Here is a 57,273-nt window from a genome sequence, read left to right as displayed (position 1 = left end):
ACCCGCCAATTGCAGCGAGCGCACCGAGCGGGCTATAATCGACCGGATTCCTGCCGCCTGCGTGCGCGGGAGACCGTCCACACCGGACGTCACCGGTGAATCCACACCTGCTGCCCCCATCCGTGCCGGGGTGCTCCGCAAGGAGTTCGGCCACGGAGGCAACAGGGAAGCCCAACCCCGGAACCGATCGCGCTTCCACGCGTCCCGCATACCTATCCCGCGGGCGGAATCGCTGGTTCCATATCAGGAGTATTGCAATGCCCCAGGTCACCATGCGTCAGATGCTGGAAGCCGGCGTCCACTTCGGCCACCAGACCCGCTACTGGAACCCGAAGATGGCTCCGTACATCTTCGGCGCCCGCGGCAAGATCCACATCATCAACCTGGAAAAGACCGTCCCGCTGTTCAACGACGCGATGAACTTCATCTCGTCGGTTGCCCAGAAGCGCGGCACCGTCCTGTTCCTGGGCACCAAGCGCAGCGCCCGCGAAACCATCAAGGAAGAAGCCGAGCGTTGCGGCATGCCGTTCATGAACCAGCGTTGGCTGGGCGGCACCCTGACCAACTTCCGTACCGTCAAGCAGTCGGTTGCCCGCCTGAAGGAACTGGAAGCCGGTGAAACCGACGGCACCTTCGAGAAGCTGGTCAAGCACGAAGTGCTGGGCCTGCGTCGCGAGCGCGACAAGCTGGAAGCCTCGCTGGGCGGCATCAAGGACATGAACCGTCTGCCGGACGCCATCTTCGTGATCGACATCGGCCACGAAGACATCGCGATCAAGGAAGCCAAGAAGCTGGGCATCCCGGTCATCGCCGTGGTCGACACCAACTACAACCCGGAACTGGTGGACTACGCCATCCCGGGCAACGACGACGCCATCCGCGCTGTGCAGCTGTACGCCCGCGCCGCTGCCGACGCCGTGCTGGAAGGCAAGGCTGCTGCTCCGCACGCTGCTTCGGTGCGTGAGGAAGAGTTCGCTGAAGCCGCTGCTGAAGGCGAAGAGAAGCCGGCCCGCCGCGCTCCGGCCAAGAAGGCTGCCAAGAAGGGCGACGACGCCCAGGCCTGATCCAGGCCCCGGGGTGGACGCCCGGCGTCCACCCTCCCTGCACGCAGCCTTTGGCGCGTGACAGGACCGTGTCACACGGGCCGGCCACCATGCCGGCCCAACCCCTTTCTTTCGTGAGGTAATCCCGTGGAAATCACTGCTTCCCTGGTCAAGGAACTGCGCGAGCGCACCGGCGCCGGCATGATGGAATGCAAGAAGGCGCTCACCGAAGCCAACGGCGACATCGACGCTGCTGCTGAAGCCATGCGCAAGTCCGGCGCTGCCAAGGCCGACAAGAAGGCTGACCGCGTGGCCGCCGAAGGCCGTCTGGGCCTGGCCCAGGATGGCGGCAAGGCCGTGCTGGTCGAAGTCAACTCGGAAACCGACTTCGTCGCCAACGATGACAACTTCAAGTCCTTCGTCAATGCCGTCGCCGCTGCCGCCCTGGCATCGGGCGCCACCGACGTGGAAGCCGTGAAGGCTGCCAAGCTGGCCGATGGCCGCACCGTTGAAGAAGCCCGCGCCACCGCCGTGCAGACCCTGGGTGAGAACATCCAGATCCGTCGCATGGTGAAGGTCGATGGCAACAACACCGTCGGCGCCTACGTCCACACCAACGGCAAGGTTGGCGTGCTGGTCGACCTGGTCGGCGGCGACGTCGAACTGGCCCGTGGCCTGGCCATGCACGTGGCTGCCCTGAAGCCGCCGCACAACAAGGCTTCGGACGTTCCGGCCGACTTCGTCGAGAAGGAAAAGGAAATCGAGCTGGCCAAGATGTCCGAAAAGGACAAGGCCAAGCCGGCCGAGATCCTGGAAAAGATCATCAGCGGCAAGATCAACAAGATCGTCAGCGACGTGACCCTGTACGGCCAGACCTACGTGCTGGGCGACACCACCGTCGAGCAGGTGGTCAAGGCCGCTGGCGCCGACGTGGCTGGCTTCAAGCTGCTGATCGTCGGCGAAGGCATCGAGAAGGTGGTGGAAGACTACGCCGCTGAAGTTGCCAAGGCGATGCAGGTCTGATTCCAGCCTTCCGGCTGCGAAGCGACCAGAAGGAGCCGCGGGAAACCGCGGCTCTTTTTTTATGCCCGGGACAATGGGAGGCCCATGCTCCAACTGTAGGTGCGCACACCGACGCCGCGCACACCGGCACCTTTGCGTTGCGCGCGAATCAAGCCGATACTCGGCGCAGGGAATCCACAGTCACATAGCAGGAACGAAAATCACGGACTGTGATGCATTCCTAGGTATTCTTGTCCCAATGGAATTGAACGACCCGACATGCCTCCCGAGCTGACAGCTGCCCTGGCGCTCTGCCGCAACCTGCCTTCGCCACCCGGTATTGCCCTGCGCATCATCGAACTGGCACAGGACCCGGAAGCGGACATCGCCACCGCCGCCGACATCATCGCCATCGACATGGCGCTGAGCGCTCGCATGCTGCGCATCGCCAATTCGCCGCTGTACGCCAGTCGTCGCCGCATCGAGAACCTCGGCCAGGCACTGACCATGCTGGGCCTGAATGCCACCATCAGCCTCGCCCTTGGCTTCACCGTTACCGACGGCCTGACCGGCGGCAGCGGCGCTGGCCATGACCTGCGCCAGCGCGCGTGGAAGCGCAGCATTCTCAGCGCACTGGCCGCCAGCCAGCTGGGCCAGGCCCGCGGCCTGCGCCGCCTGGAGGAACTGATGCTGGCCGGGCTGCTGCAGGACCTGGGCGTGCTGTGCCTGGCCCAGGCCGAATCGGAGCGCTACCTGCCGCTGCTGCGCGAAGCCCGTGACAACACGGACCTGGTTGCCCGCGAGCGCGACGCGCTCGGCTGCAGCCACGCCGATGTCGGCGCCTGGGTGGCCGAGCAATGGGGCCTGCCGCGCTATCTGGTGGAGAGCATCAGCCACAGCGAGGACGACGACGCTGCCGATTCGCCGTTCCAGGCCTGCGTGCAGCTGTCCGGCGCTGTCGCCGACATCTGGCTGGACGAAGATGCCGATGCCGCCCGCGAGCGTGCCTTGCACCAGGTACATGACCGGCTGGAACTCGACAGCGCCCGTTTCGACCAGGTGCTGACCCGCATCAGCGAGGCCCTGCCGGACATCGCCAGCCTGTTCGAGGCCGGCCTGAACTCGCCGTTGCGCGTGCGCGAGCTGATCGACCACGCGCAGGAGCTGGCCACCCTGCGCAACCTGCGCGAGCTGCAGGATGCCGACCAGGCGCGCCGCCGCGCCGACGAATTCGAGGCGCGGGCCAAGCGCCTGGCCGACCAGGCCCACCGCGACGCCCTGACCGGCGTGCTCAACCGCCGCCAGCTGGAGGCGGTGCTGGAGCAGGAGTTCCTGCGCGCCGGCCGCCAGGGCTGGCCGCTGTCGGTGGCCTTCATCGACCTGGACGACTTCAAGAAGATCAACGATGCCCACGGCCACCTGACCGGCGACGAGGTGCTGCGCGCCTTTGCCGGCAAGCTGCAGGGCCAGCTGCGCAACAGCGACACCGTGGCCCGCTTCGGCGGCGAGGAATTCGTCGCCCTGCTGCCCAATACCAGCGAAAGCGTGGCCCTGGACGTGATCCGCCGGGTGCTGGCCAACATCGTCGCCACGCCGATGGCCGAGCTGGAGGGAGGGCCGTTGTTCGTCACCTTCTCCGCCGGCGTGGCCACCCAGGGCGGCTACGAGCGCTTTGCCGACGTGCAGGACCTGCTGCGTGCCGCCGACGATGTGCTGTACCGATCGAAGAACCTGGGCCGCAACCGGGTGATCGCCCGCTCTCCCGGCGCCCTCGGCCACGACGAGCTTTCGGCCACCGCCGGCGCCGAGCTGGGCTGAACGGGGCGCCCCACGTGACCGGGGCGAACGCCAGGATTTTGCGCCGCAGTGCACAAAACACTATGGCCCGACGCCGCATGCGCGTAGAATCGCCCGCGATTTCCACGCACCCGAGGTCCCCATGTCCAAGCTCGCCTATCGCCGCATCCTTCTGAAACTATCCGGGGAGGCGCTGATGGGAGATGAGGACTACGGCATCGACCCGAAGATCATCAACCGCCTGGCCCGTGAGGTCATCGAAGCCCAGCAGGCAGGCGCCGAAGTTGCGCTGGTGATCGGCGGCGGCAACATCTTCCGCGGCGCCGGCCTGGCCGCTGGCGGCATGGACCGGGTCACCGGCGACCAGATGGGCATGCTGGCCACGGTCATCAACGCCCTGGCCATGCAGGACGCCCTCGAGAAGCTGGGCGCCAAGGCCCGGGTGATGAGCGCGATCAAGATCAACGACGTGTGCGAGGACTACATCCGCCGCCGCGCCATCCGCCACCTGGAAAAGGGCCGCCTGGTGATTTTCGCCGCTGGCGTCGGCAGCCCGTTCTTCACCACCGACTCCGGCGCCGCGCTGCGTGCGATCGAGATCGGTGCCGACCTGCTGCTGAAGGCGACCAAGGTCGATGGCGTGTACGACAAGGACCCGAACAAGCACAGCGACGCGGTCCGCTTCGACAGCCTGAGCTACGACGAAGTGATCCGCCGCGGCCTGGAGGTGATGGATACGGCGGCCTTCGCACTGGCCCGCGACAGCGACCTGCCGATGCGCGTGTTCGACATGGGCCAGCCGGGCGAGCTGCTGAAGATCCTCAGCGGCGAGAACATCGGCACCCTGGTCCAGGGCCGCGATCCGGCCTGAGCCTGAGCGCCAGGCGAGCTCCGGGCCGATTCAGGCCCGGCAGCGTCCCGTATTCGCCTATAATCGCCCGATTCCAGTTACACCCAGGACCGGGCGATGCTCAACGACATCAAGAACAACGCGCAGACGCGCATGGCCAAGAGCATCGACGCTCTGAAGCACACCCTCACCTCGATCCGCACCGGCCGCGCCACCCCGGCCCTGCTGGACCGCGTCACGGTCAGCGCCTATGGCAACGCCAGCACCCCGCTGAACCAGGTCGCATCGATCTCCAACGCCGACGCCCACTCGCTGCTGGTCACGCCGTTCGACAAGAGCATGATCAAGGAGATCGAAAAGGGGCTCTACAACGCCGAGTTCACCCCGAACACCCTGGGCACCGCGATCCGCATCAACATGCCGCCGCCGACCGAAGAGCGCCGCAAGGAGCTGGCCAAGCAGGTGCAGAAGGAAGGCGAAGGCGCCAAGATCGCCATCCGCAACATCCGTCAGGACGCGAACAAGGAAATCGCCAAGCTGGTCAAGGACAAGGCGATCAGCGAAGACGAGAAGAAGCGCGGTGAAGACGACATCCAGAAGTTGACCGACACCAACATCAAGGACGTCGACAAGGTCGTTGCCGACAAGGAAAAAGAACTGCTGTCGGTCTGAAGTCGATGCCTTCAGTCCCGCCTCCATTGCCGGCCGCCCTGCCCCGCCACATTGCCATCATCATGGATGGCAATGGGCGCTGGGCACAGCAGCGCCGTCGTCCGCGCGTGATCGGCCACCGGGCCGGCGCGCGTGCGGTCAACCGCACCATCGAGCGCTGCCTTGAGCTGGGCATTCCGGCACTGACCCTGTTCGCGTTCTCCAGCGAAAACTGGGGCCGGCCGCAGGAAGAAGTCGATGCGTTGATGAAGCTGTTCCTCGGCGCGCTCGACCGCGAAGTGGACGAGTTGCATCGGCGTGGCGTGCGCGTGCGCTTCATCGGCGAGCGCGAACGCTTCGGCGCCGGGCTGGTCAGCCGCATGCAACTGGCCGAGCAGCGCACCGCGGACAACACCACCCTGACCCTGTCGATCGCCGCCAGCTACGGTGGCCGCCAGGACATCGCCCGTGCTGCGCGCGCACTGGCCGCCGAGGTCGCCGCCGGCCGCCTGCTGCCCGAACAGATCGACGAATCGCTGCTGGGCAGCCAGGTCGCCCTGGCCGACCTGCCGCCACCGGACCTGTTCATCCGCACCGGTGGCGACACCCGCATCAGCAACTTCCTGCTGTGGCAGCTGGCGTACACCGAGCTGTGGTTCACCGAGGCGCTGTGGCCGGACTTCGATCCCGCTCTGCTGCAGCAGGCGCTGGACGCCTACGGCAGCCGTGAGCGTCGTTTCGGCCTGACCAGCGCCCAGATCGCCGCACTGGCCACCGAGACTTCCAGCCCATGACCAAGACCCGAGTCCTTGCCGCGCTGATCATGGCGCCGGTCGCCATTGCCGCGATCCTGCTGCTGCCGACCCAATGGCTGGCAGCGGCGGCCGCTGCGGTGCTGCTGATCGGCCTGTGGGAGTGGCTGAAGCTGGCCGGCATCGAAGACACCCTGGCGCGCACCGTGCTGCTGGTGCTGAACCTGCTGCTGATGGTGCTGCTGGTCTGGGCCGATGGCAGCACGCTGGTGCTGTTCCAGATAACCACGCTGGCCGGTGTCGCCTGGTGGTTGGCGGCGCTGGTCTGGCTTCGCTTCTTCAATTTCGGTGCGCAACCGTCGGCACCCTCGCGCATCGTGAAGATGCTGGCGGGTACACTAGCCATCGTTCCGGCCTGGGCCGCGCTGGTGCTGATCCATGCTGGCGGCGATCCGCCGGGCAAGCAGGGCCACCTGTGGCTGCTGGCTGCCCTGGCACTGGTCTGGGCGGCCGATTCGGGCGCCTATTTCGCCGGCCGTCACTTCGGCAAGCACAAGCTGGCCCCGCGCATCAGCCCGAACAAGACCTGGGAAGGCCTGTTCGGCGGCCTGCTGGCCGGTGTCGCCGTGGCCGTCGGCCTGGGCTGGCTGGCCGGCATCGATACCGCACACCTGCCGGGCCTGCTGATCACCTCGGTCGTGGCCGTGTTCGCCTCGGTGCTGGGTGATCTGTTCGAAAGCCTGATCAAGCGCCACGCGGGCGCCAAGGACTCGGGCCACCTGATTCCGGGCCATGGGGGCGTGCTCGACCGTGTCGACGGCGTCCTGGCTGCAGTGCCGGTGTTCGCACTCGGCAAGGAAATCTTCGGGTTCTGACCATGAATGCTGTCGCAGACCTGCGCCGGGTCGCCGTGTTCGGCGCCACCGGCTCGATCGGTGCCTCCACGCTGGACGTGATCGCCCGCCACCCGCAGCGCTACCAGGCCACCGTGCTGGCCGCCGGCCGCCAGGTGCAGGCGCTGCTGGCGCTGTGCCGCCAGCACAGGCCCGCGCACGCGGTGATCGCTGACGCATCACTGTTCGCCGAGCTGCGCGACGGCCTGCGCGATGCCGGACTGGCCACCGAGGCGCATGCCGGCCATGCCGCGCTGGACCAGCTGGCCGCCAGCGATGCCTGCGACACCGTGGTTGCCGCCATCGTCGGTGCGGCCGGGCTGTCTTCCACGCTGGCCGCGGCCGCCGCGGGCAAGCGCATCCTGCTGGCCAACAAGGAATCGCTGGTGCTGGCCGGTGAGCTGCTGACCCGCACTGCCCAGCACGCTGGCGCTGAGATCATTCCGATCGACAGCGAACACAGCGCGATCTTCCAGTGCCTGCGCTCGCGCGACGCCAGCACTGACGGCGCCGGTGTGCGCCGGATCCTGCTGACCGCCTCCGGTGGCCCGTTCCGCGGCCGCAGCCGGGCCGCGCTGGCCCAGGTCACCCCGGCCCAGGCCGTGGCCCACCCGAAATGGTCGATGGGCCCAAAGATCTCGGTCGATTCGGCGACGTTGATGAACAAGGGCCTGGAAGTGATCGAGGCCCACCACCTGTTCGGCATCCCCGGTGAGCGCATCGAAGTGCTGGTGCATCCGCAGAGCCTGGTCCACTCGCTGGTCGAGTTCGTGGACGGTTCGACCCTGGCGCAGATGGGCCTGCCGGACATGCGCACCACCCTGGCCGTTGGCCTGGGCTGGCCACAACGCATCGAATCGGGCGTGGCCGGGCTGGACCTGCTGGCCCAGGGCCGGCTGGATTTCGAGGCCCCCGATACCGACGCCTTCCCCTGCCTGGCCCTTGCCTGGCAGGCGATGCAGGCCGGTGGCACCGCGCCGGCGGTGCTGAATGCTGCCAATGAAGAGGCCGTTTCAGCGTTTCTTCAGGGCCGGATCGGTTTCCTGACCATCCCGGAGCTGGTTGCTAACGCTCTTTCAACACTGCCGACCCAGCGAGCCGATACACTGGAGGTCCTGTTGTCCGCCGACCAGCGGGCACGCCAGCTGACCCTGAACGCCATCGACGCCGCCTGAACGACCGCCTCGCCCAGCATGACGCCGCCGCCCCTGCCCGCCACTGTGAGCCTGCATGACTGACTTCATCGGATCGGTCTGGTGGATGATTGTCAGCCTCGGGCTGCTGGTCACGTTCCACGAGTTCGGGCATTACTGGGTCGGGCGCCTGTGCGGGGTCAAGATCCTGCGCTTCTCGGTCGGCTTCGGCCGGCCGCTGTGGTCGCGCCGGGACAAGCACGGTACCGAGTTCGCCATCGCCGCCATCCCGCTGGGCGGTTATGTGAAATTCCTCGACGAACGCGAAGTCGAAGTCCACCCGCACGAGCGCGGCCAGGCCTTCAACCACAAGACCGTCTGGCAGCGCATCGCCATCGTCGCCGCCGGACCGATCGCCAACCTGCTGCTGTGCATCCTGCTGCTGTGGGCGATGTTCGTGATCGGCAAGCAGGATTATTCGCCGACCATCGGCCGTGTCAGCGGCATCGCCGCCAGCGCCGGCCTGACCAGCGGCGACCGCGTGCTGCGCGTGGACGAGCGCCCGGTGGTCACCCTCGGCGAGGCCAGCATGGCGCTGACAGCCGCAGCGATGGACCGCCGCGACGTGAAGCTGGAAGTGCTGGACCCGGCCGATCAGGTGCGCGTGCGCACCCTGCCGCTGTCGCAGCTGCCCTCCGGTTTCGATGAACGACGCGTGCCGATCCTGGCTGGCCTGTACTGGCAGTCGTGGCTGCAACCGGCACGGGTCGATTCGCTCACCGCGGACTCCGTGGTGGCCGGGCAGCTGCAGCCGGGCGATCTGATCGTGGCGATCGACGGCCAGCGCATCGACGGTGCCGACCAGGTCATCGGCGAGATCCAGACGCTGGGCCGCGCTGGCGGCCCGGGCATGATCGAGGTCCTGCGGGGCGGCGAACGCCTGGCGCTGGAAGTCACCCCGCGCCAGGGCAAGGATTCCAAGGGCGAGCCGATCTGGCAGATCGGCGTGCAGTTCCCGACCTCGTTCAGCCCGCCCTATGACACCCTGCTGCGCTATGGCCCGCTCGACGCGGTCACCGTGGCCGTGCGCGAAACAGGCCGCCTGGCGGCCGATTCGCTGGGCATGATGGGCCGCATCGTCACCGGCAAAGCCTCGCTGCAGAACGTTTCCGGGCCAGTGACCATCGCCCGCGTGGCCAATGTTTCAGCCAAACGCGGCCTGGACTGGTTCCTGCAGTTCCTTGCCCTGCTGTCACTCAGCCTGTGCATCATCAACCTGTTGCCGATCCCGATCTTGGACGGCGGCCACCTGCTGTATTACCTTATCGAGTTGGTCAAGGGCAGCCCGCTGAGCGAGCGTGCCATCGCCGCCGGCCAGTACATCGGCCTGGCGTTGCTGGCCGGGCTGATGGGGTTGGCGTTCTACAACGACATCCTCGGCCTGGTCCCGCGATGAACTTTTCCATGTTGTTGCCGTCTACAGCGTCGGCATCCCGCACCAACGAAATCGACCTTCCTACCGGACGTGACATGACGCGACTCCCCAATCGCCGCCTGCTGGCCCTCGCCCTCGCCGCCGTCACCGGCGCTCCCGCCCTGGCCCAGGCAGCCGAGCCCTTCACTGTCAGCGACATCCGCGTGGATGGCCTGCAGCGCATCAGCTCGGGCACGGTATTCACCTACCTGCCGGTGGAGCGTGGCGAGACGGTCACCGACAACAAGGTCGGCGAGACCATCCGCGCCCTGTACAAGACCGGCTTCTTCGAAGACGTGCAGCTGGACCGCCAGGGCAGCATCCTGGTGGTGACCGTCAAGGAACGCCCGGCGATCAACAAGCTGACCGTGACCGGCAACAAGGACATCAAGTCCGAGCAGCTGCTCAAGGGCCTGTCCGACATCGGCCTGACCGAGGGCGGCACCTTCGATCGCCTGAGCCTGGACCGCGTGACCCAGGAACTGCGCCGCCAGTACAACGACCGCGGCAAGTACAACGTCGAGATCACCCCGACGGTGAGCCCGCTGGACCGCAACCGCGTGGACATCGCGATCGCCATCAAGGAAGGCAAGGCGGCCAAGATCCGTCACGTCAACCTGGTCGGCACCGAGAAGTTCGAGAGCAAGGACATCCTGGAGACCTGGGAGTCCAAGGAGCACAACTGGGCGTCGTGGTACCGCCGTGACGACCAGTACTCCAAGGAAAAGCTGTCCGGCGACCTGGAAAAGCTCAATTCCTGGTACCTCGACCGCGGCTATGTCGATTTCAGCATTGATTCGACCCAGGTGTCGATCAGCCCCGACAAGCGCGACATGTTCCTCACCGCCGGCGTGACCGAAGGTGCGCAGTACAAGATCTCCGAGATCAAGGTCAGCGGCGACACGATCCTCCCGCAGGAGGATGTCGAGCGCATGGTGATCCAGAAGTCCGGCGACACGTTCTCGCGTGCGCTGCTGGAATTCAGCTCGGACACCATCACCAACTCGCTGTCGAACATCGGCTACGCGTTCGCCAAGGTGAACCCGATCCCGACCACCAACCGCCCCGAGCAGACCGTGGCGATCAACATGCAGGTCGTGCCCGGCCCGCGCGTGTCGGTGCGTCGCATCCTGTTCCGTGGCAACACGCGTACGTCCGACGAAGTGATGCGTCGCGAAATGCGCCAGTTCGAGAACAGCTGGTACTCGCAGGCCGCGATCGACCGCTCCAAGATCCGCCTGCAGCGCCTGGGCTACTTCGAGTCGGTGGACGTGGAAACCCCGGCCGTCAGCGGCAGCAACGACCAGGTCGACGTCGTCTACAACGTCAAGGAAACCACGTCCGGCAGCTTCGTGTTCGGCCTGGGCTACTCGCAGTCCTACGGCATGACCACCTCGGTGCAGCTGTCGCAGAACAACTTCCTCGGCGGCGGCAACCGCGTGTCGGTCGAAGCCTCGCGCAGCAGCTACCTGCAGCGCTACGGCTTCAGCTACACCAACCCGTACTTCACCGATGACGGCGTGTCGCTGGGCTACAACCTGTCCTGGCGCGAGCTGGACTACTCCGACTTCAACACCGCGCAGTACAACAGCACCAATGGTTCGGCGCAGGTGGTGTTCGGCGTGCCGATCACCGAGACCGATACCGTCTCGCTGATGTTCGGCATCGACAGCAACCAGATCACCACCTACCAGGGCTCGACCCCGCAGTCGATCATCGACTACATCAACGCCGTCGGTAAGCGCACGTTCCATGCCTGGCGCACCGAGCTGGGCTGGGCGCGTGACTCGCGCAACGACTACTTCATGCCGACCCGCGGTACCTACCAGCGCATCGGCCTGGAAACCACGCTGCCGGGTTCGACCATCGAGTACTACAAGCTGAACTACCAGATCAGCAAGTACTGGCCGATCATGCCGTCGCTGGTGATCAACACCCGTGCCGAAGTGGGCTACGGCGATGCCTATGGCAACGACTACACCCGCACGCTGACCAACCCGGACGGCACCACCCGTACGGTGACCGCCAGCGGCCTGCCGTTCTTCGAGAACTTCTACGCCGGCGGTACCAACTCGGTGCGTGGCTTCGAAGACAACACCCTCGGCCCGCGCGAAGTCACCAACGGCTATCCGGAAGGCCAGCCGCTGGGTGGTTCGCTGAAGACCGTCGGTTCGGTCGAAGCCTACTTCCCGCGCCTGTTCGACAGCCCGTCGGCACGTGTATCGGCCTTCGTCGACTTCGGCAACGTCTACAACGGCACCAAGAACTTCAAGGCCAACGAACTGCGCGTGTCCACCGGTGTGGCCCTGCTGTGGCGCGCCCCGGTCGGCCCGATCTCGATCAGCTACGCCTTCCCGCTCAAGAAGGAAGACGATGACAAGATCGAACGCCTGCAATTCACCTTCGGTGGCCAGTTCTAAGAACTGACCACCGAAGGTGCGCCGCGGCTTGCTGCGCAAGCAGCGGGTCCCGACCTACCTCCTATCCCCCGCGCCACTGGCGCGCCCCCCTTAACAGAAGGGGGGCTCTCCACCAGACGGGTCTCGAATCGCCGGGCATTGCCCGGCGTTTTCGTTTAGAAGGGCTGGCGGAAGCGAGCGCTCCGCTTTTGATCTTTCCTGTTTTTCCGTGGCTGGCACTCGCGCCACGCCGTCGGAGGGCGGATGGGTGGGGCCTGCGAGGGTGTGAGCCGCATGGATGCGGCGACCAAGGCTACATGGACGTACTTGCGCCGTCCCTCGCGGGCCCCACCCGTCCGACCCAGCCCACGGGCCTGACTCTGCCAGCCACGAGGGGCCCCGCCGTTGGCCGCAGAACCGCCCCGCATGACCGCAATGGCGTCACACGTTAAACTCCCGCCGTGAATACTCCCACCTACACCGCCCAGCAACTCGCCGAGCAGTTCGGCCTGCAGGTCCATGGCGACCCCGCCACCGCCATCCATGGCGTGGCTACCCTCGCCCATGCCGGACCTGGCCAGCTGACCTTCCTCGCCAATCCACGCTACCGCGCCCAGCTGGCCGACAGCCAGGCCTCGCTGGTGGTCCTGCGTGCCGACGACGCCGAGGCCGCCCCCGGCGCCGCGCTCGTGGCCAAGGACCCGTACACCACCTTCGCCAAGATCGCCGCGCTGTTCGACATCGCGCCGACGCGCCCGCCGGGCATCCACCCCAGCGCCGTCATCGATCCCAGCGCCCAGGTCGCCGCCAGCGCCCATATCGGCCCGTTCGTCTCCATCGGCGCGCGCAGCGTGGTTGGTGAGAACTGCATCATCGGCACTGGCAGCGTGATCGGCGAAGACTGCAGCCTGGACAACGGCTGCGAGCTGATCGCGCGGGTCACCCTGGTCACCCGGGTCAAGCTCGGCAAGCGCGTTCGCGTGCATCCCGGCGCCGTACTCGGCGCCGATGGCTTCGGCCTGGCGATGGACGCCGGCAAGTGGATCAAGGTGCCGCAGCTCGGCGGCGTGCGCATCGGCGACGATTGCGAAATCGGCGCCAACACCTGCGTCGACCGTGGCGCGCTGGAAGACACCGTGCTGGACGAAGACGTGCGCCTGGACAACCTGGTGCAGATCGCGCACAACGTGCAGATCGGCGCGCACTCGGCCATCGCCGGCTGCACCGGCATCGCCGGCAGTGCCAAGATCGGCCGCTACTGCCTGCTCGGCGGCCACGTCGGCGTGGTCGGCCACCTCGAGATCTGCGACAAGGTCGTGATCACCGGCAAGTCGGTGGTCCGCAATTCCATCCATGAGCCGGGCGAGTACTCGTCCGGCACCCCGTTGACCGACAACCGCACGTGGCGCAAGAACGCCGCGCGCTTCAAGCAGCTGGACGCATTGGCTCGCCGCGTCCTGGCTGCTGGCAAGGAGAAAGAATGAACGACACGCTGCAGCTTCCGATCGACGTCTGCCAGATCCAGGAACTGCTCCCGCACCGCTACCCGTTCCTGCTGGTGGACCGGGTGCTTGAGCTCGACATCGAGGCCAAACGCATCCTTGCGCAGAAGAACGTCAGCATCAACGAGCCGTTCTTCCAGGGTCACTTCCCGGGCCGCCCGATCATGCCCGGCGTGCTGATCATCGAAGCGCTGGCGCAGGCCGGTGGCGTGATGACCCAGCTCACGCTCGGCCGTGACTCGCAGTCCAAGCTGTTCTACATGGTCAAGGTGGAAAACGCCCGCTTCAACAAGCAGGTCGTTCCCGGCGATGTGCTGATGCTGGACGTGCAGATGAAGCGCCTGATCCGCAACATGGGCTGGTACTACGGCGAAGCCAAGGTCAACGGTGAAGTCGTTGCCTCGGCCGAAGTCATGTGTGCCGGCGCCAAGGGCTGATCCACTGGAGGCAGGAATGACTGACAACGCACCGCGGATCCACCCGACCGCCGTCATCGACCCGGCCGCGCGCCTGGCCGATGACGTCCAGGTGGGCGCGTTCACCCTGATCGGCGCCGATGTGGAAATCGGTGCCGGCACGGTGGTCGGCCCCCACTGCAGCATCCACGGCCCGACGAAGATCGGCCGCGACAACCGCTTCATCGGCCACGCAGCGGTCGGTGGCGAACCGCAGGACAAGAAGTATGCAGGGGAGCGCACCGAGCTGGTGATCGGCGACCGCAATGTGTTCCGCGAGTTCGTCACACTGAACCGTGGCACCGGCGGCGGCGGCGGCATCACCACCATCGGCAACGACAACTGGATGCTGGCCTACACGCACGTGGCGCATGACTGCCATGTCGGCAACTTCTGCGTGTTCTCCAACAACACCACCCTGGCCGGCCACGTGACCGTGGGCGACTACGTGATCATCAGCGGCTTCGCCGGTGCCCACCAGTTCTGCCGGATCGGCGCGCATGCCTTCCTCGGCATGGGGGCGCTGACCAATGGCGACGTTCCGCCGTTCACCATGGTCGGCACCGATTCGCTGGGCCGCCCGCGCGGCATCAACAGCGAAGGCCTGAAGCGCCGCGGTTTCGATGCCGAGCGCATTTCCGCCATCAAGCGTGCCTACCGCACCCTGTACGTGGCGGGCCTGCCGCTGGCCGAAGCCAAGGTGCAGCTGACCGAACAGGCGCGTGACAGCGATGACGTGAAGGCCATGCTGGACTTCATCGAGCACGCCGAGAGGCCCTTGCTGCGATGAGCAGCACGACCGGCCAGGCGCCGGCCGGCGCCGCCGTGATTCCGCTGGCCTCGATGACCGGCAGCGTCCCCGCGCAACGGGTGCTCAGCGAGCGCCCGTTGCGGATCGCCCTGGTGGCCGGTGAGGCCTCTGGCGATCTGCTCGGTGCGGGCCTGGTTCGCGAACTCAAAGCGCGCTTCCCGAATGCCGAGTTCGCCGGCATCGGAGGCGACGCCATGCGCAGCGCCGGCTGCCAGACCTGGCACGATGCCAGCGAGCTGGCGGTGATGGGCCTGACCGAAGTGCTGCGCCATCTGCCGCGCCTGCTGAAGCTGCGCTCGGCGTTCCGCCAGCGTGCGCTGGACTGGCAGCCGGACGTGTTCATCGGCATCGACGCCCCCGACTTCAACCTGGGCATCGAGCGCTGGCTGAAGCAGCGTGGCGTGCGCACCGTGCATTACGTCAGCCCCTCGGTCTGGGCCTGGCGTGAGAAGCGTGCCGAGAAGATCGGCAGCAGCGCCGACCTGGTGCTGTGCCTGTTCCCGATGGAACCGCCCATCTATGCCAAGCACGGCATCGACGCGCGCTTCGTCGGCCATCCGATGGCCGACGACATTCCGCTGCAGGGCAACCGCGAGGAAGCGCGCGCCGCGCTTGGCCTGCCGACTTCGGCCAAGGTGCTGGCGGTGCTGCCGGGCAGCCGCCTGGGCGAAATCTCGCGCCTGGGCGAGCCGTTCTTCGAAGCCGCCTGGCAGGTCTCCGAGCGCATCCCCGGCCTGCACGTGGTGGTGCCTGCCGCCAACCCCGCATGCAAGCGGCTGATCGAAGAGCAGCTGTCGCGCTCGGCGCTGCCGGTCGCGTACTCGCATGTACTCGACGGTCAGGCCCGCAACGCCATGATCGCCGCCGACGTGGTGGTGCTGGCGTCCGGTACCGCGACCCTGGAGGCGATGCTGGTGAAGCGGCCGATGGTGGTCGGCTACCGTGTCAACGAACTGACCTACCGTCTGGTCAAGGCATTCGGCCTGATCAAGGTCGACCGCTTCGCCCTGCCCAACATCCTGGCCGGGCAGGACCTGGCACCGGAACTGATGCAGCACGACTGCACGCCGGACAAGCTGGCCGCGGCCATCCAGCAGTGGTTCGACCACCCACAGCGGGTGACCGACCTGCAGGGCACCTATGCCCGCCTGCATGAGCGCCTGCGCCGCAATGCTTCGGCACGTGCCGCCGACGCCGTCGGCGAGCTGCTGATGCGCGACCAGGCCCAGGTATGAGCCGCCGCCACGCCGCAGCGGCCAGCCTGGCCCTGTTCGATGGCAGCGCGGTAATCGAGCCGGAACGCCTGGTTGCCGGCGTCGATGAGGCAGGCCGTGGTCCGCTCGCCGGGCCGGTGGCGGTGGCGGCGGTGGTGTTCGACCCGGCGCGGCCACGCATCAACGGCCTGGACGATTCCAAGCAGCTCACTGCGGCGCGCCGCGAGCAGCTGCATGACCGCATCATCGAGCGCGCCCTTGCCTGGCACGTGGTGCTGGTGGACGTGGACACCATCGACCGCCTGAACATCTACCAGGCCACCCTGCAGGGCATGCGCGATGTCGTCGCCGCGGTCGCCCACGTGGCCGGCTTCGCGCGCATCGACGGCAACGTGGCGCCCAAGGGCCTGGTACTGCCGGCGCAGGCGCTGATCGGCGGCGATGGCATCGACCGCGCGATCATGGCCGCATCGATCCTGGCCAAGGTCTCGCGCGACCGTTACATGCTGGACGTGCATGCCCGCCACCCGCAGTACGGCTTCGAGCAACACAAGGGCTACGGCACCCCGGCCCACCTGGCCGCCCTGCGCGAGCACGGCCCCTGCATGGAGCACCGGCGCAGCTTCGCCCCGGTACGGGAGTGCCTGGAAACGCCGCCGGCTGTCGCGGCCATCGCCTGAGCCTGCTGGAGTTGTAGAGCCGAGCCCATGCTCGGCTGTCCACAGCAGCCGAGCATGGGCTCGGCTCTACAGAAGGCGGCCTCCCGCACGCCTGAATCCGGCGCCACGCCGTGCCCCTGTCAAGCCTTGTCGCAACCCCCTGCCCTCGCTACCCTGACCGGGCACTCCAGCGCTTCCCGACCCCGGCGACGATTTCCCCGTCGGCACCCGGGGCCCGCGCGCTCCAACCTGGTCCGGCATGTCCAACTCCCGCTTCGTACATCTCCACGTCCACACCGAGTTCTCGCTGGCGGACTCCACCATCCGTGTGCCGGCCAAACCGGACCAGGCGGACCCGAAGAAGGCCAAGCAGGCCAACCTGCTGTCGCGCTCGGTCGAGCTCGGGCTGCCCGCGCTGGCGGTGACCGACCTCAACAACCTGTTCGCGCTGGTCAAGTTCTACAAGGCCGCCGAAGGCGTAGGCATCAAGCCGATCGCCGGCGCCGACGTGCTGATCGCCGAAGAGGGCCAGGACCCGTGGCGGATGACGCTGCTGTGCCGCGACCGCGAGGGCTACCTGAGCCTGTCCCGGCTGCTGACCCGCGCCTGGATGGAGGGCCATCGCCCCGAGGGCGGCGTGGCCGTGCACCCGGACTGGCTGAAGGCCGGCAACGCCAACCTGTTCGCATTGGCCGGTCGGCAGAGCCTGGCCGGGCGCCTGGCGCTGGACGGCAAGCATGAACTGGCCGAGCAGCAGCTGGCCGACTGGCAGCGCGTGTTCGGCGATGGCCTGCACCTGGAGCTGACCCGCACCGGCCGCGAAGGCGAGGAAACCTTCAACCAGTTCGCGCTGATGGCCGCCGGCCAGCGTGGCCTGCCGGTGGTGGCCAGCAACGACGTGCGCTTCCTGTCGCCGTCGGACTTCAGCGCGCACGAAGCGCGCGTGTGCATTTCCACCGGCCGTGTGCTGGACGACCCCAAGCGCCCGCGCGAGTACAGCGACCAGCAGTACCTGAAGTCGGCCGAGGAAATGTGCGCGCTGTTCGCCGACATCCCCGATGCGATCGACAACACGCTGGCGCTGGCCGAGCGCTGCAACATCGAGATGCGGCTGGGCACCTACTTCCTGCCCAACTATCCGGTGCCGGACGACGAGACCCTGGACACCTGGATCCAGAAGATGTCGCGCGATGGCCTGGAAGAGCGCCTGGAGAAGAATCCGCTGGCCCCGGGCAAGACCCGCGAAGAGTACTTCGAGCGCCTGGAGTTCGAGCTCAACACCATCATCAAGATGGGCTTCCCAGGCTACTTCCTGATCGTGGCCGACTTCATCCAGTGGGGCAAGAACCAGGGCATCCCGATCGGCCCCGGCCGTGGTTCGGGTGCCGGTTCGCTGGTGGCCTGGGCGCTGAAGATCACCGATCTGGACCCGTTGCCGTACAACCTGCTGTTCGAGCGCTTCCTGAACCCGGAACGCGTGTCGATGCCCGACTTCGACATCGACTTCTGCATGGACCGCCGCGACGAGGTGATCGACTACGTCGCGCGCAAGTACGGGCGCGAGCGCGTCAGCCAGATCATCACCTACGGCACCATGGCCGCCAAGGCGGTGGTGCGCGACTCCGGCCGCGTGCTGGGCTTCCCGTACGGCCTGGTCGATGGTGTTTCCAAGCTGATCCCGAACATCCTGGGCATCCACCTGAAGGATGCACTGGGCAAGGGCAAGGAAGGCCCCAGCTCGGAAATGGCCTCGGCCGAACTGATCCAGCGCTACGAGACCGAGGACGATGTCCGCGACCTGATCGACCTGGCGCTGCAGCTGGAAGACCTGACCCGCAACGCCGGCAAGCACGCCGGTGGCGTGGTGATCGGGCCCGAGCCGCTGAGCGAGTTCTGCCCGCTGTACGCCGAACACGATGAGAACGGCCTGGGCAAGAACCCGGTCACCCAGTTCGACAAGAACGACGTGGAAGAAGTGGGCCTGGTGAAGTTCGACTTCCTCGGCCTGCGTACGCTGACCATCATCGACTGGGCGGTGAAGGCGATCAACAAGCGCCACGAGCGCGCCGGCATCCCGCCGGTGGACATCGCCGCGATTCCGCTCGACGACACGCCCACCTACAAGGACATCTTCGCCAACGGCAACACCGGCGCGGTATTCCAGTTCGAATCCTCGGGCATGCGCCGCCTGCTGAAGGACGCGCGCCCCGACCGTTTCGAAGACCTGATCGCGCTGGTGTCGCTGTACCGCCCTGGCCCGATGGACCTGATTCCTTCGTTCAACGCGCGCAAGCACGGCCAGGAAGAAATCATCTATCCCGATCCGCGCACCGAAGCGATCCTGAAGGACACCTACGGCATCATGGTGTACCAGGAGCAGGTGATGCAGATGGCGCAGATCGTCGGCGGCTACTCGCTGGGCGGCGCCGACCTGCTGCGCCGCGCGATGGGCAAGAAGGTGCCGGCCGAAATGGCCAAGCACCGCGAGATCTTCCGCGAAGGCGCGGCCAAGGACGGCGTCGACGAGGCCAAGGCCGATGCGATCTTCGACCTGATGGAGAAGTTCGCCGGCTACGGCTTCAACAAGTCGCACGCCGCCGCCTATGCGCTGGTCAGCTACCAGACCGCGTGGCTGAAGCGCCATTACCCGGCCGAGTTCATGGCGGCCACGCTGTCCTCGGACCTGGACAACACCGAGAAGGTGGTCGGCTTCCTGGACGAGGTGCGCAACCTCGGCCTGACCGTGCTGCCGCCGAAGGTGAACCACTCCGCCTTCATGTTCGAAGCGGTGACGCCGGACACCATCCAGTACGGCCTCGGTGCGATCAAGGGCGTCGGCCAGGGGGCCTGCGAGGCGGTGGTCGAGGAGCGGCTGAAGGGCGGCCCGTTCAAGGACCTGCTCGACTTCTGCACCCGCGTCGGCTCGGCCAAGCTCAACCGGCGCACGCTGGAAGCGATGATCAACTGTGGTGCGCTGGACGAGCTCGGCCGCAACCGCGCCTCGCTGATGCTGCAGCTGCCGGAAGTGATCAAGGCCACTGATCAGATGGCGCGCGAGCGTGCGTCCGGGCAGAACTCGCTGTTTGGCGGGCCCGACCCGAGCACCGTGTCGATTCAGCTGGACCTGCCCGAAGCCGAAGAATGGCCGTTGCTGCAGCGCCTCAACGGCGAGCGCGACACGCTCGGTTTCTACCTCAGCGGCCACCCGTTCGATCCCTGGCGCGACGATGTGCGCGATCTGGTAGGCAACGACCTGGGTTCGGTGGAGAAGATCTGGAGCGCCAACAGCGGTGGCGGTGGTGGCGGCGAGAAGCGCTGGCGCCCGGAAGTACAGACCGTGCTGGCCGGTCAGGTGGTCGGTGTGCGTCGCAAGGGCGAGAGCCAGATCTTCATCCAGCTGGAAGATGGCCGCGGCCGCGTCGAGTGCAGCGCGTTCTCCGACGCGATGGCCGAGTTCGGGCACCTGATGACCAAGGACCGCATCCTGGTGGTCAAAGGCGGCCTGCGCGAGGACGAGTTCAACGGCGGCTACGCGCTGCGCATCCGCCAGTGCTGGGACTTCGACGAGGTCTGCGCCAACTACGCCACGCGGTTGTCGCTGCGCTTGGACCTGCGCCAGCAGCGCCCGGTCTGGGAGCGCATCGATGCCCTGCTCGACCGCCATCGCCCGGGGCGCACGCCACTGCGCCTGGACCTGCTGCTGAAGGGTCCGCAGGGTGGCATCGCCGGCATGCTTGATGTGTCCGGGCAAAGCGCGGTACGCATTGATTCCAAGCTGATGGAGGCGCTGCGCGCCGACCCGGCCGTGCGCACGCTGAAAGTGCGCTACAGCCCACCGTGGGCCAGCTGAGGCTGGCTCCCTGTTTTTCCTGCCCCCCCTGTTTCCCCGTTCCAAGTATCAAGGACGATTGCCGATGAAGACCCTGCTGTTCCCGTTTGCCGCGGCTCTGACCCTGGCCGCCTGCTCGCCATCGAAGATCGAGTTCCAGATCGACAACCCGACCGACACGCCGCTGGCGCTGAGCATCGATGGCAAGGACCTGCCGGTGGCCGCACAGGGTTCGCGCCCGATCTCGCTCGCCGTCGGTGAGCACCGCCTGCACACCGACAAACTGGGCGACGTGCGCTTCATCGTCTACGTCGATGGCCGCGGCGGACTGATCAACCCGACCCTGAGCGAGTACGTGGTCGCCCGCGAGATCTACGTCACCGACGAGAGCAAGCTGAAGAACTTCGGCACCGGCAAGGCCGGCATCGAGCTGGGCGGCGTCGACTTCGAAGGTCCGTTCGAGAAGCACCACGAACTGTTCATCGACAAGACCTGGACCTACGGCGTGCGCGAGCCCTTCCCGAAGGAAAAGGTGGTGGCCCACGTCGATGCCAGCGGCGGCCAGATCGTCGCCAAGGTGTTCACTGCCCCCGACTTCATCGCCTACGTCGAGGAAGGCATGGACGAGCCCGGCGCGTTCAAGCGTGAGCAACCGGCCGGCTACGTGGCCCCGACCTACCGCCTGGAACCGGCCCCGGCCAGCCTGCCGGCGCTGGTACCGGCCTTCGAAGCGCATGCCGCGCCGCTGCGCGAGGTCTATGCGCGCTGGCTGAAGGCCACCACCGCCGATGAGCAGAAGGCCCTGCGCAAGCAGGACTTCGCCGCGCAGATGGCCTTCACCTCGGCCACCGCCACCCTGGGCAGCGGGCTGGGCCGGGAGGCCAACGAGGCCTACAACGACTTCGTTTCCCAGCGCAGCCAGCTGATGGGCCGCAGCGCCCTGGTGGTGCCCTGAGCTGACTGGCGCCCCCTGCCCGGCTGCGCTACCGTCGCCTTCCAGACGAAGGCGTACGGGTGGTTTGCACGCATTCGGCTAGAATTCCCCTCTTCTTTACACGACGGCTTCCGATGAATCCGAACTACCTCGACTTCGAGCAACCCATCGCCGACCTGGAAGCCAAGATCCAGGAACTGCGCAACGCCAGCGCCGGGCCGGCGGTCAATGTCGAGGCGGAAGTGCACGCGCTGCAGGACAAGCTGCGCATGCGCACCGCGCAGATCTTCCGCAACCTGACCTCGTGGCAGGTGCTGCAGCTGGCCCGTCATCCGTCGCGCCCGTACACCGCCGACTACCTCCGCGTCATGTTCGACGAGTTCCAGGAGCTGGCCGGCGACCGTGCCTTCGCCGACGACAAGGCGATCATGGGTGGCCTGGCCCGCATCAACGGCCGTGCGGTGATGGTGATCGGCCACCAGAAGGGCCGTGACACCAAGGAAAAGATCAAGCGCAACTTCGGCATGCCCAAGCCGGAGGGCTACCGCAAGGCCCTGCGCCTGATGAAGATGGCCGAGCGTTTCGGCCTGCCGGTGCTGACCCTGATCGACACCGCCGGCGCCTGGCCGGGCATCGACGCCGAATCGCGCGGCCAGTCCGAAGCGATCGCGCGCAACCTGATCGAGATGGCCGAACTGAAGGTGCCAATCATCTGCACCGTGATCGGAGAAGGCGGCTCCGGCGGCGCGCTGGCGCTGGGCGTGGGCGACCGCACCGTGATGCTGGAATACTCGGTGTATTCGACCATCACCCCGGAAGGCTGCGCCTCGATCCTGTGGAAGGATGCCGGCAAGGCCAAGGACGCGGCCGAACAGCTGGGCCTGACCGCCCCGCGCCTGAAGAGCCTGGGCTTGGTCGACAAGGTCGTGCGCGAGCCCACCGGCGGCGCCCACCGCAACCCGACGCAGATGGCCAAGCGCCTGAAGGCCGTGCTGCTGAACGAACTGGACGCGCTGGACAAGCTGTCCACCGAACAGCTGCTGGAACAGCGCTACAAGCGCCTGCGCAGCTACGGCACCTACGAAGCAGCCTGATTCATCGGCTTGTTACTTTCTTGCTCGTGCAAGAAAGTAACCAAAGAACACGCCGCCGAACGCGAGCCGGTGCTATGCACCGGTTCCCTGTGCTTCTCGGTGAATCAGGGGACGGCGCCGAACTCGCTGCGCTCAGACATCGGCGCCTCTTCGCCCCTGTTTCACCTGCGGTGCTCGGCTCGCTCATGGCGGACCTGAACATCAAAAGCCACAGCTGCACCCAGTAGATCCACGCCATGCGTGGATGCATCTGTGCGATGCGCCTCGCGCGCAGCGCGCCCCGTTCAGAACGGCTTGGCCAGTACCAGCCACACGATCGGAATGAAGGCCAGCAACGGGATCTCGTTGATCCAGCGCAGCGCGCGCGACGACGGCAGCGCCCTGCCCTTGGCCACGCCCTTGAGCAGGCGCCCGATCCAGCTGAAGTACACGAGCAGCAGCACCACCAGCCCCAGCTTGGCATGCAGCCAGCCGGCGCCACCGGGCGCGACCATGGTCGGGAAATCGGGGATCACCTTGTAACCCAGCCACAGCACCAGGCCGAGCAGGAATGCCAGCCCGAACATCGAGTGGCCGAAGCGGTACAGGCGCAGGCCCATCAGCTGCAGGCGCTCGGTCACCGCTGGTTGCCCCGCCGTCTCGGCCAGGTTCACCAGGATGCGCGGCAGGTAGAACACCGTCGCCATCCAGGCCACCACGAACACGATGTGGAAGGTCTTGACCCAGTAGTAGCTCTGCATGCGCTCGCTCCGGCGGCTGGCGTAGGTTGGCAGCCATTCTCGCATGCCGTGGCCGAGCCACCCCACGCGCCAGCGCCGCGACACATCGACGCATGGCGCGTCGCAACACCGTAGGATAGGCGCCGTTTCCGCCGATCGCGCACCGCCCCATGGACAAGACCTACGACGCCGCCTACTTCCAACGCTGGTACCGCCGTGCCGACATCGGCGGCAGCGCCCGCCTGGCGCGCAAGGTCGCGTTGGCCGTGGCCAACGCCGAGTACTACCTGGAGCGGCCGATCCGCAGTGTGCTGGACATCGGCTGCGGTGAAGGCGCCTGGCGTGCACCGCTGCTGAAGCTGCGTCCGAAGGTCGAATACCTCGGCTTCGACAGCAGCGAGTACGCTGTGCGCCGCTACGGCAGGACCCGCAACCTGCACCTGGCCCGCTTCGGCGATTTCGCCTGGCTGCGGCCCTGCGCTCCGGTCGACCTGCTGGTGTGCTCGGACGTGATGCACTACGTGCCCGATCGCGAGCTGCGCGCCGGCCTGGCCGGCGTGGCAGAGCTGACCGGCGGCGTGGCCTTCCTGGAGACCTTCGCCGCCGAGGACGCGTTCGAGGGCGACCACGACGGCTTCCAGGCCCGCCCGGCGCGCTGGTACCGCCGCACGCTGGCCCGGCACGGCCTGCAGCCGGTAGGGTCGCATTGCTGGCTCGGCCCCGCCCTGGCAGGCGATGCGGCCGCGCTGGAACGGATGTGAATCCGGATTCATTATTTTCAGCCGACTTAACCTGCGGGACACCCGGATGGGATATGCTGCGCGGCAACATATGACCATACATATTCGGTCGTCATGCTCTATCAACTGCACGAACTGACCCGCAACCTGCTCGCCCCCTGGGTGCACCAGGCCCAGGCCAACGCCAAGTTCTTCGCCAATCAGGGCCACTGGTGGTCGCAGATGCCCGGTGCTGATCGCCTGGCGGCGGTCAATGAACTGTTCCACCGCATCGGCAAGGATTACGAGAAGCCCGAGTGGGGCATCAACGAAATCGACGTCGATGGCGAACGCGTGCCGATCGTCGTGCACGAGGAAGTAAGCAAGCCGTTCTGCAAGCTGCTGCGCTTCAAGCGCCACAGCAATGAAGCCGACCAGCTGCACACCATGCTCAACCAGCCGTTCGTGCTGGTGGTGGCGCCGCTGTCCGGCCACCACGCCACGCTGCTGCGCGATACCGTGCGCACGCTGCTGCGCGACCACCGCGTGTACGTTACCGACTGGGTGGATGCGCGCATGGTGCCGGCCAGCGAAGGCGAATTCGGCCTGGACGACTACATCGCCTACATCCAGGAATTCATCCGCCACCTCGGCGTGGAGCGCCTGCACGTGGTGAGCGTGTGCCAGCCGACCGTACCGGTACTGGCTGCGGTTTCGCTGATGGCCAGCCGTGGCGAGCCGACCCCGCGCACGCTGGTGATGATGGGTGGCCCGATCGATGCGCGCTGCAGCCCGACCGCAGTGAACAACCTGGCCACGCAGAACCCGCTGTCGTGGTTCGAGAACAACGTCATCCACACCGTGCCGGCCAGCTATCCCGGCGCCGGCCGTCGCGTGTATCCAGGCTTCCTGCAGCATGCCGGCTTCCTGTCGATGAACCCGAGCCGCCACTTCAGCTCGCACTGGGATTTCTACACCGACCTGGTCAAGGGCGACCTGGAAGACGCCGACGCGCACCGTCGTTTCTACGACGAGTACAACGCGGTGCTGGACATGCCGGCCAAGTACTACCTCGATACCATCCGCGTGGTGTTCCAGGACTTCCTGCTGCCGCGTGGTGAGTGGGTGGTCAACGGCGAGAAGGTCGATCCGTCGGCGATCCGCGATACCGCGCTGCTGAGCATTGAAGGCGAGCTGGACGATATCGCCGGCCTCGGCCAGACCGAAGCCGCGCAGGCGCTGTGCACCGGCATCACTGCGGACCGCCGTGAGCATTTCATCGTCGAAGGTGCCGGCCACTACGGCATTTTCAGCGGCCGTCGCTGGCGCGAGGTGGTGTACCCGAAGGTGCGCGACTTCTTCGCCGCCCATGCCGAAGCACCGGCGGCGAAGGTCACGAAGAAGAAGAGCAACGTCACCCCGTTGCGGCGAAAGGCGGGGTAACTCGCCCTGGTAGATGCCAACCTTGGTTGGCGCCCTGCCATGAATTCCGATATCTGATGGATCGTGCCAACCAAGGTTGGCACCTACCAAAGCGAAGCCCGCCAAACGTCCCGAAGCGTGGATTCCGGCTTACAACCGCACCAGCAGGTTCTTGGCGATCAGCCCGTGCAGCTTGCCGATGCCGCGTGCCAGGTGCATCGTCAACAGCAGCAGCAGCGCGCCCGCCGCAGCAACAGCGATCGCCACCAGCGGCGAGGCCGCCATCGGCAGCACGTTCACGTCGTTGATGTACACGCCGGGGATGTCACCACTGAAGATCGCTGCAACCGGCGCCCAGATCAGGCTCAGCGACAGCGACAGCAACGTCACCGCGATGGTGAAGTAGATCACGCCCAGCGGCAGCATCAGCACGAAGTACAGCAGGGTCAGCCAGGTACGCCCATCGGTGAACATGTCGCCGATGCGCTGCAACCACGTGCGGCTGCGGTCGGTGTAACGCGGACGGCGTGGCATGCGTTCGCCCAGCAGCGCTTCCACCAATCGCCCTTCCAGCAGCGCCAGCCCGCGCACCGAGCCGAAGAACAGCACGGTCAGCGGAATACCGATGATCAGGATCAGCAGGCCCAGCGACAGCGACAGACCGGTCACCACCCAGGTGAAGAAGAAGATGCCGGTGGCCAGCGACAGCAGCATGTAGAACAGCGCGCCGTAGGTATGCGGATCGGTCACCACACCAAAGAAGCGCGCCAGCAACGAGCGCTGCGCCGGCACCGGCGGCGGTGCAGCCGGCTCGACGCCACTGGCTTCGGCCGCCGCGCGCAGCACCGGTGCGGTATCCGCACGCGGCGTACGCAGCGCGCGGTTCACCGTCACTTCGGTCTCGCGGTAGATATCGGCGACTTCGTCCGGCGCGCCGTAGCTGCCGGCCACGTCGGCGATCACCTCGGCCTCGCTGCGACCGGGCTGCGCCGCCAGCTCCGAGCGCAGGTACTCCTCGGCGTCGTACAGCGCGTCCTGCACCATCGCCGGGTCTGCGCCGTCCAGCGCCGCGCGCAGCTGCGCCAGGTACTGCGGGATGGTGGTCGGCAGGGCTCGGCCTGCCAGGCTCGGGTCGTTCATTGCGGTACCCCCTCCAACACGGAATCGACGGAATCGCGGGTGGCCTGCCAGGCCTGGCGCCACTGCGCCAACACCTCGCGGCCACGTTCATTGATGCGGTAGTAGCGCCGCGGCGGTCCGCTGCTGGACGGCTCCACATGGCTTTCCAGCAGCCCGGCCCCTTCCAGGTTGCGCAGCACCGGGTACAGCGCGCTCTGCTTGCCGCTCAGCACGCCCTCGCCCACCCGCTCCAGCTCCTTGGCGATCAGGTAGCCATACAGCGGCTCGCCGGCCCGGGCCAGCACCGCCAGCAGGGCCAGAGACACGGTTCCGGCGCTGAGCTCCTTCTGGAACTTCTTCAGGTGGACATCGTCTTCGACCATGACCTGCCCTCCACTACGTTGAAGTCCACAGTAGTGCGAAGTTCGGTATAGCGAATGTGTCGTTAGTCATCGTGCCGGTTGGCGCGGCTGCGCGGCTCACGCAGAATCGAACCCTCGTTCATGTTCCGGGGTTCCCATGCCGCACCGCCGTCGCCTTGCACTGACCGCCCTCGCCCTGGCCTGCCTGCTGCCCTCGCTGGCCAGCGCTGCCGCCCCGTACCGCAGCCCGCAGCAGATCCTCGACGCCTCGGCGGCCAGCGACTGGCGCACGCCGGACCCGGCCAACCTGCTGTACATGGACCTGCCCGCCGGGCGCGTGATCATCGAGCTGGCGCCGCAGTTCGCCCCGCGGCATGTAGCCAACATCCAGACCTTCGCCCACGAGCATTTCTGGGACGGCACCAGCATCTACCGCTCGCAGGACAACTTCGTGGTGCAGTTCGGCGATGCCGACGCCGATGACGCGGCCAAGGCCAAGCCGTTCGGCAGTGCTGCGCGCAAGCTGCCGGCCGAGTTCGATCGCGCCAGCGCCGGCCTGAAGGTCAGCGTGCTGCCGGATCGCGATGGCTGGGCCGCGCAGACCGGTTTCGTCGACGGCTTCCCGGTCGGCCAGGACCCGCAGGCCGGCAAGGCCTGGCTGGCGCACTGCTACGGCATGCTCGGCGCCGGCCGCAGCAACGAGGAAGACAGCAGCATCGGTGCCGAACTGTATGTGGTGACCGGCCAGTCGCCGCGTCAGCTGGACCGCAACATCACCCTGGTCGGCCGCGTGCTGAAGGGCATGGAGCTGCTCAGCGCGATCCCGCGCGGGCCGGCACCGATGGGCTTCTACACCGACCCGAAACTGCGCACGCCGATCGTGTCGATCCGCCGTGCCAGCGACGTGCCGGTGGCCGAGCGCACGCCGATCCAGGTGCTGCGCACCGATTCGAAGACCTTCGCCGATACGGTCGAAGCGCGTCGCAATCGCGTGGATGATTTCTACAAGCGCCCGGCGGGGCATATCGATCTTTGCAATATTCCGGTGCCGGTGAAGTAACGCCGTCGCGGGTTCAGCGCGTGGCGCGTGCTGAAGGTGCTTCATTGTTCATGGGCGTCACTTTTCTTTTCGCGCGAAAAGAAAAGTAACCAAAAGAAACGCGCCGCCAGGTCGCGAGCCGCCGTGCTTTGCACGTCGGTCCCCTGCGCTTCTCGGTGAATCAGGGGACGGTGCCGAACTCGCTGCGCTCAGACATCGGCACCTCTTCGCCCCTGATTCCCCTGCGATGCTCGGCTCGCTCAAGGCGGACCCAGTTCAAAGGCCACAGCTGCGCCCAGTAGTTCCACGCCATGCGTGGATGATCTTGCTGTTGATCTTGACCTTCCAGTCCGCCTTGAGCGAGCCGAGCACCGCAGGTCCGGCGAGGGCGAAGAGGCGCGGGTGTCTGAGCGCAGCGAGTTCCCGCGCCGTCCCTCGACGGGCCGAGGAGCGCAGGGCACCGGTGCGCAGCACCGGCTCGCGGCCGGCGGAACGTTTCTTTTGGTTACTTTTCTTTGCGGACAAAGAAAAGTGACGCCCATGAACAATGAAGCACTTTCAGCACGCGCCACGCTCAAAGCACCAACGCCTCAACCCTTCTGACTCACTGCCACACTACCCAGAATCAACGCACCGGCAATCAACATCTGCACCGTCACCGCCTCCCCCAGGAACAACCACGCGAACGCCGCGCCGAACAGCGGAATCAGGTACGTCACCGTCGACGCCCGTGACGGGCCGATGCGGCCGATCAGGCGGTAGAACATCAGGAACGCCAGCCCGGTGCAGGCTACGCCCAGGGCAATCGCCGCGCCCCAGGCCTTCAGCGGAATCGGCGCCTGCGGCCAGTGCGTCACCGCCATCGGCAGCATCCACAGCGAGGCACACGACAGCGTGGCTGCCGCAGCCGCGGCCGACGGCAGGCCGGTCATGTGCCGCTTCACCAGGTTCACGCCCAGGCCGTACAGCAGCGAAGCCGCCGCACCAGCCAGCACCGCGGTGCCGATGCTCAGGCCGGAGACCTTGGCCGTGGCCAGCACCACCACGCCGGCAAAGCCGACCAGCAGCGCACCGGCACGGCGCATGCCAATCTTTTCACCGAAGAACAGGAACGCGATCAGCGCGGCGAACAGCACGGTCATCGCATTGCAGATCGCGCCGATCGCCGCCGGCGCCTGCTCGGCAGAATAGGCGAACAGCACGAACGGCAACGCCGAGTTGATCAGGCCGATCGGTGCCAGCCACAGCCAGCGACGCGGCGGGAACTGCGCGCGGGCGCGCCACAGGAACGGCAGCAGCACCAGCGCGCCCAGCACCAGCCGCACCTCGACCAGCGCGAACGGGCCGAACGACGGCACCGCCACCCGCATGAACAGGAACGAGCAGCCCCAGATGGCGCCCAGCAGGGTCAACTCCAGCGGCGTGCGCCAGTCGCGCTCGGCCGCCTGTGGGACCGCATTCATGCCCTGCCTCCGTCCATCGTCTGTTCCTCGCCAAGGCAGACAGGATCAGGCGCAGACGCCCGCCGCACAAGCGCGTAGTATCGCTGCCAGCCACAAATATGGTTTGAGGCTCGACATGCAGCTACGCCCTTCTCTGCTCCCCGCACTGGCCGTGTTCGCGGTCGCCGCACGCCACCAGAACTTCGCCCAGGCCGCGCAGGAACTGCACCTGACCGCCAGCGCAGTCAGCCACCACGTGCGCCGGCTGGAGGAGGTGCTGGAAACCCGGCTGTTCCTGCGCCATGCCCGCGGCGTGCGCCTGACCGCCGAGGGCCGGCAGCTGGCCGACGCCGCCAGCGCCGCCTTCACCGATGTCGCGGCGGTCGCCCATCACCTGCAGCCGGATGCCGACAGCGTGCCGTTGCGGATCACTACGCTGCGCTCGCTCTCGTACTGCTGGCTGCTGCCGCGACTGCCACGCTTCACCCAGGCCTATCCACACATCCGCATCGAGCTGCATACGGGCAGCGGGCTGGATCGCTACGACGACAACGGACCGGAAGTCGGCATCCGCTACGGGCTGGGCCAATGGCCGGGCCTGCGCGCGCAGCACCTGATGGATGACTACCTGTTCCCGGTGGCCTCACCGGCACTGGCCGGGGTCGAAACACTGGTGGATCCGGCGCGCATCGCCGACCTGCCGCTGCTGACCGATCTGTCACCGCAGGGCTGGCGTGACTGGTTCCGCCACGCCGGTGTGCGCCCACCGTCGCCGCTGCCGCCGATGCACACCTTCGCCGACAGCACCGATGCGATGCGTGCGGCGGTATATGGCATGGGCGCGGTACTGGCGCGCACCCACATCGCCCAACCCTACCTGCAGCGCTACGAGGTGGTGCGCCTGCCCGGCCCGGCGCTGAAGGCCCGCTACGCCTATCACGTAGTGCATGCGGAAGGACAACCACCCAGCCCTGCCGCGCGCCTGTTCATCGACTGGTTGCTGGAACAGGCACAGGACGAACGCACGCCGATTCCCGCGTTGCCGGACAGCCTCCTCGGGCGTCCGCCCACGCACGACTGACTGCGCCCTCACCCGCCCTTTGCTTCACGCTGGCTAGGCTGTTGGCGAACCCACAACGTACCTATGCCATGGCCATGCTGCGACTGCGCATCACCGGAACCGAAGACGACGCCCGCGCCATCAGCGACCTGCTGCTCGGCCTGGACGGCATCGAACATGTCGAGGAAACCGACGACCTGATGCCGCACATGGACGACGACGATTCCAGTTCGGCCGGGCTGTCTGATGACATCGGCCCGGGCATCCACGAACTGGAAGTGGAAGTCGGCAATGAAAGCACCGCGCAGAAGGTGCGCGATGCGGTGCAGGAACTGGCACTGGAACTGGATGTGTTCGTCGAGTACGAGACCGACGAGGGCTGATGCCGGCTGGCTGCCGGCATCAGCCTTCCCCTCACAGGTTGGGCGGGAGCTTGCGACGGCGGCGACGCCACCACGCCCGCACACCCCAGGCCGCGATCATGGCCAACACTGCCACCGGCAGCAGCGCGGCAACAGCGCGGATCAGGAACGCGATGCTGGTGCTGAGGATGCTGCCCGACTCGCTCAGCGCCTCACCGATCTCGCTGCGGCTGCGTTGGCCGGATGTGGTTCCGAAGTGGATCGTCACCAGCTGGGTATCGATGCGCCGGCGCTGCTGCGCGGCATCCTTGCTGGCCTGCTCGACGCCCGCTTCGATCTCCGACAGCCGCGTGGTGATCGCCATCAGGTCCTCGATCTTCAGGTCCTTGCGGTCCTGGTAGGACAACAGCCGCGCGTGCTCCTTTTCCAGCCGGGCCTTGGTCAGTGCCGTATCGGCCACTTCCTGTGCGAGATCCTCGGCGCGCGTATTGCGCGACTGCAGCGTGCCCCCCTCACCGGCCATCGCGATCAACGGCTCGGTACCCTTCGGGGCGATGCGTACCTTGACCTCGCCGCTGGGCTGCTCGCCACTGCGCTGATCGACCTGCAGCACCGCACAGTCGCCGAACTTCGCGCTCTGGCAGGCCTGTGCCACCTGCTGGATGCGGGGTGCGATCTGCGCCGCTTCAAGCTGCACCTGCACGTCGTGTTCGTAGGCGAGGAATGCGCCTTCCGGTGAAGCGACGGCAGCTTCGGCGGCACTGGCGCCCGCATCGGCCGCTGCATCGCCGTGTTTGGCGCAGGCTGCCAATGCAAGCAGCAGCACCGGCATCGCCGCCACGCGCGTCCACGCGCGCATCGGCCTCACAGTGCAGCTCCGTCATAGGAAGTCACCGCCAGCGTGCCCAGATCCACCTGCGGTACGCAGCGCACGTTCACCGCCACCATCGGCGTGCCGGTGCGCGGGTCCACCGCTTCGCTGTAGCGCGCGACACCGCACTCACGGCAATGGTGATGGTCGATATGGGCCTTGTTGAAATGATAGGTGGCCACGTCCGCCGGATCGGTGGCCAACTGGAACGCCTCGCGCGGGGCGAACCACAGCAGGCTGCCGCGACGGCGGCACATCGAGCAGTTGCAGTCGATGACGTCGCTGATCGGCGCCTCGGCCTGTACGGTGAATGCGATCCTGCCGCAATGGCAGCTTCCCTGGTATTCCATGTCCTGCGCTCCGCTGGAGGGTCCGTGTCTGCGCCCATGGTAATCCTATGGCACGGGGACAAAGCAGCCCCGGGGCCCTATGCTCGGGGTTTGACCCTGTACAGGAACGCCGATGCGCCCGCATCTTCTTGCCCTCGCCCTGGTCGCCGCCCTCGCCGGTTGCCAGCCGGCCGACGCCCCGACCAACGGTTCCACCCCGGCCGCCAGCCAGCAGGCCGGTGACGCAGCGGTCGATGCCGCCTTCGCCGATCTGTCCAAGCGCGCCCTGGACACCTGGATGCAGCTTTCGCCGGTCAGCGCCACCCAGATCGGCGACCACCGCTACGACAGCGAACTGGACGACCTGAGTGCCGCCGGCCAGCAGAAGACCGTGGCCGCCTACAAGGCGCTGCTGGGCGAACTGGACAAGATCGAGGTGGCCAAGCTGGGCCGCGAGAACCAGGTGGATGCGGCGATCCTGCGCAACCAGCTGCAATCGGAAATCTGGAATGCCGAAGTGCTGCAGTCCGGCAAGTGGGACCCGCAGCTGTACAACGGCATCGCCGGCAGCGCGATCTATGGCCTGATGGCGCGTGAATTCGCACCGCTGCCGGAGCGCCTGAAGTCGGCCACCGCGCGCATGGAAAAGCTGCCGGCGATCTTCGCCCAGGCACGTGAGAACCTGGATCCAGCCCGCGTGCCGAAGATCCATGCAGAGACGGTGGCCAAGCAGAACAAGGGCATCCTCAGCATCGTCGATACCTTCATCACCCCACACATCGGTGAACTGCCACAGGCCGACCAGCAGCGCCTGCAGGCCGCCATCGACGGCCTGAAGAAGGCGGTGGACGAGCAGCAGACCTGGCTGGACAAGACCCTGGTGCCGAACGCAAAGGGCGATTTCCGCATCGGTGCGGAAAAGTACGACCAGAAGCTGAAGTTCGCGCTGAGCTCGTCGCTGTCGCGCCAGGAGATCGGTGAGCGTGCACGTGCCGAACTCAAGCGCGTGCGCGAAGACATGTACGGCATCGCGCAGACCGTGCTGAAGGACAAGCCGGGTGCGCCGGAAATGCCGGCGCAGCCGACCGACGAGCAGCAGCAGAAGGCGATCGAGGCCGCGCTGGAACTGGCCTACGCCGACAAGCCGGCGCGCGACAAGGTGGTCGACGATGCCAAGGCCGCACTGGAGCAGTCCACCGCGTTCGTGCGCGAGCACGACCTGATGACGCTGCCCGATGCGCCGGTCGACATCATCCTGATGCCGGAATTCCAGCGTGGCGTGGCCGTGGCCTACTGCGATTCACCGGGCCCGCTGGACAAGAACCTGAAGACCTTCTACGCCGTGTCGCCGATTCCGGACGACTGGAACGACAAGCAGGTCGACTCGTTCCTGCGTGAGTACAACTCGCGCATGATCCACCTGCTGAGCATCCACGAAGGCACCCCGGGCCATTACCTGGAAGGCTGGCATTCGGCCAAGTTCCCCTCCACCCTGCGTGCGGTACTGCGTTCGGGCCTGTTCGCCGAGGGCTGGGCGGTCTACACCGAGCGCATGATGCAGGAGCAGGGTTACCTCAACAACGACCCGCTGTTCCACCTGGTGCAGCTCAAGTTCTACCTGCGCACGATCTCCAACGCGATCCTCGACCAGGGCGTGCACGTGGACAACTGGGATCGCGAGAAGGCGATGCACCTGATGACCCACGATGCGTTCCAGCAGGAAAGCGAAGCCTCGGGCAAGTGGGTGCGCGCACAGCTGACCTCGGCGCAGCTGCCGACCTACTTCGTTGGTGCGCAGGAACACTTCGACACCCGCAAGGCGGTGCAGGAGAAGCTGGGCGACAAGTTCAACCTGAAGGCCTACCACGACCAGGTGCTGTCCTACGGCGCACCGCCGGTGCGCTTCGCACGCCAGCTGATGCTGGACCAGCCGATCGAGTGATCGGGACGGTGTGAGATGAAGCGGAGCGGCCCGGGGAAACCCGGGCCGCTTTTTTTGTTCGCCCCTGCTTGGGCTGCTGCCGGGTCAGAGCAGATGGATGTACATTTTCTTGGAGCTCAGCCGCAGATCTACGAAGTACTCGGCACCACAGCCACGACAGGCGGCAGGACAATCCTCATCACTGCCACGCTCGTTTTCCAATGAGCCCGCCACTACCGGGTATCCGCACTCGAAACAGTTGAAAGCCACATGGTTACCATGCGGATCAGCTGGGATCTCGTCACCCTCGCCGTCCATCACGAGAAAATCCGTGATTCTCATCGCCACTCCCTCCCGCTGAATTGATGACGACAGACTAGCCAACTCTTGAGCTTCAGGCGCCGCTCCGGCCCTGAATACTTGCAAACCGGGCCTGTGCGGCCTCACAGCTGGCAAACGACTCCGGGCGCATCGTTCGCATCGCCTCCCCGTCCCTGCAGGTTCCCATGCCCTCCCCGGTGCTACACCTTGGCCTCCTCTCCGCTGCCCTGGCGGCCGGTCCTGCCTTCGCCGCCTGCCCCCCGCCGCCGCCCGGCCAGCCGGACATCCGCGCTCTTGGCTACTACACCGACAAGGTGGGCTCGGTCATCGACCCGGCACTGCAGCAGCAGAACAAGGATGCCACCGCGCCACTGGACCGCTATGCCGCCGACGTGGCGCGCATGAGCGATGACTACCTGCGCAACGGCGACCCGGCGGCGGCGAAATGCACGCTGATGTGGCTGGGTGCATGGGCCGACGATGGCGCCATGCTCGGGCAGATGATCCGGGTCAACAACGACCAGTCGTTCTACATGCGGCAATGGATGCTCGATGCAGTGGCCATGGCCTATTTGAAAGTGCACGACCAGGCCGATGCCCGGCAGCGAGCACGCATCGACCTATGGCTGCAGAAGCTGGCACGGGCCAACCTGGCGTACTGGGACAGCCCGAAACGGCGCCGCAACAACCACTACTACTGGGGCGGCCTGGGCGTACTGGCCACCGGCCTGGCTACCGACGACGATGCTCTGTGGCAGGCCGGCCACGCGGCATTCCAGAAAGGCGTCGATGACATCCAGGACGATGGCAGCCTGCCGCTGGAGATGGCCCGCGGGCAACGTGCCCTGCACTACCACGACTACGCATTGGCGCCGCTGGTAATGATGGCCGAGCTGGCACGACTGCGCGGCCAGGACTGGTATGCCAGCAAGGGCCATGCCATTGACCGGCTTGCCCGCAGGGTCATCGAGGGCAGCAACGACCCCGTGTGGTTCAACCAACACACCGGTGTGGCACAGCTGCCACTGCATGCCAGCGGCTGGGTCGAGTTCTACCGGTTGCGCTCACCCGATGGCGGGCTGTTCGATGCCGCGCATGCACGCGGACCGTTCCATTCCCCACGGCTGGGTGGCGACCTTACGTTGATGGCCACCCATGGCATCGTACGCACACCGCTGCGATAGACCCTTGTTTCAGCGATGGGCGCGCTGCAGCAGCTGCTGGAACTGCACGATGCTGCAACCCCTTGGATCGCAGCCTGGCAATGACAGCACGACACGGCCCGGCGGCTGCGCTTCCGTCAACGACAGCGCATCGCGCAATTGCGCAGTGGTCGGGTAGACGTAGGCCAGGCGGAAACGCCCGCCACCGCTTCGGCGGTCACGCCAACGCTCGAACTGCAGCAGGCCGCCGATCGGCGTCTTCTCGTACTGCCCTGGCAGGGTGTAGTCGCTGATTCCCAGCGCGGCGAGCACGGACCCGATGTTGGAGTCATGGCCGACCAGCAGGGTCACCCTCGGCGTTGCCGGATCTTCGAACAGCGCGCCCAATCGTTCCAGCAGCGGTCCGGCCACATCCCGCGCCACCTCGGGCGTTCCGAACAGGATGTCCTGGTAGCGGTTGCGGATCTGCGCCAGCGCCTGCCATTGGGCCTCCGTGTTCAATCGGCCCCAGCCTTCGCGGGGGATGCCACTGCCCTGGTAGTGCTCCATCAACAAGGCATCGACCAACCCGCTGGCCAGGGCCAGCGAACCGGACGCGCGTGGTTCCTTGCCCGGTTCCGCATTGAAGGTCGTGTCGGCCAGCATCAGATGGCATTCGCTGTGCCCCGCACAGGCCGCCGACTGCGGGTAGCGGGTGATCTGCTCCACCACGGACAGTGCCGGTGCCAGTTCCGATGCGGCCAACGCTCGCTGCATTGCCGACAGCGCGTGCTCGCGGAAGACCGTGTCTCTGTTATGGATCACCGGATTGAACAACGGATCCATCGTGCCCAGCGCCATGCGCTGCTCGACCGCGACATGACAGCCCGGGAAGGCACCGGCAACGAAGAACTGCGCGGTGGCCTGGGTGCGCTGAAGGCTGTTGGCATGGGCGTGGAAGTCAGCCAGCTGCGGGCAACCCGAAGCCGGCAACAGCTGCGCCTGACGCAGCCACTGGCCCATGTAACGGCCCATGTAGACCTCCAGCACGCCGCCCTTGGTGGTGAGCTCGCCTGCGCCCACGTCCCAGCTTGGCCAGCGCTCCGGAGTGGCATTGGCCAGCGCGCCCGACGTCACCACCGGCGCGCGCAGGTTGTGGCGGCTGAGCAGGATGACCTGCTCTAGCTGGTCGCCTTCCACGGGTGCCGGTGCGGTGGCTGCGGCCGTGGTTGCCAGGCTGAGGGCCAGCAGCAGAGCGATCACTGATCGGCAGCCACAAAGCCACCGGTCTGCCGCGCCCACAAGCGCGCATACAGGCCACCGGCGGCAATCAGCTCGGCATGGGTGCCGGTCTCGACGATGCGGCCCTGGTCCATCACCACCAGCCGGTCCATGCGCGCGATGGTCGACAGCCGGTGCGCGATGGCGATCACCGTCTTGCCGCCCATCAGCTGGTCCAGGCTGTCCTGGATCGCCGCTTCCACTTCCGAATCCAGCGCCGAAGTCGCTTCGTCCAGCACCAGGATCGGTGCATCCTTCAGCAGCACGCGGGCAATGGCGATGCGTTGGCGCTGGCCACCGGACAGCTTCACGCCACGCTCGCCCACATGCGCGTCGTAGCCACGACGCCCCTGCCCGTCCACCAGCGTATCGATGAAGGCTTCGGCACGTGCTTTGGCTACGGCTGCGCGCAACTGCTCATCGGTCGCGTCCGGACGGCCGTACAGCAGGTTGTCGCGGATCGAGCGATGCAGCAGCGAGGTGTCCTGGGTCACCACGCCGATCTGCTGGCGCAGGCTTTCCTGCGTAACGTAGGCAATGTCCTGATCGTCGATCAGGATGCGGCCGCTTTCCAGGTCGTACAGGCGCAGCAGTACGTTGACTAGGGTCGACTTGCCGGCACCGGACGGACCGACCAGGCCGATCTTCTCTCCCGGCTTCACCACCAGGTCCAGGCCGGCGATCACGCCGCCCTTCTTGCCGTAATGGAAATGGATGTCCTGGAAGTGCACGCCGCCACGGGTCACCTGCAGCGGCACCGCATCCTCGTGGTCCTGCACGGTCAGCGGCTGGGCGATGGTGGTGATGCCATCCTGCACCGTGCCGATGTCCTCGAAGATGCCGTTGATGGTCCACATGATCCAGCCGGACATGTTGTGGATACGGATCACCAGGCCTGTGGCCAGGGTGATCGCGCCCACGGTGATGTGGCCGCCATTCCACAGCCACAGCGCGAGCCCACAGGTACCGGCAATCAGGAAGCCGTTGACGATGGCGATGGTCAGGTCCATGCCGGTGGTGATGCGGGTCTGTGCGCGGTGCTTGACCGCCAGTTCCTGGATCGACTCGGCCACGTAGGCCTGCTCGCGTCCGCCATGGGCGAACAGCTTCAGCGTGGGAATGTTGGTGTAGCCATCAACGATGCGGCCCATTGCCTTCGAACGTGCTTCGGAAGCGATCCATGCCCGTTCCTTCGCCCGCGGCACGAAGTAGGCCAGGATCACCGCGTAGGCCAGCAGCCACAGGATCAGCGGCACCATCAACCGCCAGTCGGCCTGCGCGAACAGGTACAGCGCGGTGCCGGTATAGACCACGATGTACCAGAGCGAGTCGACCATCTGCACCGCCGACTCGCGCAGCGAGGTACCGGTCTGCATCACCCGGTTGGCGACGCTGCCAGCAAAGTCGTTCTGGAAGAAGCTCAGGCTCTGCCGCACCACGTAGTTGTGCATCAGCCAGCGCGAGCGGTTGCTCAGGCCGGGCACGATCGCCTGGTTGACCAGCAGGTTGTGCAGGCCGACCAGGATCGGCCGCGCGATGACCGTGATGAACAGCATCCAGCCCAGTTCATTGGCGTGGCGCTTGAAGAAGTCGGCGCCCGGCTGCTCGGCGACCATGTCGACGATGCGGCCCAGGTAGTCGAACATCGCCACTTCCACCAACGCCAGCAGCAGGCCGGCGATGAGCGTGGCCAGCAGCACCGGCCATACCGGGCGCAGGTAGTGCAGGTAGAACGGCAGCACCTTGCGCGGCGGCATGCGCCCATCCACGGGCGGGAACACCGGGATCAGGGATTCAAACCAACGGAACATTGCATTCCCTCGCCTCTTGCAAGCGGCGAAGTATCCCACGCCGGATGTGTACGCCAGCCGATGATCACCCGCTCCCCCGGTAGTCGCCCACCTTGGTGGGCGCCTTACCGCATACCGACCAAGGTCGGCATTTACCCGTCACTCGGGGTGAACAGCAGGTCCTGGAAATCGAAGCTGAAATCGGTCAGGTCGGAGATCGACTGCATGCGCACCTCGCGTACCTTGCCGTCCGGGTCCAGGCTGAAGTTCACGAACGCGTCGGCGTTGAGCGAACGGTCGTCCCAGCGCACGATGAAGGTGTCGTGCTGCCAGTGCTCCAGGCGCCCGCTCAGCTGCGCGGTCTTCATGAAGCGCAGGCGCAGGCCCTTGCCCTCGGCACTGATCTGCATGTCGCCATACCAGCGGTCACGGAAGGTGCCGGTGTAGCCGGCCAGTGCCAGCGACGGCTTGCTGCCCTTGTCGCGCGCGCTCTGGTGCTTGGCCCAGGCTTCGTCGGCCTTGTCCTGGCCCTTGGCCACGGCCTTGGCATAGGCGTCCACCCAGTCGTGCTTCTCGCCGCCCAGATAGGCATCGAGCACGCTCAGCGTGATCGCATTGAACGCCGCGCCCACTTCCTGGTTGGTCAGTACCACCACGCCCAGCTTCTCGCCCGGCACCAGGGTCAGCCGCGAAACCATGCCCGGCCAGCCTCCGGTGTGCCAGACCAGCTTCTGCCCGCGGAAATCGCTCAGGCTCCAGCCTTCGCCGTAGCCGGCAAAGTTGGCCCGCGCCGGTGCCAGCTCCGGCACGCTCGGCGCCGGGATGGACTGCGGGGTGATCATCCGCCACATCTGCTGCTGGCTCTTGTCGGTGAACAGCGCGGTGCCATCGGCCAGTTTGCCCTCAGCCAGCTGCACCTGCATCCAGCGCGCCATGTCGTGCGCACTGGAATAGATGCCACCGGCGCCGGCATTGTTCGACCAGGTCAGCGGTGCGACCGTGCGCAGGTCCTTGAAATCGTACTTGGCGTGACCGACCGCGGCCTTGTCACCGGGCTTCAGGTGATCGGCGTTGTAGCGCGTGCCCGCCATGCCCACCTTGTCGAAGATGCGCGTCTGCAGGAACTGCTGGTAGCTCATGCCGGAGACATGCTCGATCACCTGCTGGGCGACCGCGTACAGGATGTTGTCGTAGGCATAGCTCTCGCGGAAACCGCCCTTCAGCGGCACCTTGCCCAGCCGCTCCACCACTTCGGCATTGCTGTAGGAGGTGGTCGGCCAGAACAGCAGGTCACCGGCGCCCAGGCTCAGGCCACTGCGATGCGACAGCAGGTCGCGGATCGTCATCTGCCCGGTCACGAACGGGTCGGACATGCGGAACGACGGCAGGTGGTCGATCACCTTGTCGTCCATCTTCAGCTTGCCATCCTCGGCCAGCAGGTTCAGCGAGGTGGCGGTGAACGCCTTGGTGTTGGAAGCAATGGCGAACAGCGTATCGGCCTGCACCGGCTCCGGCTTGCCCTGCTCGCGCACGCCCCAGCCGCGTTCCAGCACCACCTCGCCATCCTTGACCACCGCCACGGCAATGCCGGGCACGTCGAACTGCGCGCGCACGCGCTCGACGGTCGCATCCAGGTCCTGCAGCTGCGCCGGGGTGGCAGCACTCGCGATGGTCGTGCACGCCAGCAGCACGGCTCCTCCAATCCAGGGTTTCATCCAGCACGATCTCCGAACAGGGGTGGCGGCCATGTGCAGGCCGTCACCGGGGTTTCGCGGGATGGTAACGTTCTGCGGCGCACCCTGCCCTGTGCCATAGGAGGGGTGTCATGGGCGGGAACGGCCAACCGAGCAACGGCTCCACCATCATTCCGTGCCTGCGCTATCGCGACGCGCAGGCCGCCATCGACTGGCTGCAGCGCGCCTTCGGCTTCCATGCCCAGGCCGTCTACGCCGATGGCGATACGGTATTCCATGCGCAGCTGACCTTCGGCAGCGGCATGATCATGCTCGGCTCGGCCAGCAACCAGAGCGCGTGGAGCGAACACGCGGCGATGCCCGACGAGGTCGGCGGCCGCCAGACCCAGAGTGCCTGCGTGATCGTCACCGATGCCGATGCCCACTATGCACGGGCCAAGGCCGCCGGTGCCCGCATCGTCATCGACATCGCCGACCAGGACTATGGCGGACGTGGCTACGCCTGCGCCGACCCGGAAGGCTATCTGTGGTGGTTCGGCAGCTACGATCCGTGGCGCGCGGACCACGGCCAGTGACCGCGACCGCCCGGCAGGCGGAGATCCGCTGCGGCATCGGCGGCTGGGTGTTTCCCGAATGGCGCGGCGGCGTTTTCTACCCCGTGGGCCTGCCGCAGCGTGAAGAACTGGCCCATGCCAGCCGTGCCCTGCGCTGCATTGAAATCAACGGCACCTTCTACCGCACGCCCACCGCAGCACAGTGCGCGCAGTGGGCCGCGCAGACGCCGGAAGGCTTCCGCTTTGCGATGAAGGCACCACGCTACCTGGTGCAGCGCCGCGACTTGTCCAGCACCGTGGAAGCAGCCACACCGTTCCTGCAGGCAGCACTCGCGCTCGGTGACCGGCTTGGCCCGTTGCTGTGGCAGTTCGATCCGCGCCATCCGGCCGACGCCGATGCATTGGGTGCCCTGATGGCGCAGCTGCCGAAGCAATTGGACGGGGTGACGCTGCAGCATGCGCTCGAGGTCCGCAACGCCGAGACACATGGCCCGGCACTGGTCGACGCCGCGCGTCGCCACGGCGTGGCGCTGGTGATCGAAGACAGTGACGAGGCGCCATTGCATGGCGATGTCAGTGCCGGCTTCGTCTATGCGCGGATCAAGCGCAGCCAGGCCCGCTTGAACGAGGGCCTGCCGGCGCCCGTGCAGCAGCGCTGGGCCGAACGCGTCCTGCGCTGGTCACGCGGCGAGGCGGTGGACGACCTGCCCTGCCTGGCCGAGCCGGCCCCGGCAGAGCCGCGCGAGGTCTACCTGCTGTGCATCGGCGCGGGCAAGGCGCGCAACCCGGCGGCGGCGATGGCCCTGCAGCGGCGGGTGGACACTTCCAGCAATCCCTCACGCGGATAGCGCTGCGGTCATCGGCTTGCCTCACAATAGGCGGATGAGCACACCCGACACCCGCAAAGCGCTGTGGCAGATCCATTTCTGTGTCCTGCTGTGGGGCATCACCGCCATCCTCGGCAAACTGATCACCCTGCCCGCACTGCCGCTGGTGTGGTGGCGCATGCTGCTGGTGACGGCGATGCTGGCCCTGCTGCCACGGGTCTGGCGCGGGCTGCGCACCCTGCCCCTGCGGCTGGTGGCCGGCTACGCCGGCATCGGCGCGCTGGTCGCCCTGCACTGGCTGACGTTCTACGGCGCGGTGAAGCTGGCCAACGCCTCGGTGGCCGCCACCTGCATCGCGCTGGCGCCGGTGTTCACCTCGATCATCGAGCCATGGGTGGCCAAGCGGCCGTTCCAGCTGCGTGAACTGGCGTTCGGCCTGGCGGTGCTGCCGGGTGTTGCGCTGGTGGTCGGCGGCGTGCCCGATGGCATGCGCCTCGGTGTGTTGATCGGCGCGATCTCGGCGCTGCTGGTGGCAGTGTTCGGCTCGCTCAACAAGCGCATGGTCAGCCACGCGGATCCGCTCACGGTCACCGCACTGGAGCTGGGTGCGGGCACCCTCACCCTGACCCTGCTGGCACCGCTGATGCCCTACCTGCTGCCGGCGCTGGCCAGCCCGCTGTGGGTGGTTCCGGACCTGCACGACGGCATCCTGCTACTGGTCCTGGCCGGCTTCTGCACGCTGCTGCCGTTCGCCCTGGCCCTGGTCGCGCTGCGCCACCTGAGCGCCTACACGGTGCAGCTGGTGACCAACCTGGAACCGGTCTATGCGGTGGTGCTGGCGGTGGTGCTGCTGCGCGAGCAGCACGAGGTCACCCCGTGGTTCTACCTGGGCGTGGCAGTCATCGTCGGCGCGGTGTTCCTGCATCCGCTGCTGAACCGCCGCAAGCCGGTGCAGCATCCGGAAATCCTTGGCACGGCCGAGGCACGCAACATCGCCGATTGAGCGCGTCCACGCAGGGCGTGGATGGCCGTATCAACGCTGCGGCCAGTGCCATGCCGGAGCATCCAGCAGGCCCTGCCCGCTCAGCAGCGTGCGGCCCTGTTCCTTGTGCAGGTGCAGCGAATGACAGCCGGGCGCTTGCTCCAGTGCTGCGATCAACCGGCTGGCGTGTGACACCACCCACACCTGGCTGCGCGCACTGGCCGCGATGATCAGCCGCGCCAGCGCCGGCAGCAGGTCCGGATGCAGGCTGGTCTCCGGCTCGTTGAGCACCAGCAGCGGCGGCGGGCGTGGCGTGTGCAGCGCAGCAGCCAGCAGCAGGAAGCGCAGCGTACCGTCGGACAGTTCGGCCATCGACAACGGCCGCAGCAACCCCGGCTGGTGGAAGCGCAGGGCCAGTCGACCGTCCAGCTCTTCGAAGCCGACCGTGGCGCCGGGGAACGCATCGTCGACGCTGCGTGCCAACGCGACCGGATCTCCGATCTCGAGAATGGTCACCCACGCTGCCGCCAGATCCCGGCCGTCGTGATGCAGCACCGGCGTGCGCGTGGCCATCGCCGGTTGTCGCGCCGGGGCATGGGCGTCGCTGCGGAAATGGTCGTAGAAGCGCCAGCGACGGATGTACTCACGCAAGGCGAAGGTTTCCGGCATGCGCTGCGGATCGCCGACCTGGGTGAACAGGCTGTCGAACAGCGACAACCGGTCATCCACGAGATCCCAGCCGCGCGCATGACGTTGCCGCACCATTACCCCACGGCGATCAACCAGCAGGTTGGCGCTGCGCAGGAATGGCCCGGCCCAGATCGCCTCCGCCTTGATCTGCGGATCCAGCGCAAACGCCGAACGGCTGGGCGGCGGATAGCCCAGGTCGATGGCATAGCCGAATTCGTCGGTGGTGAAGCCGAGCTTCAATCCCACCGATGCCTGCCGAGGGCCACCCTGCAGCGGGATATCGCCGGCCGCAACCCGGCGATCGATGGATTCGGGGCCGGCCCACAGCGCCGAACCCAGCCCCCCTTCGCGGGCCAGCACCGCCGCAACGCCGCCCTGTGCGGTCTCCGCCAGCAGGCGCAGCGCGCGGTACAGGCTGGACTTGCCACTGCCGTTATCACCGGTCACCACGTTCAACTGCTGCAGCGGCAGGACCAGCCCGTGCAGCGAACGATAGTGGGCGATGGCCAGGGTCTGCAGCATGGTCGGCGTCCGTGGGAACAGGAACGGCATATTCGCCGGGCACAATCGCACAGGCCGCGACACGGCGTTATTCCATCGGCAAAATCATCCACGCAGGGCGTGGACCTACTGCATGCAGGGCTCAGCCCGCCCGTTCCACCCGGTTGCGACCGTTGCCCTTGGCCCGGTACAGCGCCTTGTCGGCGCGCGCCAGCATGTCATCCACGCTTTCACCTGCCTGGTGCTGGGCAACGCCGATGCTGATCGTGACCGGGAAACCCAGCGGAAGGTCTGCCACGGCCAGGCGCAGGAACTCGCATTGCAGTTCGGCCGTACGCAGATCAGTGCCCGGCATCACCGCCACGAACTCCTCGCCGCCATAGCGCGCGGCCATGCCACGGCCGGCGAAATGCGAGCGCAGCAGCACGCCCAGCTCGGCCAGCACCCGGTCGCCGGTGGCGTGGCCCTGGAAATCGTTGATGTGCTTGAAGTGATCGATGTCCAGCAGGGCCACGCAGGCCACTCCCGGTTGCCCATCGATCTCCGCCACCGCCTCTTCCAGTGCCGCCGCCATCGCGCGGCGGTTCGGCAGTCCGGTCAACGCATCGGTGCGGCTCTGCTCGGCCAGGTCGGCATTCTGCGCCAGCAGCACGTCCTGGTACTCCGACAGCAGGCGCTCGTAGTCATCGCGTTCCAGCATGTGCTTCTGGATGTCGAGCGCGAAACGGCGCAGCTCCATCACCAGCATCACCTGCCGTGACAGAGCGGCCAGTGCCTCGGCCTTGTCGCTGGGCAGGTGCTGCGGATGTGCATCGAACACGCACAACGTACCCAGTGGCAGGCCATCGGAACTGATCAGTGGCGCACCGGCGTAGAAGCGGATGTGCGGGTCGCCGGTCACCACCGGGTTGTCGTGGAAGCGGATGTCCTGCAACGCGTCCTCGACCACCATGATTTCCTGCGGCTGCAGGATGGCGTGGCCACACATCGATTCGCTGCGCAGGTTCTCTGCCGCGTCGATGCCCTGGATCGACTTGAACCACTGCCGCTCGACATCGATCAGGGTCACCGCCGCCATCGAGGTACCGCAGACCGCCTTGGCGATCGCCACCAGGTCGTCGAATGACTTCTCGCGCTGCGAATCAAGGATCCGGTAGCGGTACAGCGCCTCGAGCCGGAGGGCTTCGTTGGCAGGCTTGTCGGGCTTGATCATGCAGCGTCACATTCCGGCAGGTCACTGCGGAGTCTAGCCGATGTAGAGCCGAGCCCATGCTCGGCTGTACCCGGACAAAAGGCAGCCGAGCATGGGCTCGGCTCTACAGAGGCCGTTTACCAGTCCAGTTGCTTCGGCAACAGGCCCTGCAGCTCCTGCTCGGTCAGGTTGCGCCACTGGCCCGGCTTCAACGCGCCGATCTTGATGTTGTCGATGCGCACGCGGCGCAGCTGGGTCACGCGATAGCCGAATTCGGCGGCCATCAGGCGGATCTGCCGGTTCAGGCCCTGCTGCAGGGTGATGCGGAAACCGAACTTGGCGATGCGCGAGGTCTTGCACGGCAACGTCATCTGGTCGTGGATGCGCACACCGCGCGCCATGCCGCGCAGGAACTCATCGGTAACCGGCTTGTTCACCGCCACCAGGTACTCCTTCTGGTGGCCGTTCTCGGCACGCAGGATCTGGTTGACGATGTCGCCGTTGCTGGTCATCAGGATCAGGCCTTCGGATTCCTTGTCCAGGCGCCCGATCGGGAAAATGCGCTGCTCGTGGCCGACGAAATCGACGATGTTGCCCTTGACCGAGGTTTCGGTCGTGCAGGTGACACCCACCGGCTTGTTCAGCGCGATGTAGACATGGCGGCGGGCGCCGGGCTTGCGGGCCACGCGCGCGCGCAGCGGCTGGCCATCGACCAGCACCTGGTCTTCTTCGCCCACCACCGCGCCAGTGCCGGCCGGATGGCCGTTGACGGTGACCCGGCGGGCGGCGATCAGGCGATCGGCCTCGCGGCGGGAGCAGAAGCCGGTGTCGGCGATATGTTTGTTGAGTCGGGTGGTCATCGCCCTATTATCCGGCATCGCCGCCCGCAGCGCTTCATGCCAGGCCGGGCGGATCGAGCTCTTCGCCGTCGAACACCCGGTTCCGGCCCGCCCGCTTGGCCACGTACATGGCATGATCGGCCCGCCGCAACAGCCCGGCCAGATCGTCCTCGCCCGGCCGCCACTGCGCCAGGCCGATGCTGGCGGTCACTTCCAGCCCCGGCACCTGCAGGCCCTGCCCGGCCTCGGTGATGCGCTGGCGCAGGCGCTCCAGCCGCGCCGACGCCGCCTCGCGCGGCATGCCGGGCATCAGCAGCAGGAACTCCTCGCCGCCCATCCGCACCACTTCGTCCTGGCTGCGCACCGCAGCGCGCAGCGCGCGTGCCACCGCCACCAGTACCTGGTCCCCCACCCCGTGGCCATGGCGGTCGTTGATGTCCTTGAACAGGTCGATGTCGAGGAAGCCGATCACCAGCGAGCCACGCTCACGGTCGACCTGTGCCAGGTGACGGGCCAGCTGCTGCAGGCCGGCGCGGCGATTCGGCAGTCCGGTCAGGACGTCGGTTTCGGCCAGCTGACGCAGTTCATCGCGCTGCTGGCGCAGCCGGCCCAGCCGCTGGTTCATGGCATAGGCGGCCATCATCAGCAGCCAGGTCACCGACAGCTGCAGTGCTTCGACCCGGTATTCCAACAGCCATTCCGCACGGCAGGCATCGGCGATGATCAGGACCAGCATCGGTGCCAACGCGGCCAGTCCCGCCTGCGACCAACGGTCGCCACGCCAACGGGCCCATACGCCCATCAGCAATGCCAGGCCACATCCCAGCAGATAGGACACCTGTAGGCCCTGCGCGACCCAGGCCAGCTGTTCCCAGCGCAGCCACGGCACCAGTACGGCCAGCGCCAGCAGGCCCCACAGCACGGTCGCCTGCAGCGGCCGCGACCGTGGCCATACGCGGTCACCGCCGTTCAGCCGCCACAGTGCCGGCAGTACCAGCGCCTGGGTGGCGGCGGTCAGCGAGAGCAGCCACCAGGCCCCACGCTCCCCCACCGGCAGCCACGGCTCCGGGTAGCCGCTGAGGCCACCGAGGATCGCCTGCCACAGCACCAGCACCGTGGTGCCGGCGACGTAAACCAGGAAGCTGCGATCGCGCGTGGTCAGGAAGGCCATCAACGCCGACAGCGCCAGTGCGATCGCCACGGCGATGCAGGCAGCACGCATCAGCAGGCGGGCGGTGTCGTTCTGCTGCACCGGGCTGGGCGCGCCCAGCCGCAGGGTCGGTACCCAGCGCGCCTTCAGCGGCGTCTGCCAGGAAACCAGGAACGGCTCTTGGCTGCCGGCCGGCGGTACGGCCACCAGGCCGATGCCTGCACGGAAGCGCGAATCACGGGTGCGGGCGTCGTGCATGTTGCCGCAGATTTCGCGGTCACCGTGCTGTACCCGCACTTCGCCGGCAAAGACATTGAACACGTCCAGCGCCTGAGGCTGGCCCGACCAGCCTTCCTGCGGAGCCGGCACCAGCACCTGCTGGCGCGGACCCGACAGCATGTGCGGCGTGCACGCGCGATGTGGGGTCGGTTCGTCGGTGGCGCCTCCCACCAGCAGATAATCGCGGCCCGACACGGCCACGGCGGCCTGAAGCGGCCACGGCATCGCCAACCACGCCAGCAGCACGACCAGCACCGCTCCTGTTCCGTACTGCCACTGCCTGCCGCCCACGCCACGTCCTGTTCCTGCTTACGCCCGCGCCCACTGCGCGTCGCCCCTGGCGGGCATTATCGCAGCCGCGGCTGCAGCGCACGTGTAGACCAAAGTCGCCGCCACGCCGTTCAGCCAGCCCCCGGCGGCCCCTTCACCGCGACCAGCCGCACCGGGCGCAGATCGGCCAGGGTCAACCGCTCCAGCGGCTGCGGGCGTTCGATGGCATAGCCCTGCAGGCCCTGCACGCCAAGCCGGGTCAGCGCACCGGCAACCTCGGCGGTCTCCACCCACTCGGCCACCACTTCCATCTGCAGCTCGCGCCCGAGCTCGCTGATCGCACGCACCGTGGCGTGGCTGACCGGGTCTGTATCCATGTCCCGCACGAAGGCGCCGTCGATCTTCAGGATGTCCGCCGGCAACTGGCGCAGATAGCCGAAAGAAGACAGGCCGGAGCCGAAGTCATCCAGTGCCATCCGGCAGCCCCGCGCCTTGACCGCATCGATGAACGCACGGGCCTGGCTGAGGTTGCTGATCGCCGCGGTCTCGGTGATCTCGAAGCACAGCTTGGAGGCCAGCGCGCGGTTGCGCTCAAGCAGGTCGCAGACGAAGGCGAGGAATCCCGGCTCGGCGATCGACTGCGCCGAGACGTTGACGTTGCACAGGCCCAGCTGGCGCACGTGTGCCGGGCACACCTGCAGGTGGCGGAACAGCAGCCCGAGCACGTGACGATCCAGCGCAACCGCCATGCCATAGCGCTCCACCGCCGGCATGAACTGTCCGGGCAGGTGCAGGCTGCCGTCGGTACCGCGCATGCGCACCAGCACCTCGTAATGCAGGTAGGAAGGATCACCCACGCGGGCGATGCGCTGTGCATACAGCACCATGCGATTCTCGGCCATCGCCAGGCTGACGCCCTGCAGGCGCTCGGCCTCCTGCCGCCGTTCCTCCAGTGCCATGCGGTTCTCGTTGAAGCAGTGCACGCGGTTGCGCCCGGCCTGCTTGGCCGCATAGCAGGCGCTGTCGGCGGCACTCATCAACCAGTTCACGTCCGGCGCATCGGCACTGACTTCGACCACGCCGATGCTGCAGCTCAGCTGCGGACTGCCCTCGCTGATCGGGAAGGTTGCCTGCCCCAGGTTGCGGATCACCCGCTGCAGCACCCGCTTGGCCTCGTCCTGCCCGGCATGGGCGAGGAACACGGCGAACTCGTCGGCGCCCAGCCGGCCTACCCAGTCGCCATCGCGCACCGCGGCAACCAGATAATCGGCGAAGCTGCGCAGCATCTGGTCGCCCGCCGCGTGGCCGAAGCTGTCATTGACCAGCTTGAAATGGTCCAGGTTGATGTAGCACAGCGCATGCGTACCGCCGTCGCTGCGCACCTGCAGCAGCGAACGCTCCAGCAGCCGCTCGATCTCGCGTCGGTTGATCAGGCCGGTCAGCGGATCGTGGCTGGCGTGATGTTCGATCTCGCGTGCCAGAGCATGGTTCTGGCTGACATCCTCGATGATCGCAAACACCGACAGGCCGCCTCCCGCGCTGCGCACACCGGTGCCACTCCAGCGCCCCCACACCAGGCTGCCATCGCGGCGGCAGAAGCGCAGCTCACTCGGCCGCAGCTGCCGGTCCCAGTCAATGCGGCCGACGCCATCGATGACCAGTTCGCCTTCCATCAACAGATCACCGAGCGACATCTGCAGCAGCACGTCGCGTCGGTAGTCGAGGATATCGGCCATCGCCTGGTTGGCTTCGATCACCTTGCCGTCTGTGTCGAGCTTGAGCATGCCGACATTGGCCTGGTAGAAGGCCGCACGAAAGCGGCTTTCGTGCTCGGTCAGGTCCTTGCCGACGCGGCGCGCCAGCGCGACAGCCATCAGGCTGATCGCCAGCACCGACAGCCCACCGACCACAAGCGTGGCGATCCGCACCATCGTGGCCATGCGCAGCAACGCTTGGGAAAATGCCTGTGCCTGCACCTGCAGCCGCCGGTCCAGATCACGCAGCTGCTGCAGGTACCGGTCGCGGTCCGCCACTGGCAGCGCCCCCTGGGCATGCCCCGACTGCAGCTCGGCGACCAGCCGCTGCACGGCCAACAGGTCATCATCGGTCTGTCGCCACAGCGTGGTTGCTTCCCGGAATGCACCGATGTCGCGTGCATAGCGGAACGAGAACACCAGGCGCGGAATATCGGCGCGCGCGTTGCCGCCCAGCAGGAAGCCCTGCCTGGCCTTCTCCTCGTCCGGTACCGCCTGTTCCAGCGCCAGCCGGGCCTGCAGATCCCCCAACGGAATCCGCAGCGCCTGGCGCGCGTCATCCAGGTCCTGGGCATGGCCACGCGCCAGGTAGCGGCTCAGCGCAGCGGTTGCATCCTGCTGCCCCCGTGACCAGTAGCCCTGGCCGGCGATCCATGCGGTGGAGGCCGCCTGCAGTTCCTGGATCAAGGCGGACAGCGCGACCAACCCGATCGCCATGCCCGTCAACAACGCAAAGCGCAATCCCAGGCCACGGGTCATCGGCACCCGCCGGCTCTGCTGGTCCGTGCCACTTCTACCCATCCCGGATCCCCCCGAATGTGCTGCGGTGACAACCTCCCATGGAACCGGCCCAGCCTATGACCGGCAATGTGTGGGCCATGCGAAAAAGGGGACGGAGGGGATTAAGTCGTTTTCGGCATAAGCGCGCGGCCTGCCATTTACGACTTAATCCCCTCCGTCCCCTTTTCTGTACGCCAGCCCGGAGGCTGGCGTTGATCAGGACGGCTGCGGGTGAGGCTTAGAAGCTGCGCGGGCCGCGCGGCTTGAAGCCGTCACGACGCGGCGGGCGGCTGTCGCGGTCACCGCCGCGGTCGCCACCATGGCCACCCGGACCGCCACGACGCGGGCCACCCGGGCCGCCCGGACCACGCTTGTCGAAGCGAGGCTTGAACGGGCGCGGGGCCGGGTTGGTGTCTTCACCCGGGGCCAGCGCACGCATCTGCAGCTGCTGGCCGGACACCCACACCTTCTGCAGGTGCGACAGCACGTCCGACGGCATCTGCGCCGGCAGATCCAGCAGCGAGAAGTCGTCGTGGATGTCGATGCGGCCGATGAAGCGGCTTTCCAGGCCGGCTTCGTTGGCGATGGCGCCGACGATGTTGGCCGGCTTCACGCCATGCTGGTGGCCCACCGAAATACGGTAGGTCTCCATGCCCTGCTCCGGCGCACCACGCGGCGGAACCTCGCGGCGCGGACGCTGCTCGAAACCACCTTCGGCGTCGTCACGGCGCGGGCCACGCTCGAAACGCGGACCACGCTCGTTGCGGTCGAAGCGATCGCCACGCTCCGGACGGTCGCCACGGTCGAAGCGCTCGCGCGGCGCGCGCTCTTCACGCGGGGCGCGCACCGGCGGCTGCAGCAGGAACGGAGTGTCACCCTGCAGCATCTTGGCCAGCGCGGCAGCCACTTCGATGGCCGGCACGTTCTGCTCGTTCTCGAAGCGCTCCAGCAGCTGGCGGTAGAAATCCAGGCCACCGGCACCAAGGGTTTCGGTGATGCGCGAGGTGAATTTGTTGATGCGGGTATCGTTGACCGCTTCCACGCTCGGCAGCTGCATCTCTTCGATCGGCTGGCGGGTGGCGCGCTCGATCTGGCGCAGCATGCCCTTCTCGCGCGGGGTGGCGAACAGGATCGCCTCACCGCTGCGGCCGGCACGGCCGGTACGGCCGATGCGGTGCACGTAGCTTTCGGTGTCGTACGGGATGTCGTAGTTCAGCACGTGGCTGATGCGCTCCACGTCCAGGCCGCGCGCGGCCACGTCGGTGGCGACCAGGATGTCCAGCTTGCCTTCCTTCAGCATGGCGATGGTGCGCTCACGCTGGGCCTGTTGCATGTCACCGTTGATGGCGGCAGCGGCCAGGCCACGGGCCTGCAGCTTGCTGGCCAGTTCCTCGGTGCCGGCCTTGGTGCGCGCGAAGATGATCATCGCGTCGAACGGCTCCACTTCCAGGATGCGGGTCAGCGCGTCCAGCTTGTGCATGCCGCTCACCCACCAGTAACGCTGGCGGATGTTGGCCGAGGTGGTGGTCTTGGCCGCGATGGTCACTTCCACCGGGTCCTGCAGGTAGGTCTGCGCGATGCGGCGGATCTGCGGCGGCATGGTGGCCGAGAACAGGGCCACCTGGCGCTGCTCCGGCAGCTTCTTCAGCACGGCTTCGACGTCGTCGATGAAGCCCATGCGCAGCATTTCATCAGCTTCGTCCAGCACCAGCGTCTTCAGCTCGGACAGGTCCAGGGTGCTGCGGTCCAGATGGTCGATCACGCGGCCGGGAGTACCGACCACGATGTGCACGCCACGACGCAGGGCCGACAGCTGCTGGCCGTACGGCTGGCCGCCGTACACCGGCAGCACGCGGAAGCCCGGAATCTTCGACGAATACGACTGGAACGCCTCGGCGACCTGGATGGCCAGCTCGCGGGTCGGCGCCAGGATCAGGGCCTGGGGCTTGATCTGCTGCAGGTCGATGTTGGACAGTACCGGCAGTGCGAAGGCAGCGGTCTTGCCGGTGCCGGTCTGGGCCTGACCCAGCACGTCGCGGCCTTCCAGCATCGCCGGGATGGTGGCGGCCTGGATCGGCGACGGGGTTTCGTAGCCGATGGCGGTGACCGCCTGCATCACGGGCTCGGACAGGCCGAGCTGCGCAAACTGCAGCGGCGCTTGGGAATCTTGGGACATGGGGAACTCCGAAGACACTGCCGTCTTCCTGGCAGTGCGATAAAAAAGGTGATGGTCCGCGCTTTGGGCGCCCTTCTTATCGCGTGCCCTGGCGCTGCTCGGTTGGAGGAGATTTCACTCGCTCAGAGCGGAATCATACCGCATTGATCCTGAACGAGGCGTACAGCTTGCAGTGCGCGTGCCGTCATGCCCCGTGCTGGCGCACAATACGCGCCCTCTTCCCCGGCCCGGCCGCTGGCCCGCGCCCCTTCCCAGGAAACCCGCTCCATGCAGATTCTCGAATTCGACCTCGACGGTGACTACGTCGAACTCAAGCAGTTGCTGAAGCTGGCCGACCTGGTCACCAGCGGCGGCGAAGCCAAGATGGTCATCGGTGACGGCCAGGTGCGGGTCGATGGCGAAGTCGAACTGCGCAAGGCCTGCAAGATCCGCGCAGGCCAGGTGGTCGAGTTCGCCGACAGCCAGATCCGGGTGCTGGCTGCCGGCTGATCTGAAGCTGTTCAGGCCACGCGCTGGGTCAGGTGCGAGGCAATCAGCTGCCTGAATGGTGCCACGCCCTGCGCCAGGCGCAGGCCGGCTGCCCGCAGCAGGCGCGCCGGACGGCGATCGTCGGTGTACAGGCTGGCGATCGCATTGGTGGCCTCATACAGGGGCCGCGACGCCAACCGGTGACCGCGCTGGTAGCTGGCCAGCATGCCCGCGGCCGCAATATCGGCACCGCGTCGCTGCTGCGCGACGATACCCTGCGCCAGTCGCTGCGCGCTGGCCAGGCCCAGGTTGAAACCATGCGCGGTGACCGGGTGCATGCCCACCGCAGCATCCCCGATCAGCGCCGAACGCTCGCCGACGAAGCGGTGCGCGTACACCCCTACCAGCGGATACGCCTGCGGCGTGGCCACCGGCTGCATCCGGCCCAGGCGGTGCTCGAAGCAGGCACTGACGGCCTCACCAAAGGCCACCTCGTCCATTGCCAGCAGCTCCTCGATCTGCCGCGGCGGCAGCGTGATCACCGCCGAAGCCTGGCCCTCGTTGAGCGGCAGCAGCGCCATCGTGCGGCCGTAGCCGAACCATTCCCAGGCAGTGTGGTGATGATCGCGCTCGACCTGCATGCGGCACACCAGCATCGACTTGCCGAAGTCGCGCATCTGCGCACCGATGCCGAGCATGCGGCGGGTGGCGGAGAAGCGGCTGTCGGCGGCCACCAGCAGGCGTGCATGCAGTTGGCTGCCGTCATCAAGTTTGACCACATGGCCCTGCGCATCGGCCTGCACGCCCTGCACCTTGCGTCCGTCGAACAGTTCCAGGCCGTCCTGGCCCTGCACGGCATCCCACGCGGCGCGGCGGATCAGATGGTTGGGTACCAGCCAGCCCAGCGGCTGGCCATCAACCTGGCTGCTGGCGAAGGTCAAGGCGAACGGCGAACCGCCGTTCATCACTTTGGCATCGCGCAGCTCAGCGACTTCGGCCTGCGGCAGGCGCTGCCACAGCCCCAGCTGCTCCATGCTCTGCCGCGAGGCATGGGTCAGCGCGATCTCGCGGCCATCGAAGGCGGCTTCGGCCAGCGCCTGGCGCGGCTGCACTTCGACCAGCCCGACCTGCAGCCCGCTGCCGGCCAGCGCGCGCGCGAAGCACAGACCCGCCGGTCCGGCGCCGACCACCACCACGTCCATCCTGCGCATGCGCGCCTCCTGCCGTTGATTCAGTCCGGGCCAGCATAGCGCCACGCACCTGACCGGCCTTGATCTGGATCAGGCCCGGGTCACAACAACGCGAACACCAGCGCCAGGATCGACAGCAGCGACACAACCCACACCAGGCTGCGCACGTAGGGCACGCCTGCGGCGTACAGCGGCAGATAGACCACGCGTGCCCAGAAGTAGGTCTGCGCCGCCAGTGCAGTGGTGTCGTTGCCGCGACCGGCCACGACCACTGCGATGGCGGCGGCGGCGAAGAACGGGAACGTCTCCAGGAAATTGGCCTGCGCCCGCTGCAGGCGACCGGCCAGTGGGCTGACCGGCTTTGCATCGCCATCGCGTGCCGAGGCATTCCACTTCATCCCGCGCTCGCGGGTGACCACGGTAGAGGTAGCGAAGATGTAGACGAAGCCCAGCAGCACCGACCAGGCCAGCATCGTCAGTTCAGTTGCCATGGTTCATCTCCTCAGGGTGCCGACGCGCGCAGGCTATAGCCGGCCAGGCGCCACACCTGGTCCTCGTCGAAACGGAACGAGACCAGCTCGCGCACCGGCTGCGCGCTGTTGGCGAATCGGGTCGGGAAGCTGACGTTGATGTACAGCCCTTCCGGCACGGCGGCACCGGCGCTGTATTTGACCCGGGTGATGGTCGGCTGGCCACGCCCGGCCAGCGCTCCCAGGCGCGTGCGCTCGGTGGTCAACTGGCTGACGAAGGCGGCCTTCGGTACTGCACGGCGCGCGACGGCCGAAGCGCCATCCCACAACTCGCCGGCGCGGTTGGCATCCACCAGCTGCGCCGCCTTCACTGCGGCCGCGCCCATTTCCGCGTCCTGTTTCTGCACCTGTGCCTGCTGCGCGGCGGTCAACACCGGAGCGCCGGCGGTAGCTGGTTTTGCAGCCGCTGGCGAGGCCGGCGCCGGGCGCGCGGGTGCCGGGGCGGGTGTGGCCGGCGCAGGTGCCTGCGCCAATGCGGTCAGGGGCAGCAGGGACAGCAGCAGGAGCACGCGCTTCATGGACACCGCCGGTTCTCGGGAAAGAACCGCAGTCTACGCCAGCGCGGTGAGCTGTTCGTCAGCGCGCGTTGGCGCTGCCTTCCACCGCGGCGGCATCGGCCTGCGCGGCAGGCGTGCCGGTGTCTGCCGGCACCTGTTCGGCCACCGGCGGCGGCTCCGACGGTGCCGGTGGCAGCGTCGCCACATCGATCTCCGACAGCGGGCTCTCTTCCGGGCACACTGCATCCGGGAAACCGAAGCGCTGCTTCAGTGCCTGGCCGCAGCTGTTGATCGATTCCATGTCGGCGCCTTCGCGCTTGCACTGCTGGTCGAAGGCGATCAGGAACGCGTCCTTGCGCTGCACGAAATCATCGCCGCAGGCCCGCATCTGCTTGATCCGTTCCAGATCGTCCTGCACCGCGTTGGTGCCATCCAGGCCGTACTGGCGCAGCTCGTCCGCGGTCAGCAGGCGCAGGCTGCGGTTGGGCACGGTCATCATCAGATCAGCCACGCCCACCGCCACGCCGTTGCGCTGCAGGTAGTCCTTTACGTTGTCGTAGACCTCGTGCAGCTCGCGGTTGAGTTCTGCGCGCGAGGTGGCCTTGGAGCTGATGCGCATCATGCGGTGGATGCCAACCTTGCCTGACAGCAGGCGGTTGTCACCGGCGGCCAGCACGAACACGCAGGCACTGTGGCAGATCGAGCCTTCGCGCACCCAGATGGTCCAGCCGGATTCACCGATACTGTCACCGGCGACGATCGCCGATTCCACCTGGCCCCCGCTGGAATCCAGGTCGAGGATGCGCTTGTGGATCTTCTGCTGGTCGGCAACCACGGCCAACCGCCACATCATCTCGGCGAAGCCCGGGTTGATCTTGCCGGCGTAGCGCACGCGCATCAGGCCACGTTCGGCGCAAGGCGCCAGCGCCTGGCTGATCTGCTCGCGCTGCAGGCCTTCCAGCTCGACACCGTCGCCCGCGTCACCGGCATATTCGGTGCTGCAGCTGACCCACGCACGCCCGTTCTCCAGCTGCGCCTGCGGCCACGGCCGATCCGCCCGGCTGCGCGGCGGCGCCGGCGGCGGTGGCGCATCGGCGGCGTTGATCGACACCATGTTCTCGCCATCACTGGCCGGTGCCCGCGCCGCCTTGTCGGCAGCGGTCACATTGCCCGGATTCTCCAGCTGACTGCAGCCCGCCAGGGCCAGGCACAACAGGGGCAACCAGCGGAGTTTGGCGGACATCGGGCAACCGGATTTCAAGGGAGCAAGGGCCACAGTCTACCCGTCCGGGGCGCGCATTCAGCGCGTGGTACTGAACCCCTTCTGACCCTTGGGAAAGCGTGTCGACCAAGGTCGACACCTACCAGAGCGGGATGCCCTTCCGACAGATCGCAGGAACCTGTCGAAGGCGGGGTGGGTCCGGTTGCGGGAGTGTCCGCGGCATGGATGCCGCGGCCACGCCCCCAAGGACGGGTTTACGGCGTCTCCCGCAACCGGACCCACCCCGCCTCCCCACAGGAAACCAGCTTCTGCCGTTGCCGTTGCCGTTGCCGGCCAGCGGCCGGCACTACCGCGGGTGCCGGGCACAGCCCGACCTGACGCCCTTCAGCATCCATGTCCGAATGTGGCGAGTATCTCCACCCGCACACGCCTAGACTGGCGCCATGGATACCGCCCTCGCCCTCGACACCGCCGCCTGCGACCGCGCCCGTCTGGCCCGCGACGCACGCTTCGACGGCGTGTTCTTCACCGCCGTGCGCAGCACCGGCATCTACTGCCGCCCGGTGTGCCCGGCACCGCCACCGAAGCCGCGCAACATCACCTACTACCCGACCGCCGCTGCGGCCGCCGCCGCCGGCTACCGCCCGTGCCTGCGCTGTCGTCCCGAACTGGCGCCGCAGGCACAGCAGGCATTGGCTGGGCAGATCGTGCAGCGCGCCCTCGCCCTGATCCATGGCGGCTTCCTGCAGGAGCAGCCCGTTGCCGACCTCGCGCAGAAGATCGGCCTCAGCGCGCGCCAGCTGCAGCGCCTGTTCGTTGAACACCTGGGCGCGACGCCGGGGCAGATCCACGCCACCCATCGCCTGCTGCTGGCCAAGCAGCTGCTGACCGAGACCACGCTGCCGGTGACCGATGTTGCGCTGGCCGCCGGCTACAACAGCCTGCGCCGCTTCAATACCGCCTTCCTGCAGGGCTGCGGCATGGCACCGACGGCACTGCGACGCCAGCATCAGCCGCTGGCCGCCGATGACGGCTGCCTGGTACTGCGCCTGGTGTACCGTCCACCGCTGGATTTCCCGCGCATGCTGGCCTTCCTGCGCAAGCGCAGCCTGCCCGGCATCGAACTGATCGGCGAAGACAGCTACCAGCGCGTGCTCGGCACACCCGAGCGCCCCACCCTGCTGCGCGTCACCGCCGACCCGAAACGCCCGGAACTGCGCCTGCAGCTGGGCCCGGTCGATCCGCGCCTGATTCCCGACATCGTGCGCCGCGTGCGCCGCGTATTCG

51 protein-coding genes (2 of these 51 cut by a window edge) are annotated in these 57,273 nt (G+C 67.0%); 31 read left to right on the top strand and 20 right to left on the bottom strand.

The features are described from left to right. The 19 genes from ACW5IY_RS07185 to ACW5IY_RS07095 form a co-directional block, all read left to right on the top strand. On the top strand, positions 1-38 hold the 3' end of the coding sequence (locus tag ACW5IY_RS07185) for a fimbrial biogenesis chaperone (RefSeq protein WP_049436479.1). The gene continues 661 nt to the left of window position 1, outside the view; 38 of the gene's 699 nt are visible here — the last part of the coding sequence; its start codon lies off the left edge, out of view; it ends in the stop codon at positions 36-38. A 219-nt stretch (positions 39-257) separates the two neighbouring features. Further along, a complete protein-coding gene (gene rpsB / locus ACW5IY_RS07180) occupies positions 258-1,064 on the top strand; it encodes a 30S ribosomal protein S2 (protein ID WP_005408748.1) in 807 nt (268 codons plus the stop codon). 126 nt (positions 1,065-1,190) lie between these two features. After that, the gene (gene tsf / locus ACW5IY_RS07175) at positions 1,191-2,066 is read left to right on the top strand and encodes a translation elongation factor Ts (RefSeq protein WP_049436477.1); all 876 of its coding nucleotides are present in this window, start codon (positions 1,191-1,193) and stop codon (positions 2,064-2,066) included. 258 nt (positions 2,067-2,324) lie between these two features. After that, complete coding sequence (locus ACW5IY_RS07170) at positions 2,325-3,863, top strand: GGDEF domain-containing protein (RefSeq protein ID WP_049436476.1); 1,539 nt, start codon at positions 2,325-2,327, stop codon at positions 3,861-3,863. 121 nt (positions 3,864-3,984) lie between these two features. Beyond that, complete coding sequence (pyrH, locus tag ACW5IY_RS07165) at positions 3,985-4,713, top strand: UMP kinase (protein WP_010486325.1); 729 nt, start codon at positions 3,985-3,987, stop codon at positions 4,711-4,713. Positions 4,714-4,809: 96 nt separating this feature from the next. Then, a complete protein-coding gene (gene frr / locus ACW5IY_RS07160; RefSeq protein ID WP_032127942.1) occupies positions 4,810-5,364 on the top strand; it encodes a ribosome recycling factor in 555 nt (184 codons plus the stop codon). Positions 5,365-5,369: 5 nt separating this feature from the next. Beyond that, positions 5,370-6,137, top strand: coding sequence for a polyprenyl diphosphate synthase (uppS, locus tag ACW5IY_RS07155; protein ID WP_032127943.1), 768 nt, complete (start codon positions 5,370-5,372; stop codon positions 6,135-6,137). Next, complete coding sequence (locus ACW5IY_RS07150) at positions 6,134-6,970, top strand: phosphatidate cytidylyltransferase (RefSeq protein WP_010486331.1); 837 nt, start codon at positions 6,134-6,136, stop codon at positions 6,968-6,970. The genes uppS and ACW5IY_RS07150 overlap by 4 nt, the downstream gene beginning before the upstream one ends. Positions 6,971-6,972: 2 nt before the next feature. Beyond that, entirely contained in the window at positions 6,973-8,163 is a 1,191-nt protein-coding gene (locus ACW5IY_RS07145; protein ID WP_049436475.1) for a 1-deoxy-D-xylulose-5-phosphate reductoisomerase, read from the top strand. Between the two features lie 55 nt (positions 8,164-8,218). Continuing rightward, positions 8,219-9,577: an RIP metalloprotease RseP gene (rseP, locus tag ACW5IY_RS07140; RefSeq protein WP_049436474.1), complete on the top strand. Its 1,359-nt coding sequence runs from the start codon at positions 8,219-8,221 to the stop codon at positions 9,575-9,577. A gap of 74 nt (positions 9,578-9,651) precedes the next feature. Next, on the top strand, positions 9,652-12,015 hold the full coding sequence (gene bamA, locus ACW5IY_RS07135; protein ID WP_049436473.1) for an outer membrane protein assembly factor BamA: 2,364 nt from the start codon (positions 9,652-9,654) through the stop codon (positions 12,013-12,015). A 440-nt stretch (positions 12,016-12,455) separates the two neighbouring features. After that, positions 12,456-13,478: a UDP-3-O-(3-hydroxymyristoyl)glucosamine N-acyltransferase gene (gene lpxD / locus ACW5IY_RS07130; protein ID WP_049433841.1), complete on the top strand. Its 1,023-nt coding sequence runs from the start codon at positions 12,456-12,458 to the stop codon at positions 13,476-13,478. After that, positions 13,475-13,933: a 3-hydroxyacyl-ACP dehydratase FabZ gene (gene fabZ, locus ACW5IY_RS07125; protein ID WP_008265823.1), complete on the top strand. Its 459-nt coding sequence runs from the start codon at positions 13,475-13,477 to the stop codon at positions 13,931-13,933. The genes lpxD and fabZ overlap by 4 nt, the downstream gene beginning before the upstream one ends. Before the next feature lie 16 nt (positions 13,934-13,949). After that, entirely contained in the window at positions 13,950-14,741 is a 792-nt protein-coding gene (lpxA, locus tag ACW5IY_RS07120; RefSeq protein ID WP_049433842.1) for an acyl-ACP--UDP-N-acetylglucosamine O-acyltransferase, read from the top strand. Next, a complete protein-coding gene (lpxB, locus tag ACW5IY_RS07115) occupies positions 14,738-15,997 on the top strand; it encodes a lipid-A-disaccharide synthase (RefSeq protein WP_049433843.1) in 1,260 nt (419 codons plus the stop codon). Before lpxA ends, lpxB begins: the two co-directional genes overlap by 4 nt. Beyond that, complete coding sequence (locus ACW5IY_RS07110; RefSeq protein WP_049433844.1) at positions 15,994-16,656, top strand: ribonuclease HII; 663 nt, start codon at positions 15,994-15,996, stop codon at positions 16,654-16,656. The genes lpxB and ACW5IY_RS07110 overlap by 4 nt, the downstream gene beginning before the upstream one ends. Positions 16,657-16,894: 238 nt before the next feature. Continuing rightward, positions 16,895-20,485, top strand: coding sequence for a DNA polymerase III subunit alpha (dnaE, locus tag ACW5IY_RS07105; protein WP_049433845.1), 3,591 nt, complete (start codon positions 16,895-16,897; stop codon positions 20,483-20,485). Positions 20,486-20,549: 64 nt separating this feature from the next. Continuing rightward, positions 20,550-21,419 carry a hypothetical protein gene (locus tag ACW5IY_RS07100; protein WP_049433846.1) on the top strand — a complete coding sequence of 290 codons (870 nt, stop codon included), beginning with the start codon at positions 20,550-20,552 and terminating at the stop codon, positions 21,417-21,419. Between the two features lie 113 nt (positions 21,420-21,532). Continuing rightward, positions 21,533-22,492, top strand: a complete 960-nt coding sequence (locus ACW5IY_RS07095) for an acetyl-CoA carboxylase carboxyltransferase subunit alpha (RefSeq protein WP_049433847.1) — start codon at positions 21,533-21,535, stop codon at positions 22,490-22,492. A 284-nt stretch (positions 22,493-22,776) separates the two neighbouring features. On the opposite strand, the gene ACW5IY_RS07090 is transcribed toward ACW5IY_RS07095, so the two are convergent. Continuing rightward, a complete protein-coding gene (locus tag ACW5IY_RS07090; RefSeq protein WP_049433848.1) occupies positions 22,777-23,232 on the bottom strand; it encodes a CopD family protein in 456 nt (151 codons plus the stop codon). A 149-nt stretch (positions 23,233-23,381) separates the two neighbouring features. Here ACW5IY_RS07090 and ACW5IY_RS07085 point away from each other — a divergent pair, with 149 nt between their 5' ends. Continuing rightward, positions 23,382-23,972, top strand: a complete 591-nt coding sequence (locus tag ACW5IY_RS07085) for a class I SAM-dependent DNA methyltransferase (protein WP_049433849.1) — start codon at positions 23,382-23,384, stop codon at positions 23,970-23,972. 93 nt (positions 23,973-24,065) lie between these two features. After that, on the top strand, positions 24,066-25,373 hold the full coding sequence (locus ACW5IY_RS07080; RefSeq protein ID WP_049433850.1) for a polyhydroxyalkanoate depolymerase: 1,308 nt from the start codon (positions 24,066-24,068) through the stop codon (positions 25,371-25,373). A 129-nt stretch (positions 25,374-25,502) separates the two neighbouring features. Here ACW5IY_RS07080 and ACW5IY_RS07075 read toward each other — a convergent pair whose 3' ends face one another. Together ACW5IY_RS07075 and ACW5IY_RS07070 are read right to left on the bottom strand one after the other, a co-directional pair. Further along, positions 25,503-26,492 carry a sensor domain-containing protein gene (locus ACW5IY_RS07075; protein ID WP_049433851.1) on the bottom strand — a complete coding sequence of 330 codons (990 nt, stop codon included), beginning with the start codon at positions 26,490-26,492 and terminating at the stop codon, positions 25,503-25,505. Next, positions 26,489-26,854 (bottom strand): PadR family transcriptional regulator, encoded by a 366-nt coding sequence (locus tag ACW5IY_RS07070; RefSeq protein ID WP_021203665.1) that lies wholly within the window; start codon positions 26,852-26,854, stop codon positions 26,489-26,491. Before ACW5IY_RS07070 ends, ACW5IY_RS07075 begins: the two co-directional genes overlap by 4 nt. Before the next feature lie 136 nt (positions 26,855-26,990). Between ACW5IY_RS07070 and ACW5IY_RS07065 the strand changes: the two genes are divergently transcribed. Beyond that, positions 26,991-27,893 (top strand): peptidylprolyl isomerase, encoded by a 903-nt coding sequence (locus ACW5IY_RS07065; RefSeq protein ID WP_049433852.1) that lies wholly within the window; start codon positions 26,991-26,993, stop codon positions 27,891-27,893. A 569-nt stretch (positions 27,894-28,462) separates the two neighbouring features. Here ACW5IY_RS07065 and ACW5IY_RS07060 read toward each other — a convergent pair. Beyond that, positions 28,463-29,335 carry a DMT family transporter gene (locus ACW5IY_RS07060; RefSeq protein WP_049433853.1) on the bottom strand — a complete coding sequence of 291 codons (873 nt, stop codon included), beginning with the start codon at positions 29,333-29,335 and terminating at the stop codon, positions 28,463-28,465. Positions 29,336-29,450: 115 nt separating this feature from the next. Between ACW5IY_RS07060 and ACW5IY_RS07055 the strand changes: the two genes are divergently transcribed. Both ACW5IY_RS07055 and ACW5IY_RS07050 read left to right on the top strand, forming a co-directional pair. Next, a complete protein-coding gene (locus ACW5IY_RS07055; protein WP_049433854.1) occupies positions 29,451-30,395 on the top strand; it encodes a LysR substrate-binding domain-containing protein in 945 nt (314 codons plus the stop codon). Between the two features lie 68 nt (positions 30,396-30,463). Beyond that, positions 30,464-30,757, top strand: a complete 294-nt coding sequence (locus ACW5IY_RS07050) for a hypothetical protein (RefSeq protein WP_005415831.1) — start codon at positions 30,464-30,466, stop codon at positions 30,755-30,757. Between the two features lie 31 nt (positions 30,758-30,788). Here ACW5IY_RS07050 and ACW5IY_RS07045 read toward each other — a convergent pair whose 3' ends face one another. Both ACW5IY_RS07045 and ACW5IY_RS07040 read right to left on the bottom strand, forming a co-directional pair. After that, positions 30,789-31,595, bottom strand: coding sequence for a DUF4349 domain-containing protein (locus ACW5IY_RS07045; RefSeq protein ID WP_239682844.1), 807 nt, complete (start codon positions 31,593-31,595; stop codon positions 30,789-30,791). Between the two features lie 5 nt (positions 31,596-31,600). Beyond that, positions 31,601-31,957, bottom strand: a complete 357-nt coding sequence (locus ACW5IY_RS07040; protein WP_049433855.1) for a GFA family protein — start codon at positions 31,955-31,957, stop codon at positions 31,601-31,603. Positions 31,958-32,069: 112 nt separating this feature from the next. Here ACW5IY_RS07040 and ACW5IY_RS07035 point away from each other — a divergent pair, with 112 nt between their 5' ends. After that, on the top strand, positions 32,070-33,878 hold the full coding sequence (locus ACW5IY_RS07035) for a DUF885 domain-containing protein (RefSeq protein WP_049433856.1): 1,809 nt from the start codon (positions 32,070-32,072) through the stop codon (positions 33,876-33,878). A gap of 84 nt (positions 33,879-33,962) precedes the next feature. Here the strand turns inward: ACW5IY_RS07035 and ACW5IY_RS07030 are convergent, their stop codons facing one another. Further along, positions 33,963-34,199: a hypothetical protein gene (locus tag ACW5IY_RS07030; protein WP_049433857.1), complete on the bottom strand. Its 237-nt coding sequence runs from the start codon at positions 34,197-34,199 to the stop codon at positions 33,963-33,965. A 164-nt stretch (positions 34,200-34,363) separates the two neighbouring features. Here ACW5IY_RS07030 and ACW5IY_RS07025 point away from each other — a divergent pair, with 164 nt between their 5' ends. Beyond that, positions 34,364-35,362, top strand: a complete 999-nt coding sequence (locus ACW5IY_RS07025; RefSeq protein WP_049433858.1) for a polysaccharide lyase — start codon at positions 34,364-34,366, stop codon at positions 35,360-35,362. Between the two features lie 9 nt (positions 35,363-35,371). Here ACW5IY_RS07025 and agp read toward each other — a convergent pair whose 3' ends face one another. The 3 genes from agp to ACW5IY_RS07010 all read right to left on the bottom strand — a co-directional run bounded on the left by agp (position 35,372) and on the right by ACW5IY_RS07010 (position 40,106). Further along, positions 35,372-36,583: a bifunctional glucose-1-phosphatase/inositol phosphatase gene (gene agp, locus ACW5IY_RS07020; protein WP_049433859.1), complete on the bottom strand. Its 1,212-nt coding sequence runs from the start codon at positions 36,581-36,583 to the stop codon at positions 35,372-35,374. Continuing rightward, a complete protein-coding gene (gene smrA, locus ACW5IY_RS07015) occupies positions 36,580-38,412 on the bottom strand; it encodes a multidrug efflux ABC transporter SmrA (RefSeq protein ID WP_049433860.1) in 1,833 nt (610 codons plus the stop codon). Before smrA ends, agp begins: the two co-directional genes overlap by 4 nt. A 131-nt stretch (positions 38,413-38,543) precedes the next feature. After that, complete coding sequence (locus tag ACW5IY_RS07010; protein WP_049433861.1) at positions 38,544-40,106, bottom strand: serine hydrolase; 1,563 nt, start codon at positions 40,104-40,106, stop codon at positions 38,544-38,546. A 110-nt stretch (positions 40,107-40,216) separates the two neighbouring features. Between ACW5IY_RS07010 and ACW5IY_RS07005 the strand changes: the two genes are divergently transcribed. Genes ACW5IY_RS07005 through ACW5IY_RS06995 form a run of 3 tightly spaced genes read left to right on the top strand, consistent with a single transcriptional unit; the run spans position 40,217 to position 42,469 of the window. Further along, complete coding sequence (locus tag ACW5IY_RS07005; protein ID WP_049433862.1) at positions 40,217-40,660, top strand: VOC family protein; 444 nt, start codon at positions 40,217-40,219, stop codon at positions 40,658-40,660. Continuing rightward, positions 40,657-41,487, top strand: a complete 831-nt coding sequence (locus ACW5IY_RS07000; protein WP_049433863.1) for a DUF72 domain-containing protein — start codon at positions 40,657-40,659, stop codon at positions 41,485-41,487. The genes ACW5IY_RS07005 and ACW5IY_RS07000 overlap by 4 nt, the downstream gene beginning before the upstream one ends. A 34-nt stretch (positions 41,488-41,521) precedes the next feature. Beyond that, a complete protein-coding gene (locus ACW5IY_RS06995) occupies positions 41,522-42,469 on the top strand; it encodes a DMT family transporter (protein WP_049433864.1) in 948 nt (315 codons plus the stop codon). 30 nt (positions 42,470-42,499) lie between these two features. On the opposite strand, the gene ACW5IY_RS06990 is transcribed toward ACW5IY_RS06995, so the two are convergent. From ACW5IY_RS06990 to ACW5IY_RS06965, 6 genes are all read right to left on the bottom strand, one after another. Then, positions 42,500-43,660: an AAA family ATPase gene (locus tag ACW5IY_RS06990; protein WP_049433865.1), complete on the bottom strand. Its 1,161-nt coding sequence runs from the start codon at positions 43,658-43,660 to the stop codon at positions 42,500-42,502. A gap of 121 nt (positions 43,661-43,781) precedes the next feature. After that, positions 43,782-44,852 carry a sensor domain-containing diguanylate cyclase gene (locus ACW5IY_RS06985; RefSeq protein ID WP_049433866.1) on the bottom strand — a complete coding sequence of 357 codons (1,071 nt, stop codon included), beginning with the start codon at positions 44,850-44,852 and terminating at the stop codon, positions 43,782-43,784. A 116-nt stretch (positions 44,853-44,968) separates the two neighbouring features. Continuing rightward, on the bottom strand, positions 44,969-45,691 hold the full coding sequence (locus ACW5IY_RS06980; RefSeq protein ID WP_005408708.1) for a pseudouridine synthase: 723 nt from the start codon (positions 45,689-45,691) through the stop codon (positions 44,969-44,971). A gap of 34 nt (positions 45,692-45,725) precedes the next feature. After that, positions 45,726-47,390, bottom strand: coding sequence for a diguanylate cyclase (locus ACW5IY_RS06975; protein WP_049433867.1), 1,665 nt, complete (start codon positions 47,388-47,390; stop codon positions 45,726-45,728). 110 nt (positions 47,391-47,500) lie between these two features. Next, the gene (locus tag ACW5IY_RS06970; RefSeq protein WP_049433868.1) at positions 47,501-49,924 is read right to left on the bottom strand and encodes a putative bifunctional diguanylate cyclase/phosphodiesterase; all 2,424 of its coding nucleotides are present in this window, start codon (positions 49,922-49,924) and stop codon (positions 47,501-47,503) included. A gap of 217 nt (positions 49,925-50,141) precedes the next feature. Then, positions 50,142-52,079, bottom strand: a complete 1,938-nt coding sequence (locus ACW5IY_RS06965; RefSeq protein WP_049433869.1) for a DEAD/DEAH box helicase — start codon at positions 52,077-52,079, stop codon at positions 50,142-50,144. 267 nt (positions 52,080-52,346) lie between these two features. Here ACW5IY_RS06965 and ACW5IY_RS06960 point away from each other — a divergent pair, with 267 nt between their 5' ends. Beyond that, complete coding sequence (locus ACW5IY_RS06960; RefSeq protein ID WP_010486399.1) at positions 52,347-52,568, top strand: RNA-binding S4 domain-containing protein; 222 nt, start codon at positions 52,347-52,349, stop codon at positions 52,566-52,568. Positions 52,569-52,579: 11 nt separating this feature from the next. On the opposite strand, the gene ubiM is transcribed toward ACW5IY_RS06960, so the two are convergent. The 4 genes from ubiM to ACW5IY_RS06940 form a co-directional block, all read right to left on the bottom strand. Continuing rightward, positions 52,580-53,758, bottom strand: coding sequence for a 5-demethoxyubiquinol-8 5-hydroxylase UbiM (gene ubiM, locus ACW5IY_RS06955; RefSeq protein ID WP_049433870.1), 1,179 nt, complete (start codon positions 53,756-53,758; stop codon positions 52,580-52,582). An 80-nt stretch (positions 53,759-53,838) separates the two neighbouring features. Next, positions 53,839-54,228 carry an MAPEG family protein gene (locus tag ACW5IY_RS06950; RefSeq protein ID WP_049433871.1) on the bottom strand — a complete coding sequence of 130 codons (390 nt, stop codon included), beginning with the start codon at positions 54,226-54,228 and terminating at the stop codon, positions 53,839-53,841. Positions 54,229-54,239: 11 nt separating this feature from the next. Then, positions 54,240-54,785, bottom strand: coding sequence for a DUF4019 domain-containing protein (locus tag ACW5IY_RS06945; protein WP_049433872.1), 546 nt, complete (start codon positions 54,783-54,785; stop codon positions 54,240-54,242). Positions 54,786-54,843: 58 nt separating this feature from the next. Beyond that, complete coding sequence (locus tag ACW5IY_RS06940; RefSeq protein WP_049433873.1) at positions 54,844-56,007, bottom strand: COG3904 family protein; 1,164 nt, start codon at positions 56,005-56,007, stop codon at positions 54,844-54,846. Positions 56,008-56,429: 422 nt separating this feature from the next. On the opposite strand from ACW5IY_RS06940, the gene ACW5IY_RS06935 reads away from it, so the two are divergent. Then, positions 56,430-57,273: the 5' portion of a DNA-3-methyladenine glycosylase 2 gene (locus ACW5IY_RS06935; protein WP_049433874.1), read on the top strand. Its footprint extends 635 nt past the window's final position; only the first 844 of its 1,479 coding nucleotides appear in the window; it begins with the start codon at positions 56,430-56,432; its stop codon lies off the right edge, out of view.

The sequence above is a fragment of the Stenotrophomonas sp. C-A genome (genome assembly GCF_054030835.1).
This window is presented reverse-complemented; position numbering and strand designations above follow the sequence as displayed.

Coding starts and splice junctions, on each gene's coding strand:
- ACW5IY_RS06970 (WP_049433868.1), bottom strand. CDS start 49,924: ATGGGTAGAAGTGGCACGGACCAGCAGAGCCGGCGGGTGCCGATGACC.
- ACW5IY_RS06965 (WP_049433869.1), bottom strand. CDS start 52,079: ATGTCCCAAGATTCCCAAGCGCCGCTGCAGTTTGCGCAGCTCGGCCTG.
- ACW5IY_RS06940 (WP_049433873.1), bottom strand. CDS start 56,007: ATGTCCGCCAAACTCCGCTGGTTGCCCCTGTTGTGCCTGGCCCTGGCG.
- ACW5IY_RS07010 (WP_049433861.1), bottom strand. CDS start 40,106: ATGAAACCCTGGATTGGAGGAGCCGTGCTGCTGGCGTGCACGACCATC.
- frr (WP_032127942.1), top strand. CDS start 4,810: ATGCTCAACGACATCAAGAACAACGCGCAGACGCGCATGGCCAAGAGC.
- ACW5IY_RS07025 (WP_049433858.1), top strand. CDS start 34,364: ATGCCCTCCCCGGTGCTACACCTTGGCCTCCTCTCCGCTGCCCTGGCG.
- ACW5IY_RS07050 (WP_005415831.1), top strand. CDS start 30,464: ATGGCCATGCTGCGACTGCGCATCACCGGAACCGAAGACGACGCCCGC.
- fabZ (WP_008265823.1), top strand. CDS start 13,475: ATGAACGACACGCTGCAGCTTCCGATCGACGTCTGCCAGATCCAGGAA.
- ACW5IY_RS07035 (WP_049433856.1), top strand. CDS start 32,070: ATGCGCCCGCATCTTCTTGCCCTCGCCCTGGTCGCCGCCCTCGCCGGT.
- ACW5IY_RS06960 (WP_010486399.1), top strand. CDS start 52,347: ATGCAGATTCTCGAATTCGACCTCGACGGTGACTACGTCGAACTCAAG.
- ACW5IY_RS07040 (WP_049433855.1), bottom strand. CDS start 31,957: ATGGAATACCAGGGAAGCTGCCATTGCGGCAGGATCGCATTCACCGTA.
- ACW5IY_RS06950 (WP_049433871.1), bottom strand. CDS start 54,228: ATGGCAACTGAACTGACGATGCTGGCCTGGTCGGTGCTGCTGGGCTTC.
- ACW5IY_RS06945 (WP_049433872.1), bottom strand. CDS start 54,785: ATGAAGCGCGTGCTCCTGCTGCTGTCCCTGCTGCCCCTGACCGCATTG.
- smrA (WP_049433860.1), bottom strand. CDS start 38,412: ATGTTCCGTTGGTTTGAATCCCTGATCCCGGTGTTCCCGCCCGTGGAT.
- ACW5IY_RS07030 (WP_049433857.1), bottom strand. CDS start 34,199: ATGAGAATCACGGATTTTCTCGTGATGGACGGCGAGGGTGACGAGATC.
- ACW5IY_RS07150 (WP_010486331.1), top strand. CDS start 6,134: ATGACCAAGACCCGAGTCCTTGCCGCGCTGATCATGGCGCCGGTCGCC.
- ACW5IY_RS07095 (WP_049433847.1), top strand. CDS start 21,533: ATGAATCCGAACTACCTCGACTTCGAGCAACCCATCGCCGACCTGGAA.
- ACW5IY_RS07085 (WP_049433849.1), top strand. CDS start 23,382: ATGGACAAGACCTACGACGCCGCCTACTTCCAACGCTGGTACCGCCGT.
- ACW5IY_RS07100 (WP_049433846.1), top strand. CDS start 20,550: ATGAAGACCCTGCTGTTCCCGTTTGCCGCGGCTCTGACCCTGGCCGCC.
- ACW5IY_RS07060 (WP_049433853.1), bottom strand. CDS start 29,335: ATGAATGCGGTCCCACAGGCGGCCGAGCGCGACTGGCGCACGCCGCTG.
- ACW5IY_RS07170 (WP_049436476.1), top strand. CDS start 2,325: ATGCCTCCCGAGCTGACAGCTGCCCTGGCGCTCTGCCGCAACCTGCCT.
- ACW5IY_RS06985 (WP_049433866.1), bottom strand. CDS start 44,852: ATGATCAAGCCCGACAAGCCTGCCAACGAAGCCCTCCGGCTCGAGGCG.
- uppS (WP_032127943.1), top strand. CDS start 5,370: ATGCCTTCAGTCCCGCCTCCATTGCCGGCCGCCCTGCCCCGCCACATT.
- ubiM (WP_049433870.1), bottom strand. CDS start 53,758: ATGCGCAGGATGGACGTGGTGGTGGTCGGCGCCGGACCGGCGGGTCTG.
- ACW5IY_RS07070 (WP_021203665.1), bottom strand. CDS start 26,854: ATGGTCGAAGACGATGTCCACCTGAAGAAGTTCCAGAAGGAGCTCAGC.
- lpxB (WP_049433843.1), top strand. CDS start 14,738: ATGAGCAGCACGACCGGCCAGGCGCCGGCCGGCGCCGCCGTGATTCCG.
- ACW5IY_RS06980 (WP_005408708.1), bottom strand. CDS start 45,691: ATGACCACCCGACTCAACAAACATATCGCCGACACCGGCTTCTGCTCC.
- ACW5IY_RS07110 (WP_049433844.1), top strand. CDS start 15,994: ATGAGCCGCCGCCACGCCGCAGCGGCCAGCCTGGCCCTGTTCGATGGC.
- ACW5IY_RS07075 (WP_049433851.1), bottom strand. CDS start 26,492: ATGAACGACCCGAGCCTGGCAGGCCGAGCCCTGCCGACCACCATCCCG.
- rseP (WP_049436474.1), top strand. CDS start 8,219: ATGACTGACTTCATCGGATCGGTCTGGTGGATGATTGTCAGCCTCGGG.
- ACW5IY_RS07080 (WP_049433850.1), top strand. CDS start 24,066: ATGCTCTATCAACTGCACGAACTGACCCGCAACCTGCTCGCCCCCTGG.
- ACW5IY_RS06995 (WP_049433864.1), top strand. CDS start 41,522: ATGAGCACACCCGACACCCGCAAAGCGCTGTGGCAGATCCATTTCTGT.
- ACW5IY_RS07065 (WP_049433852.1), top strand. CDS start 26,991: ATGCCGCACCGCCGTCGCCTTGCACTGACCGCCCTCGCCCTGGCCTGC.
- ACW5IY_RS07090 (WP_049433848.1), bottom strand. CDS start 23,232: ATGCAGAGCTACTACTGGGTCAAGACCTTCCACATCGTGTTCGTGGTG.
- ACW5IY_RS07145 (WP_049436475.1), top strand. CDS start 6,973: ATGAATGCTGTCGCAGACCTGCGCCGGGTCGCCGTGTTCGGCGCCACC.
- pyrH (WP_010486325.1), top strand. CDS start 3,985: ATGTCCAAGCTCGCCTATCGCCGCATCCTTCTGAAACTATCCGGGGAG.
- bamA (WP_049436473.1), top strand. CDS start 9,652: ATGACGCGACTCCCCAATCGCCGCCTGCTGGCCCTCGCCCTCGCCGCC.
- dnaE (WP_049433845.1), top strand. CDS start 16,895: ATGTCCAACTCCCGCTTCGTACATCTCCACGTCCACACCGAGTTCTCG.
- ACW5IY_RS07055 (WP_049433854.1), top strand. CDS start 29,451: ATGCAGCTACGCCCTTCTCTGCTCCCCGCACTGGCCGTGTTCGCGGTC.
- ACW5IY_RS06990 (WP_049433865.1), bottom strand. CDS start 43,660: ATGCTGCAGACCCTGGCCATCGCCCACTATCGTTCGCTGCACGGGCTG.
- lpxA (WP_049433842.1), top strand. CDS start 13,950: ATGACTGACAACGCACCGCGGATCCACCCGACCGCCGTCATCGACCCG.
- rpsB (WP_005408748.1), top strand. CDS start 258: ATGCCCCAGGTCACCATGCGTCAGATGCTGGAAGCCGGCGTCCACTTC.
- ACW5IY_RS07005 (WP_049433862.1), top strand. CDS start 40,217: ATGGGCGGGAACGGCCAACCGAGCAACGGCTCCACCATCATTCCGTGC.
- ACW5IY_RS07045 (WP_239682844.1), bottom strand. CDS start 31,595: ATGCGCGCGTGGACGCGCGTGGCGGCGATGCCGGTGCTGCTGCTTGCA.